The organism is Mesorhizobium sp. P2_A8 (assembly GCF_056404935.1).
The window spans coordinates 171,663-227,602 of sequence record NZ_JBFUDB010000008.1 but is presented as its reverse complement, the minus strand read 5'-3'; the positions used below and the strand labels follow the sequence as shown (position 1 = coordinate 227,602).

The 55,940-nt window shown below is 62.9% G+C and carries 56 protein-coding genes and 1 pseudogene (1 of these 57 only partly in view); 21 read left to right on the top strand and 36 right to left on the bottom strand.

What is annotated here, in order from left to right; translation table 11 throughout:
• Nucleotides 1–291 precede the first annotated feature (291 nt).
• Nucleotides 292–1,770 carry a LysM peptidoglycan-binding domain-containing protein gene (locus AC1D10_RS23880; RefSeq protein ID WP_477276191.1) on the bottom strand — a complete coding sequence of 493 codons (1,479 nt, stop codon included), beginning with the start codon at nt 1,768–1,770 and terminating at the stop codon, nt 292–294.
• 111 nt (nt 1,771–1,881) lie between these two features.
• On the opposite strand from AC1D10_RS23880, the gene AC1D10_RS23875 reads away from it, so the two are divergent.
• Entirely contained in the window at nt 1,882–2,493 is a 612-nt protein-coding gene (locus AC1D10_RS23875) for an LOG family protein (protein ID WP_111549207.1), read from the top strand.
• 84 nt (nt 2,494–2,577) lie between these two features.
• Here AC1D10_RS23875 and AC1D10_RS23870 read toward each other — a convergent pair whose 3' ends face one another.
• Nucleotides 2,578–3,489: a LysR substrate-binding domain-containing protein gene (locus AC1D10_RS23870; RefSeq protein ID WP_477276189.1), complete on the bottom strand. Its 912-nt coding sequence runs from the start codon at nt 3,487–3,489 to the stop codon at nt 2,578–2,580.
• 110 nt (nt 3,490–3,599) lie between these two features.
• Between AC1D10_RS23870 and AC1D10_RS23865 the strand changes: the two genes are divergently transcribed.
• From AC1D10_RS23865 to AC1D10_RS23850, 4 genes are all read left to right on the top strand, one after another.
• Nucleotides 3,600–3,890: a hypothetical protein gene (locus tag AC1D10_RS23865; RefSeq protein WP_477276187.1), complete on the top strand. Its 291-nt coding sequence runs from the start codon at nt 3,600–3,602 to the stop codon at nt 3,888–3,890.
• A gap of 154 nt (nt 3,891–4,044) precedes the next feature.
• Nucleotides 4,045–5,145 (top strand): glycosyltransferase, encoded by a 1,101-nt coding sequence (locus AC1D10_RS23860; RefSeq protein ID WP_477276185.1) that lies wholly within the window; start codon nt 4,045–4,047, stop codon nt 5,143–5,145.
• 51 nt (nt 5,146–5,196) lie between these two features.
• Nucleotides 5,197–8,127, top strand: coding sequence for a class I SAM-dependent methyltransferase (locus AC1D10_RS23855; RefSeq protein ID WP_477276183.1), 2,931 nt, complete (start codon nt 5,197–5,199; stop codon nt 8,125–8,127).
• Between the two features lie 170 nt (nt 8,128–8,297).
• The gene (locus AC1D10_RS23850) at nt 8,298–9,296 is read left to right on the top strand and encodes a transporter (RefSeq protein WP_477276181.1); all 999 of its coding nucleotides are present in this window, start codon (nt 8,298–8,300) and stop codon (nt 9,294–9,296) included.
• A 17-nt stretch (nt 9,297–9,313) separates the two neighbouring features.
• On the opposite strand, the gene AC1D10_RS23845 is transcribed toward AC1D10_RS23850, so the two are convergent.
• From AC1D10_RS23845 to cysS, 8 genes are all read right to left on the bottom strand, one after another.
• Nucleotides 9,314–10,000, bottom strand: a complete 687-nt coding sequence (locus tag AC1D10_RS23845) for a glutathione S-transferase family protein (RefSeq protein WP_477276179.1) — start codon at nt 9,998–10,000, stop codon at nt 9,314–9,316.
• A 10-nt stretch (nt 10,001–10,010) separates the two neighbouring features.
• Complete coding sequence (rarD, locus tag AC1D10_RS23840) at nt 10,011–10,928, bottom strand: EamA family transporter RarD (protein WP_477276177.1); 918 nt, start codon at nt 10,926–10,928, stop codon at nt 10,011–10,013.
• Between the two features lie 83 nt (nt 10,929–11,011).
• Nucleotides 11,012–12,634, bottom strand: coding sequence for a citramalate synthase (gene cimA, locus AC1D10_RS23835; protein WP_477276175.1), 1,623 nt, complete (start codon nt 12,632–12,634; stop codon nt 11,012–11,014).
• Nucleotides 12,631–13,587, bottom strand: a complete 957-nt coding sequence (gene pip, locus AC1D10_RS23830; protein ID WP_477276173.1) for a prolyl aminopeptidase — start codon at nt 13,585–13,587, stop codon at nt 12,631–12,633. Before pip ends, cimA begins: the two co-directional genes overlap by 4 nt.
• Complete coding sequence (locus tag AC1D10_RS23825; RefSeq protein ID WP_477276171.1) at nt 13,584–14,060, bottom strand: GFA family protein; 477 nt, start codon at nt 14,058–14,060, stop codon at nt 13,584–13,586. Before AC1D10_RS23825 ends, pip begins: the two co-directional genes overlap by 4 nt.
• Complete coding sequence (locus AC1D10_RS23820; RefSeq protein WP_477276169.1) at nt 14,057–14,548, bottom strand: GFA family protein; 492 nt, start codon at nt 14,546–14,548, stop codon at nt 14,057–14,059. Before AC1D10_RS23820 ends, AC1D10_RS23825 begins: the two co-directional genes overlap by 4 nt.
• Nucleotides 14,549–14,554: 6 nt before the next feature.
• Nucleotides 14,555–14,941, bottom strand: coding sequence for a VOC family protein (locus AC1D10_RS23815; protein WP_477276167.1), 387 nt, complete (start codon nt 14,939–14,941; stop codon nt 14,555–14,557).
• Nucleotides 14,938–16,374, bottom strand: coding sequence for a cysteine--tRNA ligase (gene cysS, locus AC1D10_RS23810; protein WP_477276165.1), 1,437 nt, complete (start codon nt 16,372–16,374; stop codon nt 14,938–14,940). The genes AC1D10_RS23815 and cysS overlap by 4 nt, the downstream gene beginning before the upstream one ends.
• Before the next feature lie 438 nt (nt 16,375–16,812).
• Here cysS and AC1D10_RS23805 point away from each other — a divergent pair, with 438 nt between their 5' ends.
• Nucleotides 16,813–16,968 (top strand): hypothetical protein, encoded by a 156-nt coding sequence (locus tag AC1D10_RS23805; RefSeq protein WP_111549195.1) that lies wholly within the window; start codon nt 16,813–16,815, stop codon nt 16,966–16,968.
• A gap of 72 nt (nt 16,969–17,040) precedes the next feature.
• Here the strand turns inward: AC1D10_RS23805 and AC1D10_RS23800 are convergent, their stop codons facing one another.
• Entirely contained in the window at nt 17,041–17,802 is a 762-nt protein-coding gene (locus tag AC1D10_RS23800) for an SOS response-associated peptidase (protein ID WP_477276163.1), read from the bottom strand.
• Nucleotides 17,803–17,933: 131 nt separating this feature from the next.
• On the opposite strand from AC1D10_RS23800, the gene AC1D10_RS23795 reads away from it, so the two are divergent.
• From AC1D10_RS23795 to AC1D10_RS23780, 4 genes are all read left to right on the top strand, one after another.
• Nucleotides 17,934–18,368, top strand: coding sequence for an NUDIX hydrolase (locus AC1D10_RS23795; RefSeq protein WP_477276161.1), 435 nt, complete (start codon nt 17,934–17,936; stop codon nt 18,366–18,368).
• Between the two features lie 65 nt (nt 18,369–18,433).
• Nucleotides 18,434–18,811, top strand: a complete 378-nt coding sequence (locus AC1D10_RS23790) for a TIGR02301 family protein (protein WP_477276159.1) — start codon at nt 18,434–18,436, stop codon at nt 18,809–18,811.
• Between the two features lie 366 nt (nt 18,812–19,177).
• The gene (locus AC1D10_RS23785) at nt 19,178–19,435 is read left to right on the top strand and encodes a hypothetical protein (protein ID WP_008874920.1); all 258 of its coding nucleotides are present in this window, start codon (nt 19,178–19,180) and stop codon (nt 19,433–19,435) included.
• Nucleotides 19,436–19,505: 70 nt separating this feature from the next.
• On the top strand, nt 19,506–20,288 hold the full coding sequence (locus AC1D10_RS23780) for a hypothetical protein (RefSeq protein WP_477276157.1): 783 nt from the start codon (nt 19,506–19,508) through the stop codon (nt 20,286–20,288).
• Nucleotides 20,289–20,344: 56 nt separating this feature from the next.
• Here AC1D10_RS23780 and AC1D10_RS23775 read toward each other — a convergent pair whose 3' ends face one another.
• Entirely contained in the window at nt 20,345–21,676 is a 1,332-nt protein-coding gene (locus AC1D10_RS23775; protein WP_477276155.1) for a dihydroorotase, read from the bottom strand.
• Nucleotides 21,677–21,749: 73 nt separating this feature from the next.
• Between AC1D10_RS23775 and ygfZ the strand changes: the two genes are divergently transcribed.
• From ygfZ to AC1D10_RS23760, 3 genes are all read left to right on the top strand, one after another.
• A complete protein-coding gene (gene ygfZ, locus AC1D10_RS23770; RefSeq protein WP_477276153.1) occupies nt 21,750–22,610 on the top strand; it encodes a CAF17-like 4Fe-4S cluster assembly/insertion protein YgfZ in 861 nt (286 codons plus the stop codon).
• Nucleotides 22,610–23,245: an HD domain-containing protein gene (locus AC1D10_RS23765; protein WP_477276151.1), complete on the top strand. Its 636-nt coding sequence runs from the start codon at nt 22,610–22,612 to the stop codon at nt 23,243–23,245. The genes ygfZ and AC1D10_RS23765 overlap by 1 nt, the downstream gene beginning before the upstream one ends.
• A 66-nt stretch (nt 23,246–23,311) precedes the next feature.
• Nucleotides 23,312–25,453: a putative bifunctional diguanylate cyclase/phosphodiesterase gene (locus tag AC1D10_RS23760; protein WP_477276149.1), complete on the top strand. Its 2,142-nt coding sequence runs from the start codon at nt 23,312–23,314 to the stop codon at nt 25,451–25,453.
• Nucleotides 25,454–25,466: 13 nt separating this feature from the next.
• Here the strand turns inward: AC1D10_RS23760 and AC1D10_RS23755 are convergent, their stop codons facing one another.
• Nucleotides 25,467–26,357, bottom strand: a complete 891-nt coding sequence (locus AC1D10_RS23755; RefSeq protein WP_477276147.1) for a fatty acid desaturase family protein — start codon at nt 26,355–26,357, stop codon at nt 25,467–25,469.
• Between the two features lie 113 nt (nt 26,358–26,470).
• Here AC1D10_RS23755 and AC1D10_RS23750 point away from each other — a divergent pair, with 113 nt between their 5' ends.
• Nucleotides 26,471–27,400: a LysR substrate-binding domain-containing protein gene (locus AC1D10_RS23750; RefSeq protein WP_477276145.1), complete on the top strand. Its 930-nt coding sequence runs from the start codon at nt 26,471–26,473 to the stop codon at nt 27,398–27,400.
• Between the two features lie 93 nt (nt 27,401–27,493).
• Here AC1D10_RS23750 and AC1D10_RS23745 read toward each other — a convergent pair.
• The 9 genes and pseudogenes from AC1D10_RS23745 to AC1D10_RS23705 form a co-directional block, all read right to left on the bottom strand.
• A pseudogene (locus tag AC1D10_RS23745) lies at nt 27,494–27,574 on the bottom strand (DUF3303 domain-containing protein); the annotation flags it as partial.
• A gap of 114 nt (nt 27,575–27,688) precedes the next feature.
• Nucleotides 27,689–29,152, bottom strand: coding sequence for a RimK family protein (locus AC1D10_RS23740; protein WP_477276143.1), 1,464 nt, complete (start codon nt 29,150–29,152; stop codon nt 27,689–27,691).
• Entirely contained in the window at nt 29,149–30,255 is a 1,107-nt protein-coding gene (locus AC1D10_RS23735; RefSeq protein ID WP_477276141.1) for a peptidase C39 family protein, read from the bottom strand. The genes AC1D10_RS23740 and AC1D10_RS23735 overlap by 4 nt, the downstream gene beginning before the upstream one ends.
• Before the next feature lie 206 nt (nt 30,256–30,461).
• Nucleotides 30,462–31,253: an anti-sigma factor family protein gene (locus AC1D10_RS23730; protein ID WP_477276139.1), complete on the bottom strand. Its 792-nt coding sequence runs from the start codon at nt 31,251–31,253 to the stop codon at nt 30,462–30,464.
• The gene (locus AC1D10_RS23725; RefSeq protein ID WP_013532577.1) at nt 31,250–31,768 is read right to left on the bottom strand and encodes an RNA polymerase sigma factor; all 519 of its coding nucleotides are present in this window, start codon (nt 31,766–31,768) and stop codon (nt 31,250–31,252) included. Before AC1D10_RS23725 ends, AC1D10_RS23730 begins: the two co-directional genes overlap by 4 nt.
• A 161-nt stretch (nt 31,769–31,929) precedes the next feature.
• Nucleotides 31,930–34,698 (bottom strand): DUF2339 domain-containing protein, encoded by a 2,769-nt coding sequence (locus AC1D10_RS23720; protein ID WP_477276136.1) that lies wholly within the window; start codon nt 34,696–34,698, stop codon nt 31,930–31,932.
• An 83-nt stretch (nt 34,699–34,781) separates the two neighbouring features.
• Nucleotides 34,782–35,300: a PaaI family thioesterase gene (locus AC1D10_RS23715; RefSeq protein ID WP_477276134.1), complete on the bottom strand. Its 519-nt coding sequence runs from the start codon at nt 35,298–35,300 to the stop codon at nt 34,782–34,784.
• Nucleotides 35,297–36,058 (bottom strand): DNA repair protein RecO, encoded by a 762-nt coding sequence (gene recO / locus AC1D10_RS23710; RefSeq protein ID WP_477276132.1) that lies wholly within the window; start codon nt 36,056–36,058, stop codon nt 35,297–35,299. Before recO ends, AC1D10_RS23715 begins: the two co-directional genes overlap by 4 nt.
• A 137-nt stretch (nt 36,059–36,195) precedes the next feature.
• Nucleotides 36,196–37,362, bottom strand: coding sequence for a porin (locus tag AC1D10_RS23705; protein WP_477276130.1), 1,167 nt, complete (start codon nt 37,360–37,362; stop codon nt 36,196–36,198).
• 324 nt (nt 37,363–37,686) lie between these two features.
• On the opposite strand from AC1D10_RS23705, the gene AC1D10_RS23700 reads away from it, so the two are divergent.
• Together AC1D10_RS23700 and AC1D10_RS23695 are read left to right on the top strand one after the other, a co-directional pair.
• A complete protein-coding gene (locus AC1D10_RS23700; protein ID WP_477276128.1) occupies nt 37,687–37,893 on the top strand; it encodes a hypothetical protein in 207 nt (68 codons plus the stop codon).
• A 264-nt stretch (nt 37,894–38,157) separates the two neighbouring features.
• Nucleotides 38,158–38,961 (top strand): CPBP family intramembrane glutamic endopeptidase, encoded by an 804-nt coding sequence (locus tag AC1D10_RS23695; RefSeq protein ID WP_477276126.1) that lies wholly within the window; start codon nt 38,158–38,160, stop codon nt 38,959–38,961.
• A gap of 334 nt (nt 38,962–39,295) precedes the next feature.
• Here AC1D10_RS23695 and era read toward each other — a convergent pair whose 3' ends face one another.
• From era to rpoZ, 9 genes are all read right to left on the bottom strand, one after another.
• A complete protein-coding gene (gene era / locus AC1D10_RS23690; protein WP_477276124.1) occupies nt 39,296–40,222 on the bottom strand; it encodes a GTPase Era in 927 nt (308 codons plus the stop codon).
• A 69-nt stretch (nt 40,223–40,291) separates the two neighbouring features.
• On the bottom strand, nt 40,292–41,038 hold the full coding sequence (rnc, locus tag AC1D10_RS23685) for a ribonuclease III (protein WP_477276627.1): 747 nt from the start codon (nt 41,036–41,038) through the stop codon (nt 40,292–40,294).
• Complete coding sequence (gene lepB, locus AC1D10_RS23680) at nt 41,038–41,787, bottom strand: signal peptidase I (protein WP_379106136.1); 750 nt, start codon at nt 41,785–41,787, stop codon at nt 41,038–41,040. The genes rnc and lepB overlap by 1 nt, the downstream gene beginning before the upstream one ends.
• Before the next feature lie 77 nt (nt 41,788–41,864).
• Nucleotides 41,865–42,278 (bottom strand): holo-ACP synthase, encoded by a 414-nt coding sequence (gene acpS, locus AC1D10_RS23675; protein WP_477276122.1) that lies wholly within the window; start codon nt 42,276–42,278, stop codon nt 41,865–41,867.
• On the bottom strand, nt 42,275–42,874 hold the full coding sequence (locus AC1D10_RS23670) for a DUF2062 domain-containing protein (protein ID WP_477276120.1): 600 nt from the start codon (nt 42,872–42,874) through the stop codon (nt 42,275–42,277). Before AC1D10_RS23670 ends, acpS begins: the two co-directional genes overlap by 4 nt.
• A 264-nt stretch (nt 42,875–43,138) precedes the next feature.
• Entirely contained in the window at nt 43,139–43,519 is a 381-nt protein-coding gene (locus tag AC1D10_RS23665) for a VOC family protein (RefSeq protein ID WP_477276118.1), read from the bottom strand.
• 13 nt (nt 43,520–43,532) lie between these two features.
• Nucleotides 43,533–44,111, bottom strand: a complete 579-nt coding sequence (pyrE, locus tag AC1D10_RS23660) for an orotate phosphoribosyltransferase (protein ID WP_379106130.1) — start codon at nt 44,109–44,111, stop codon at nt 43,533–43,535.
• Between the two features lie 66 nt (nt 44,112–44,177).
• A complete protein-coding gene (locus tag AC1D10_RS23655; protein WP_379106128.1) occupies nt 44,178–46,406 on the bottom strand; it encodes a RelA/SpoT family protein in 2,229 nt (742 codons plus the stop codon).
• A 132-nt stretch (nt 46,407–46,538) separates the two neighbouring features.
• Nucleotides 46,539–46,940: a DNA-directed RNA polymerase subunit omega gene (rpoZ, locus tag AC1D10_RS23650; protein ID WP_095086596.1), complete on the bottom strand. Its 402-nt coding sequence runs from the start codon at nt 46,938–46,940 to the stop codon at nt 46,539–46,541.
• A 325-nt stretch (nt 46,941–47,265) separates the two neighbouring features.
• Between rpoZ and AC1D10_RS23645 the strand changes: the two genes are divergently transcribed.
• Nucleotides 47,266–47,847: a LabA-like NYN domain-containing protein gene (locus AC1D10_RS23645; RefSeq protein ID WP_477276116.1), complete on the top strand. Its 582-nt coding sequence runs from the start codon at nt 47,266–47,268 to the stop codon at nt 47,845–47,847.
• Between the two features lie 11 nt (nt 47,848–47,858).
• Entirely contained in the window at nt 47,859–48,515 is a 657-nt protein-coding gene (locus tag AC1D10_RS23640; RefSeq protein WP_477276114.1) for a uracil-DNA glycosylase, read from the top strand.
• Nucleotides 48,516–48,524: 9 nt separating this feature from the next.
• Here AC1D10_RS23640 and AC1D10_RS23635 read toward each other — a convergent pair whose 3' ends face one another.
• Complete coding sequence (locus AC1D10_RS23635; RefSeq protein ID WP_477276112.1) at nt 48,525–49,538, bottom strand: zinc-binding alcohol dehydrogenase family protein; 1,014 nt, start codon at nt 49,536–49,538, stop codon at nt 48,525–48,527.
• A gap of 112 nt (nt 49,539–49,650) precedes the next feature.
• Between AC1D10_RS23635 and AC1D10_RS23630 the strand changes: the two genes are divergently transcribed.
• Nucleotides 49,651–50,013 carry a winged helix-turn-helix transcriptional regulator gene (locus AC1D10_RS23630; protein ID WP_477276111.1) on the top strand — a complete coding sequence of 121 codons (363 nt, stop codon included), beginning with the start codon at nt 49,651–49,653 and terminating at the stop codon, nt 50,011–50,013.
• Nucleotides 50,014–50,038: 25 nt separating this feature from the next.
• Here AC1D10_RS23630 and AC1D10_RS23625 read toward each other — a convergent pair whose 3' ends face one another.
• Genes AC1D10_RS23625 through dapA form a run of 3 tightly spaced genes read right to left on the bottom strand, consistent with a single transcriptional unit; the run spans nt 50,039 to nt 52,185 of the window.
• Nucleotides 50,039–50,782 carry a glycoside hydrolase family 25 protein gene (locus tag AC1D10_RS23625; protein WP_477276109.1) on the bottom strand — a complete coding sequence of 248 codons (744 nt, stop codon included), beginning with the start codon at nt 50,780–50,782 and terminating at the stop codon, nt 50,039–50,041.
• Between the two features lie 16 nt (nt 50,783–50,798).
• Entirely contained in the window at nt 50,799–51,278 is a 480-nt protein-coding gene (smpB, locus tag AC1D10_RS23620) for an SsrA-binding protein SmpB (protein WP_477276107.1), read from the bottom strand.
• 25 nt (nt 51,279–51,303) lie between these two features.
• Entirely contained in the window at nt 51,304–52,185 is an 882-nt protein-coding gene (dapA, locus tag AC1D10_RS23615) for a 4-hydroxy-tetrahydrodipicolinate synthase (RefSeq protein WP_477276105.1), read from the bottom strand.
• Nucleotides 52,186–52,418: 233 nt separating this feature from the next.
• On the opposite strand from dapA, the gene AC1D10_RS23610 reads away from it, so the two are divergent.
• Complete coding sequence (locus tag AC1D10_RS23610) at nt 52,419–54,449, top strand: lytic transglycosylase domain-containing protein (protein ID WP_477276103.1); 2,031 nt, start codon at nt 52,419–52,421, stop codon at nt 54,447–54,449.
• Nucleotides 54,450–54,607: 158 nt separating this feature from the next.
• A complete protein-coding gene (locus AC1D10_RS23605) occupies nt 54,608–55,507 on the top strand; it encodes an alpha/beta fold hydrolase (RefSeq protein WP_477276101.1) in 900 nt (299 codons plus the stop codon).
• Between the two features lie 58 nt (nt 55,508–55,565).
• Here AC1D10_RS23605 and AC1D10_RS23600 read toward each other — a convergent pair whose 3' ends face one another.
• A protein-coding gene (locus AC1D10_RS23600; RefSeq protein ID WP_477276099.1) for a tyrosine-type recombinase/integrase crosses the window boundary here: on the bottom strand, nt 55,566–55,940 show its end. 708 nt of this gene lie beyond the right edge of the window; only the last 375 of its 1,083 coding nucleotides appear in the window; its start codon lies off the right edge, out of view; it ends in the stop codon at nt 55,566–55,568.

Genomic DNA, 55,940 nt, shown 5'->3' with positions numbered 1-55,940 from the left:
CGCCGATTATAGCGCCCAATCGGCATGTTCGTCCTCAGCTATTTGTTCCCCAGGCCGGCTGACCGAGCGCGGCCGAATTGACCGAGAACATGGATCGTCACTTAGCGATCGATCAGTGACTGACGACGGGATTGGGTCGCGGGCACGCGCAGCGCGCCACCGATTGGTTCAAAACCTCGAGCCACGCCCTTCCTCAGCTGATTGTGCAGTCACTCAGCCGAAGGGATCAGACCTCCTTGTGAGAAGGGGGGCCCGCCTCGCGATGGAGGTGAGCGCCATTGCTCAATGCGATCACTTGGTCTTGGTCGGCGCCGTCGTCGCCTGCTCGCCCATCGACTTGAGGTCGGCGGCTTCGCCTTCCTTCGACTTTTCCGGGACCTTGAACACCTGCCCCGGCCAGATGCGGTCGGGATCGCTGATCTGGTCCTGATTGGCGAGGTAGATGGTCGAGTAGCGCACGCCATGGCCGTAGACGCGCCGCGAAATCCGCCACAGCGTATCGTTGCGGCGGATGATGACGGCGCTGCCGGCATGCTCAAGCTTGGGCGCCACCGTCTCGGGTACATCGCCTGGCGGCGTTGCCGCCGGAGCCTCGGTGCCGGGCGCTGCCGGCGTCGCTGGCGCTTCGGCAGCGGCGGTGGCCGGCACGGCAGGTGCTGGAGCGGCAGGCGCTTCGGCGGCAGCCGGCGCGCCCAGCTTCGGCTCGGCGGGCTTTGCTTCGGCGGGCGCCACGGCGGCGACCGATTCACCCGGCTCGCGCTCAAAGGGCACGGCGGCACGGGCCACGACTTTCACCCCGTCGGCATCGAGGCCATCGACATGGATGGTGTAGCTGCCGACCGGAATGTCGCGCGTCGCCTCGACCAGGAAATGGCCGTCGGGCGACGTCTGCGCGTCGCCGAGCAGGATGTCATTGGCGTAGGCGCGCACCTTGCGGCCCGGATCGGCAAGACCGGCAACAAAGATCTTGTTGCCGTCGATCTCGACCGCCTCGACGACGATCTTGGGTTCTGCCCCGGGTACGGCGGGCGGCGTCGCTGGTGCTGCCGGAGCAGGTGATGCTTCAACCCCGGCCGGGGCCGGAGCCGCAGTGGCAGGCGCTTCGGCTGCAGGAGCAGCCGGGGCGGCACCCTGGTTGCCGGAGGCCGGTGCGGCGGGCGCCGGAACAGTGAGCAGTTCGGCCGGCTTGCCCGGCTCCTCGACCATGGCCAGCACCTGGCCGGCCGCATCCTTGGGAACAGAAACGACGGCGGTCTGCGCCGAGGCGGTCACCACATCGCCCGTTGTCGAACGCAGTGCAATTGTATAGTCGCCGGGTTTCAACGGATCGTCGAGCACGATGACAAAGGCGCCATCAGGACCGGCGACCGTCGAGCCGAGCACGGTCGTGCCGTTGAGGATCTCGACCTTCGAGTTGGGCGCCGCATTGCCGGCAATGACGATCGAGCCATTGCCCTCGACGCGCACCACATCGAAGGACGGCACGATCGGACCGGCCGTAGCGGGCGCTGCCGCATCCGTTGCCGGCGCGCCCGGGGCCGTTGCCTGGGGCGCCGTGACGGGAGCGGCCGGGACCGCCGCTGGCGGCAGCCGCGCTTCCGTGCCTGGATCGGCAGGTTTCGGCGCCGCGGGCGGCGTCAGTGCCGCCACTTCAGCCGGCGGCGTGTGATTGAGATACGGGTCGAGTGCGCCCGATACATAGGCTGTTCCTGCGGCCGCAACGGTCCCACCCGCCGCGAACAAGAACGCCTTCAGTGGATTAATTGCCATTTCCCTACCCCTTAGCCACCTAATGCCGGTCTAGCCTGTTTTGCCAAGACCGACAAGAAAAAGCCCGCCCGGGCTTGACCCCGCTTTCAGACCCAATCACCAATCATCAGTATGAACACGATTCGATCCGTCTGCGTCTATTGCGGCTCGTCTCCGGGCCGCGATGAAACCTATGCCAAGGCCGGCCACCTGCTTGGGCGCTCGCTTGCGCGCTCCGGCCTCAGGCTGATTTATGGCGGCGGCACCAAAGGCATCATGGGCGCCGTCGCCGAGGGCGCCCTGCGTGCCGGCGGCAAGGTGACGGGCATCATTCCGCGCTTCCTGATCAACAAGGAGGCGACCGAAACCGCGCTTGACCGGCTCGACGAGCTCGTGATCACCGACAACATGCACGAGCGCAAACACAGGATGTTCGAAAAATCCGACGCCTTTGTGGCGCTGCCGGGCGGCATTGGCACGGTCGAGGAGATCGTCGAGGTCATGACCTGGGCCCAGCTCGGCCATCACCGCAAGCCGATCGTCTTCGGCAACATCGGCGGATTCTGGGATCCGATGCTGGCGTTGCTCGATCACATGGCCGCCGAGGGCTTCATTCACACCGCGCAGCGGGTCAAGCCGCTGGTGGTCAACGACCCCGAGGCAATCGTCGCCGCCATCATGGTGGCCGGCTCCTCCGTCGACGCCCCGACCGAGGGCATGCAGTCGGTGATCGACAAGCTGTAAGTGAGTAGGGAATAGGAAGTAGGGAGCGCCGGAAGCTGTGCCCGTGAACCGCTTGCCTACTGCCTACTGCCTACTGCCTACTGCCTACTGCCTACTGCCTACTGCCCTACGCTCTTCCCCAGCAGCCTGCCGCAAGCCGGCAATGACCGCACGGCGATCATGGCGCCGCCAGGCAAGATAGATGGAAACCGTTCGTTCGAACCATGGCAGGTCGCGAAACACGATCCGCGACGGTGCGGCGGCACGCAGGCTGGCCTGCACCGTGGCCAGGCCAAGACCGGCGCTGACGAGACCGAGCGAAGTCAGCGGATCGGCTGTCTCGTAGGCGATGTCGGGCAGGAAGCCGGCCTTGGCGCAAGCGGCGAGGAACTGGCCACGGTTTGTGTCGTCGGGCTGGCGCACGACGGTGATCCAGGTGCGGCCGTCGAGGTGGTGCGGCTTGATCTCCGACAACCCGACAAGCGGATCGGCTTCGGGGATCGCAAGCACCAGCGGTTCATGGCGCAACGCCATGGCTGCGACATCAGGGTCATCCTCGGCCGGCGGCGAATAGACGAAGCCCAGATCGAGCGACCGCTGCCGCAGCCCCTCCAGTTGCGCCGCCGAACGCAGGCTTCGCAACTGAAGATGAAAATCCGGCCGTTCGCGGCGGAACTGGCGCAGCATCCCGGCGACAAGCCCGGCATGCACGGCGCCTTCGACATAGCCGATGGCGAGACGGCCGACGGCGCCGCTGGCCAGGTTGCGGCCGAACTCCTCCAATCGTCGTGCATTGGACAGCAGCGAGCGGGCCTCGGTGAGGAAGGCACGGCCTTCGGCGTTGAGATGGACCCGTTGCTTTGCCCTTTCAAACAGGGAAACGCCAAGCTGCTGCTCGAGCTGCATGATCTGCCGGCTGAGCGGCGACTGCGAAATGTGCAGCATTTCGGCGGCGCGGCCGACATTGCCGGTTTCGGCGACGGCGACGAAATAGCGGAGCTGGCGCAGGTCGAACATTTTTTCTCCGAGGCATCAAGTCCTTCTAGGTCTCAACTTTAGCCTACTCAGTCTTGGACAGTCTGACCAGTCAAGGCGATATTTGGCCATCCCAACCAAGGAGACCCGCCATGCAGTTCTTTGCCCTTCTGACCCGCAACACCGAAAAGTTCACCGATGCCGATTTCGCCCCGCTGCTCCCCGGCGAGGCCGAGCAGCGGCGCACGCTCTACTCTGAAGGCGCGGTGCGCCAGGTCTGGAACCGCGGCGACATCCCGGGCAGCGGCATGATGTTCGAGGCCGGCAGCGACGCCGACGTGCGCGGTCATCTCGCCACGTTGCCTCTGGTCAAGGCCGGGATGATGGACATCGCCGCCATAGTCCCGCTCAACCCCTATCCAGGCTTCGGCCCGAAGCGCTGAACCAGAGCAAGAGGTGGGGCGGTCGGCAACGCCCGCCTCCGGCTCCGCCTCCAAGCTTTCGCCTGATACAGCGGGCAAACTCGCCTTGTAACGATTTCCGTTTGCGGCTGACTGCCTAGTTGGCTATCGGGGAATATCGGCAAGGGGAGAAATTTTGGAGAACAGACCCGAGGCGGGAACTGATCGCGTTCCACGCGCATCCGTCGTTATGACCGTCTATACCGACCAGCGCTTCCTCGATGCGGCGGTCGAGAGCATACTCGCGCAGGAATTTGGCGACCTTGAACTTATCATCGTCGATGATGGGACGGGCCAGGACGCGGTCTTCCAGGCGCTGGCGCGTCGCGACCCGCGCATCCGGATTGTCGTCAATCCCACCAATCTAGGCACCGCCGCAGCCGCCAACCGCGGCATCGAAGCCGCTCGCGCCGACATCATTCTTCGCCTGGACGCCGATGATGTCGCCGAGCCGACGCATGTCGGGCGTCTCGTCGCGGCACTGGCCGACGATCCGCAACTGGGCATGGTCGGAAGTTCCGTGACACTGATCGACGAAGCCGATCAGGTCCACTATGTACAGGCAATGCCGCAAACGGATCTGGAGATCCGGTGGACCATCCTGTTTTACAATCCGTTCTACCATTCGGCGGTCGCTTATCGCCGCAGTTGCTTCGAGGCGGCCGGACATTACAGGATCGAGGAACTGGTCTCGCAGGACCACTATCTCTGGTTCCAGATGCTGCCCCTGTGCCGCATGCGAAACCTTGCCGAGCCGCTGACGCGCTATCGGATGAATGCGCTCGGACTGTCGATGGCAAATTCAAAAAACTGGCGCAACCGGACACATCCGATCCGCGAGGCGCTGTGGACCCGTATCGGCCTGACCTACGACCTCTACGACGACGCCTTCGCCCAGGACATGTCGCGCTTCCTGCGCGGGCATGAGATCGCCACTGAGCGACGCGTCACCGCCTACCGCAAACTGCTTGGCGTGCTGCGTGCCTTTCTTGCTGCATCGCAACCCTTTGCGCGCGCCGAGGATGCGGACGACGCCCAACGGCTAGCGCACAGTACAGTCGCGCGCATGCTCGCCAGCCCACCGGTGCGGCTGCGAGAGGTGTTGGAGGTCTGCGCCCTGAGCTGGCCGCTCGACCGGCGCGCCGCGACCAGCGCGGCGATAAGGCGGCTGGCAGTCGGCGCCAGTTCCCGGTTGCGGGCGGCAGGAAAACGGCTGAGCCGGCGTTGGGCGAACTAGGGTGTCTATGGCGCGAGATCTGCCGTCCCTGCCCGTCCGTAACGAGAGAGCATGATGGACCCTGATTTTTCTACGTGGTTTGAAGGCAAGTACCTTTCCACCGACTGGACGTCGCCATTCTTCTCCGTCTGGGCGGCGCTGCTTGCAGCGCGCCGTGACGAGCCCCTCAAGGTCCTGGAAATCGGTTCCTGGGAGGGCCGGTCCGCGATTTTCTTTCTACGATATCTGAGCAAGTGCCAACTGACATGCATCGATACGTTCAGTGGAAGTCCCGAACACACACTTCGGGCCAGATGGGCCGACCAGCTTGCCCATGTGGAACAACGTTTCGACCTCAACATCGCTGAATTCGGCGGACGGGTCGAAAAGATCAAAAGCCGTTCGTCGCAAGCGTTGGCTCGCCTGGTCGCCGAGGAGCGCAGTTTCGACGTCGTCTTCATCGACGGCAGCCATCACAGCGCCGATGTCCAGGCCGATGCCGTGTTTTCCTGGCAGATGGTCCGGGACGGCGGGATCGTCATTTTCGACGATTATGAGTGGACGTTCTTCCCCGACGAAGTCGATCGCCCGAAACTTGGAATCGATACGTTCCTGTCGGTGCATGCTGGCCAATACCGCGAGTTGTACCGGGGCCAGCAAATCATTGTCCAAAAAATCGCGGCCTCAAAAATCGAACCTTCACGGGAGCCCGCGCCGGCACTGCGGCGGGAGGCCGGCCAGGCGCTCGGCATCGCTGAAAACAGCGTCGAATTTGTCCTGATTGCCGAAGCGGGCATTCTCGAAGCACAAGCCCTGTTGCTGTGCGAGAGCATACGGTGTTTCACCGGCGTCTATTCGCGGTGCCCGATAACGGTCGTGTCGCCAAGGAGCAGCCGTCGCCCATCCTTGTCGACGCTGCGCAGACTCGAGCAGCTGGACGTCGAATATCTGCCGCTCGAGATCGAGAGTTGCTACCCGCAATACGGTACGTCCTATCGCATCCATGTGCTCGCTCACGTCGAACGTCGGCCGGGACCGCCAGTCATCATCCAGCTCGACAGCGATACGATATTTGTCGCCGAACCCGATTTCTCGTTGGGCACAGGTGCGACTGCCGCGCGTCCGGTGGACATGAAGGGCATGTGCACGACCGGGCCTGGCGATCCATTCGACAGCTACTGGAGACAGTTGTGCACCCTTGTCGGCGTCGACTATGAGCATCTCCCCATCGTGGAGACAACGGTCGATCGTCAGGCGGTGCGAGCGAGCTACGATGGCGGGCTCCTTGTGGCAAAGAGGGCATGCGGCCTTTTCCAGCGGACCGAAGACATTTTCAGGCAATTGGTGGCCGCGGATATGAAACCGTGGACCGACGGGCCAACCATCAGCACCGGGACCGGAGTTCTGCACGGAGAGGCCACCACCTATTGGGGCACAAGCCAGGCGGCGTTCTCGCTGGCGGCAGTCGCCGGAAACCACCCCGTTCGACTTTTGCCGGACACGCACAATTTTCCACTCAATTGCGTGGCTGCGCTGGCGGTGCCTGACCCGGCGCGCTTGGTCCATATCCACTATCATCACCTGTTCAGCGCCGGATCGGCTGGTGCAAATCCGGTATTGAACGGAACTCTGGACCTTCCGGTGGGAATTTCCGAATGGCTTCTGGCCCGGCTGCCGCTGCAGGAAAGCCCGCAACCGACGGTGCCGAAGCGTGATCTGCCAAAACCACCCAGGAGAAAGGCAATCCTCGTCCTGGGTATGCACCGCAGCGGCACCTCCGCGCTTGGCGGCGTGATCAATGCACTTGGAGCGGCCGGTCCGAAAAATCCGCTGTCCCCAAATTCCCACAATCCCAAGGGATTCTGGGAAAGCGCCCGCCTCCATCTCGCCAATGAAGACCTGCTGGCATCGGCAAATTCCCACTGGAGTGACTGGCGGGCGCTCGACCCGCGATGGATGCAATCGCAGGCAGCCGATCGGCATCGCCACAAAATCAGGGCGATCCTCGACAATGAATTCGGCGACGAGCCCTTGTTTTTTGTCAAGGACCCGCGGATTTGTCGATTTGTCCCGTTCTTGTCGTCGATCCTGGCCGAGATGGCGGTCGACGCGGTCGCATTTCTGCCGGTCCGCAATCCTCTCGAGGTCGCGTTGTCGCTGAGGCGGCGCGATGGTCTGCCGCTGCCAAGATCACTTATGCTGTGGCTGAGGCACGTGCTCGATGCGGAGTATCATTCGCGAGGCATGCCACGATATTTCCTGCGCCACGAAGATTTCCTCATCGACTGGCGACGCCTTATGGACCGTGCGGCCAAACAAACTGATGTCGTCTGGCCGGCTCGTTCCAGCCAGGCCGATGTCGAGATCGAACAGTTCCTGACCGCGGACCTGCATCATGAAAGGGCCTCGATCGAAGACATGCGGAACCATCCGGATGTCACACCGCTGATCCGGAAAACCTATGACATTTTCCGTGCCATGGCGGTCGATGGCGAAAGCCCTGAATTGCGCGCTGAACTGGATCGGGTGCGGATGGGGTTCGACGAAAGCTGCGATGTGTTGGGTATGATGGTCGCCGCCGAGACCGAACAGTTACGCGGGGAGCTTGGAGCGCGGAATTTGGAGTACGGGGCAGCCATTCGCGCCCAGCACGACCTCAGGCTCGAGCACAATGCGGTCGTTCGCGCCCTTCATGACGTCGGACTCGAGCGCGATACGGTCGCCGGCGTCCTTCACGATCTCAGGCTCGAGCACGATGCAGCCGTTCGCGCCCATCATGAGCTTGGACTCGAGCGCGATACGGTCGCCCGTGCCCTTCATGACGTCGAGATCGAGCGCGATTCGGCCGTTCGTGCCGTTCACGACCTCAGCCTCGAGCGCGATGAGCTCTTCCGCGACCGGGACGCTCTCTGGGCAGAACGCAACGCGCTTCTCGCATCAAGCAGCTGGCGGTTGACCGCACCGCTGCGTTGGGTGCGAGGCCCGTTCGTGCGCCGACGATGACGGCAAAATCGAACGCGGCCAGCGCGACGCCAGTGACGGAGTGTGACCGACAGACTGCGATCGGCTGTCAATAAACCGTCACACGAAACCGGGTTCGCCCGTGCTAGGAATTGGGGTCAGGCGGCCGCCATGCGACGCCATGTTCGAAACCTGCATCTGGCACCGCACCCATGGATATCGCTCTCGCCCCGGAAGGCACCGACCTGTCGCCTTACCTGCCCGACGAGCACGGGCTGTTCTTCATCTACCATTTCACCACTGAGGGCCTGCGCACCAAAGACCCGGCACAGGCGTGCTGGACATGGCGTAGCTATCAGATCACCGACCTGCATGCACGCCAGGAGATCGCCGCCGAAAAGGCTTTGCCGAGGCCGGTGCGCGACGCCTTCCTCGCCCCCAGCCATGGCTGCCACATCGACTTCGAAGATGGCTGGCTCCATGGCGATCTGCCGGATCTGAAACACGACTTTTCGGAGGCGCGCGGGCTCGTCCATTTCCGCTTCGCCTTCAACGAGACGATGCTGATCGGCGCGCGCAAACAGCCGCTGGAATCGGTCGATGCCGTCCGCAAGGCGGTGGAGAATGGATCGCGAAAATTCCGCTCGCCGGCGGAACTGATCGAGGCGGTCACGGGCCAGTCGCTCGACGGCATGTCGGCCGAGCTCGGCAAACTGGGTGACACGCTCGATGGCATCGAAGACCGCGTCGTGCGCGATGCATGGCACAATGAGCGACAAGCGCTGGTCGAGGCGCGCCGGCAACTCGTGGTGATCCATCGGCAGATGGCGACGATCACCAATCTGTTCCGGCATCTCGACCATTCGCATTGCAACGAGTTGCCTGACCCGATCAACGACATGGCGGCAAGGCTCTTGCAACGGGCGCATACGCTCTACCATGACGGCGAGCAGTTGCAGGCGCGCACAAGGCTTTTGCAGGACGAACTGATGGCCAAGCTGACCATGCAGTCGAACCAGCTGCTCTATGTTCTCTCCGTCATGACGGCGGTGCTGCTGCCGATGACCATCATCTCGGGCTTGTTCGGCATGAATGTCGGCGGGTTGCCGCTGGTCGACACGCCGGTGGGCTTCTGGGTGGTGACGGCAATATCGGTGGTTATCGCGTCAGCCACCTATTTGTTCGTCAGGCGGCTTGGCCGGGGGTTGTAACGCCGGCCGGGCGGTCCTTACGCTGTGGCGCGAAGATCCTCGATGATGGTGCCGGCGGCATGGACTTCCGCTTCATGGTCGGGCTCACGCCATATCTCGGCAAGACCCGCGGCATACCATTCCCGCATCGCCGGCAGACTGAGCAACTGTGCCGGATAGGTCGCGGCCGCCCCCTCGAAGGAGAGCCCATAGGACTGGGCCCGAAACGCCACCGGGGCAAAGAAGGCATCGGCGGCGGTAAAATGAGCGCCGGCGAGAAACGGCCCGCCGAAACGGGCAAGGCCATCATTCCAGAGATCGCCGAGGCGAAACAGATCCTGCTTCAGCGCATTGGACATCGGGAACGGTTCTACCCGCACGCCGCAATTCATCGGACATGCGCCGCGCAGCGCGGTGAAGCTCGAATGCATTTCGGCGGCGGCCGAGCGTGCCCAGGCGCGCGCCTTGGCCTCGACAGGCCAGACGCCATGATGGCGCTCGGCCAGATATTCGGCGATGGCGAGCGAATCCCAGACTGCCCAGCCATCGTCGATCAAGCAGGGCACCCGGCCACTCGGTGAGAACGGCCGGTAGAGGTCCCAGCTCGATCCGGTCGGAAACGGCGTCAGCCGCTCCTCGAACGGAATATCCAGCTCGTGCATGAGGAGCCATGGCCGCAGCGACCATGAGGAATAATTCTTGTTGGCGATGTGCAGCAGGTACATCCGAAATCCCTTACCTGACAGAAGCCTTGCGCGCCGTCGTCAGCATCGACCAGGAATAGATCGCCAATGCCGCCCAGATCAGCGCAAAGGCAACGGCCTGGGTGGTGCCGAAAGGCTCGTCGAAGATCAGCACGGCGATCAGGAACACCATGGTCGGCGCGATATATTGCATGATGCCGATGGTCGAGAGGCGCAGCAGCTTGGCGCCGAAAGCGAACAGCAGCAGCGGGACCGATGTGACCGGACCACAGCCGATCAGCAACGCCGTATCGGCGCCACTACCGGACACGATGTGGTCCTGCCCGGTGCCGATCAGGTAGGCGATGTAACCGAGGGCCGGCACCGACAGCAAAAGCACTTCGAGCAGGAACCCTTGGCTCGGGCCGATCGGCAGCGTCTTGCGGAAGAAGCCGTAGGCGGCGAAGGAAAACGCCAGCGCCAGCGACACCCAGGGCAGCTTGCCGCCTTCGATGGTCAGCACCGCGACGGCGACCGCCGCCAGCACCACCGCCGCAATCTGCAGCCGGTCGAGACGCTCACCCAGCAACAGCGCGCCGACGACGACGCTGACCAGTGGATTGATGTAATAGCCAAGCGCGGTTTCGACGGTGCGGTCGACGGCGATCGCCCAGACATAGATGCCCCAGTTGACCGAGATCAGCGCCGCCGTCAGCGCGGCCATGGCGATGGTGCGTGGTGAGCGAAGTGCCGCCTTGAAATCCGCCGTGCGGCCGGCCCAGACCAGAACGGCGGCGGCAATCGGCACCGACCAGACGATGCGATGGGCGATGACTTCGGCGAGCGGCAGATGGGCGACCGCCTTCATGTAGAAGGGCAACAGCCCCCACAGGAGATAGGCGCCCAACGCCAGCAGGAAGCCGCGGCGGGCCTTTGCATCTGCGTCCAGAACAAGTGCTTCAGTGGCCATGGGCCAACGCTATGGCCCAGCCACCTTGCCAAGACCATCGCAAAGTTCTGATGGATCAATGGACTTTCGCTGATGGTTCAACCCTACTCCGCCGCGACCAGCCCGGCCATCTCGCGGTTCTTCATCAGCTTGTAGACGATGGAATCCATCAGCGCCTGGAACGAGGCGTCGATGATGTTTTCGGAAACACCGACCGTCCACCAGCGCGCGCCGGTGCCGTCATGCGATTCGATCAGCACGCGGGTGATCGCTTCGGTGCCGCCATTGAGGATACGCACCTTGAAGTCGGCAAGCTCCATGTCGGCGATCTCGCCCTGGAATTTGCCGAGATCCTTGCGCAGTGCGATGTCGAGTGCGTTGACCGGCCCATGTCCCTCAGCCACCGACATCTTCTCCTCGCCGTCGACCAGAACTTTCACGATCGCCTCTGACACCGTCTTCAACTGGCCGTTGGCATCGAAGCGACGCTCGACCATGCAGCGGAACGAGGTGACGTTGAAGAATTCCGGCAGGCCGTGCAGCATCTTGCGCGCCAACAGCTCGAAACTGGCATCGGCCCCTTCATAGGCATAGCCCTCGGCCTCGCGTTCCTTGACCACGGCAATCAGCGCATCGAGCCGGTGGTCGTCCTTCGGCACGTCGATGCCGCGCCGCTTCAGCTCGGCGAGGAAATTGGCCTTGCCGCCCTGGTCAGAGACCATGACGCGGCGGCGGTTGCCGACCGCTTCCGGAGGAACGTGCTCGTAGGTCGCCGGCTCCTTGGCCAGTGCAGAGGCATGGATGCCGGCCTTGGTGGCGAAGGCCGAGGCGCCGACATAGGGCGCCTGCGCTTCCGGCGCACGGTTCAAGAGTTCATCGAAGGCGCGGGACAGCCTGGAGACACCGGTCAGGGCTTCGGCCGAAATACCGGTCTCGAACCGGGTCGCGAAGGCCGGCTTTAGCGCCAAGGTCGGCACGATCGAGATCAGATTGGCGTTGCCGCAGCGCTCGCCGATGCCGTTGAGCGTGCCCTGGATCTGGCGCACGCCGGCCTCGACCGCGGCCAGCGAATTGGCGACCGCCTGGCCGGTGTCGTCATGGGCATGTATGCCGAGATTGCCGCCGGGAATGCCAGAGGCGATGACGCTCTCGACAATGGCGCGGACTTCCGACGGCTGTGTGCCACCATTGGTGTCGCACAGCACTACCCAGCGCGCGCCGGCATCAAAGGCTGTCCTGGCACAGGCCAGTGCATAGTCGGGATTGGCCTTGAAGCCGTCGAAGAAATGCTCGCAATCGACCAATGCCTCCTTGCCGGCGGCGATCGCCGCCTCTACCGAGGCCTTGATGGCATCGAGGTTTTCCTCGTTGGTGCAACCAAGCGCCACGCGGACGTGGTAGTCCCAGCTCTTGGCGACGAAGCAGATGGCGTCCGACTTCGACTGCACAAGGGCTGCAAGGCCGGGATCGTTGGAAGCCGACACCCCTGCCCGCTTGGTCATGCCGAAGGCGACGAATTTGGCGCGCGCCGTGCGCATCTGCTGGAAGAAGGCGGTGTCGGTCGGGTTGGCGCCGGGATAGCCGCCCTCGACATAGTCGAGGCCGAACGCATCAAGCAGTTTTGCGATGGCAATCTTGTCCTCGACTGAAAAGTCGATGCCCGGCGTCTGCTGGCCATCGCGCAGTGTCGTGTCGAAGAGATAGAGGCGCTCGCGGGTCATGGTCATTTCCCCACAAACCTGTCTGTCGCCCGGATCAGCTGGTCCAGGATACCCGGTTCCGAATAGGCATGACCGGCACCTTCGATCAGGTGGAAATCCGCCTTCGGCCAGGCCTTGTGCAGCGCCCAGGCATAGTGCGCCGGACACGGCATGTCGTAGCGGCCATGGACGATGGTGCCCGGTATGTCCCTGAGTTTGAAAGCATCACGCAGCAACTGTCCTTCCTCCAGCCAACCGGCATGGACGAAATAATGGTTCTCGATGCGGGCAAAGGCGATGGCATAATCATCCTGCCCGAACGGGCCGCTGGTCTCGGGGTCCGGCAAGAGCGTGATTGTTTCGCCTTCCCAAAGGCTCCAGGCGCGAGCCGCCTCGATCTGCGCCGTGCGGTCCGTGCCGACCAGCCGCTTGCGGTAGGCGGCCATCATGTCGCCGCGCTCGGCCTCGGGGATCGGCGCCAGGAAGCGCTCCCATTTGTCCGGGAACATTTCCGAGACGCCGAACTGATAATACCATTCGAGCTCCGCACGCGTCAGCGTGTAGATTCCGCGCACCACCAGTTCGCTGACGCGATCGGGGTGCGTTTCGGCATAGGCCAGAGCCAGGGTCGAGCCCCAGGAGCCGCCGAACACCAGCCATTTGTCGAAACCGGCCATTTCGCGCAGGCGTTCGATGTCGGCGACGAGATGCCAGGTGGTGTTGGCTTCGAGCGAGGCGTTGGGCGTCGACTTTCCGCAGCCGCGCTGGTCGAACAGGATGACGTCGTAAAGCTTTGGGTCGAACAGCCGCCGGTGCTTTGGCGAGATGGTGCCGCCCGGCCCGCCATGCAGGAACACCGCCGGCTTGGCGCCCCTGGTGCCGGAACGTTCCCAATAGACCTGATGACCGTCGCCGACATCGAGCATACCGGACTCGAATGCCTCGATCTCAGGATAGAGGGTACGCAATTGACTGCTCATAACTGCAAACCTTTGGTCGGCCAGTCGGCCGTTTCGTGGTCGGGGTGCTGGAAGGAGATGATCTGCTCCTGCCTTGTGTAGAAATCGGGATCCTGATGGACGGGCTGATCGAAGATGGTCTCCACCCAGGGCAGCCGCGCGGCGTAATTGACCTGGATCTGCGGGGCGAGATCGGAGCGGTCGTCGAAGGCGCCGATGGCGACCTCCAGCCCGCCGGGTTGCCGGTAGGTCAGCGGCGTGCCGCAGCGGGCACAGAAACCGCGATCGATGTTGACCGACGACTGGAAATAGCTCGGCTCCTCATGGGTCCATTCAACGCCATCCTTGGGCACGGTCACCAGCGCACCGAAGAACGAGCCGAACTGCTTCTGGCACATGCGGCAATGGCAGATCGACGGGCGGCCGAGCGCCCCATGAATGCGGAAACGCACGGCGCCGCACTGGCAGCCGCCGGTTCGTATTGTCTCGGTCATGATCTTTCCTTCGGCGGCCATTGTTCGGTGTCGTGGTCGGGATGCTGGTAGGAGACGAGATCGGCCAGATAGGGGGCCGACGACATGTCGGCCATCGTCTCCTCGCCCGGCAATTGCGGGATTGTGTCGACATAGGGCAGTTTTGCCTCGGTGCCCCACTGGATCAGCGGCACGATCTCCGCCGGATTGTCGAATGCACCAATGGCCAAGCCAACGCCGTCCGGCGCGGTGAAGGTCAGCGGCGTGCCGCAATCGGCGCAAAAGCCACGATCGACATGGCTGGACGAGCGGAAATATTTCGGCTCGCCACGCGTCCAGTCGAGCTTGGCGCCGCGCACCGACACGAGCGGTGCGTAGAACGAGCCGAACGCCTTCTGGCACATGCGGCAATGGCAGATCGAAGCGTCGCCAAGCGTGCCTTCGACGCGGAAGCGCACAGCGCCGCACTGGCAGCCACCGGTGTAGATGGGCCGGTTGTCGAGGCTCATCGCGGCTCACTCCGCGGCATGGCAGACGGCCTCGACATTGTTGCCGTCGGGATCGAAGACGAAGGCGCCGTAGTAATTGGGGTGATAGTGCGGGCGCAGGCCTGGCCCGCCATTGTCCTTGCCGCCGGCGGCAAGGGCGGCGGCATGGAAGGCATCGACCTCGGCGCGGCTGCGCGCGGTAAAGGCGACGTGCTGATGGTCTTTCGGCTTGTCCTTGCCGGAACTCAGCCAGAACACCGGCCGGTCGCGGCCATAGCCACCGACCTTGGCGCCGCCGGTGTATTCGAGCGGCACCATATACAATAGCGAGGCACCCAGCGGCGCCATCGCCTTGTCGTAGAAAGCCTTTGAAGCATCGAAATCGGCAACGGTGATGCCGAGATGGTCGATCATCTTTTTACCTCCCAGGTGGTGATGCGTTCGCCAGTGATGGGGTCTTTGCCATCCTTCAACTGTACACCTTGTGCCAGCAACTCGTCGCGGATGCGGTCGGCCTCGGCCCAGTTCTTCGCCGCGATGAATGCGAGACGCATGGCGATGGCCTTGGCGATATGGTCTTCATCGACTTTCGCCGACGCGACGTCGAAGCCGAGGAACAGCAGCGACGCCTTCAGCGCAGCGGCGGCTTCGTTGCCGTCCGCAGCCTCGCCGGCCAACTGCGTCAGGACCTGGAAGGCGGCATAGGTCGCGAGATCGTCAGACAACGCATCGATGACCGCCACCGGCAACTGCCCTGCCGCCACCGGCGCCAGGTCCGCCGCCCGCTTCCATTTGCGCAGCGTGTTCTCGGCCTCCTCCAGCTTGCGCACGGAAAAGTCGATCGGTTCGCGATAATGCGTCATCAGCATCGCCAGCCGCAGCACTTCGCCCGGCCATTTACGGCCGCCAAAGGTCTCCGTCTCCAGCAGTTCGTTGATCGAATAGAAATTGCCAAGGCTCTTCGACATCTTCTGCCCCTCGACCTGCAGGAAGCCGTTGTGCATCCAGATGTTGGCCATGACGTCGGTGCCATGGGCGCAGCGCGACTGCGCGATCTCGTTCTCATGGTGCGGGAAGATCAGGTCGAGTCCGCCGCCATGTATATCGAAGACCTTGCCCAGATAGGCAGCCGACATCGCCGAGCATTCGATGTGCCAGCCCGGCCGGCCCCTGCCCCAGGGCGAATTCCAGCCCGGCTCCTCCGGTGACGACAGTTTCCACAGGACGAAATCTTGCGGGTTTTTCTTGTGCGCGTCGACGGCGATGCGGGCGCCGGCCTGCTGCTCGTCGAGATTGCGCTTCGACAATTGTCCGTAGTCCGGCATCGACGCCGTGTCGAACAACACTTCACCCGCCGCGACATAGGCATGGCCGCGTGCGATAAGGCTTTGAATCAAGGTGATCATGTCGGCCTTGCCATCGGCGCGGGGCTCGACGAATTCCGTGGCGCGCGGCTCGACCGTCGGCTCCAGGCAGCCGAGAACAGCTACATCCTTGTGGAACTGATCGGCGGTCTTTTCGGTGACCCGCCGGATCGCCTCGTTGAGCGAAAGCGCGCCGGAAGCGATCTCGCCGCCGAAATCCCGCAAAGCACGGGCGTTGATCTTGTCGTCGACGTCGGTGATGTTGCGCACATAGGTGACGTGCGTCTCGCCGTAGAGGTGGCGCAACAAGCGGAACAGCACATCGAAGACGATCACCGGCCTGGCATTGCCGATATGGGCAAAGTCGTAGACCGTCGGACCGCAGACATACATGCGCACGTTCAGCGGATCGATCGGGACGAAATCCACTTTCGTCCGCGTCAACGTGTTGTAGAGGCGCAAGCCCTGCGATGCGTCAGACATTCGTGCCTTCCCGGTTCGTTACTTCGTTTCAGCATGATCTGGTCCAAAACCGGTTCCCACTTTTCGGGATCATGCTTTGGCTGGAGCCGGACGCATCAAGCGCAATCCGGATTCCAGCCTGCTGGCCGGGGCGTTTGTCCAATCTGGGGAAAGATGAGGCGAAAACGTCCGGTCCAGCGCGAGGCTAGCCAATAATGCAAATGCCACAAATGGCGAAAGACGTTTTCATGGGCGGCTTTATCGCCTTGGCCAGTGTTGCCGTCAAGTCGCTAGTTTCGACAAAAACGTCGTTGGATCACAGGTATTGATGCACTGAAACATTTTATTAAACATGTCAGCACAGTCATGAAACATTCGCCGGCTAGATCAGCGGGCGTCACGATTTGGTCAGAATCGGCCATCAAACGCAGACACGAAAATGTTACCAGGGAAGAGAGCATGCCCCGAACCAAGCAGGAATCCAACCGCGCCAAGCAACCGGCGCTGGCCAACCACTACCGCGCAATCGGCCCGGCCGCGATCGTCGCCGCCCTTCTCCACACCGCGAAGAAGAAAAAGCCGGCGCAGAAGATCGTATCGCCCCGCGCTGCCTGAAATGATGCGCGGCCGGCGCCAAAGGCGCCGGGCATGACGGCGCTGATATGCGCCTCGTAATATCGTATCCTGCTAAAACAGAGTCATCTGACTGTTGTCCGCGCCGGGCTTCCGGCGCCTGACCTTCTCGGGCTCCGGCCCGATCTCGCCCCTCTCCTGAATCTCCGGTCCGGTGTTGGCGACCTTGTTGACGCGGTCGGAAACCGGAATCGCCTCGAAGAAATCAGGCTGCGCCGGCCGCAACAGGTCAGCGACATCGCGCGGCTCGAGCGTGCGGCAATCCAGCCAGCGGGCGAAATCCCTGGGATCGATCACCACCGGCATGCGGTCGTGAATATCAGCGATGTCGGCGTTGGCATCGACGGTCAGCATGGCGCCGGTGTCCATTTCCGAACCGCCCGGCTCGGCATAGGTCTCGATCAGGCCGGCAAAGGCGACCAACCCGCCATGCCTGGGCCGGATCCAATAGGGTTGCCCCTTCTTGCCGCCGGTTTGCCGCCACTCATAGAAGCCGGATGCCGGCACCAGCGCACGGCGATGGCGCATGGCGGCCTTGAACGAGGCCTTTTCGGCGGCCCCTTCAGAGCGTGCGTTGAACAGCAGCGGAAACTCGCGAGTGTCCTTCACCCAGGTCGGGATCAGCCCCCAGCGCACCAACATCGGCTGTCGGTCCGGCAGATTGGAGCCCGGCGCCCTGGGAGGACCGGCGATCACCATCAGGATCGGCTGCGTCGGCGCGATGTTGTAGCGCGCTGGAAATTCCTCCAGTTCAGCCAAGCCGAGCAGCGCGGCTGTCCGATCCGGTGTCGCGGTCAAGGCAAAGCGTCCGCACATGATCGGTTGGTACCCTTCGAACAGTTCGGTTTGAAGGTGGCAATGGAACCGGCGTTGCGCAACCGCTAAAGCTTCCCCATGCTGGGCGGTCCACAACAGACCCACCTTCAAATGAGCCTGATCGGGAATCCATGAACGAAGCGCGCAAGACACTTCCGGCGGTCTCGGTGGCCGTCGTGCGTGGCGACACCGTGCTCCTGGTCAAACGGGCGCGGCAGCCATCACAAGGGCTCTACGCCTTTCCGGGCGGCAAGGTCGAGGTTGGCGAGACGCTGGAGGCCGCGGCAAGGCGCGAACTTCTGGAAGAAACCGGCTTGCAGGCCACCGACTACCGGCCGCTTCGGGAAATCCACATCGACGGCAGGGACGACAGCCATCCGGTCGATTACATCCTCACAGTCTTCGGCGCCGCCTATTTCGGCGGCGAGGCGGTGGCCAGCGACGATGCCGAAACGGCTGCCTTTTATACGCTGAACGAAATGAGAGTGCTGCCGCTCGCCGGCTCGGTGTTTGCCGTCGCCGAGGACTTGTTGGATCCCGGGGGAAACGCCGGGCTGCACCCCTGAAAATCGCCTTGCGGGCGACAAATTGTTTCGCCACAAAGGCTTACGCCGTTAGGCGGAGAAGGCTTATGAACCGTCCATCCCTGTACCTCGCCGTATGTCTTGCCGTCAGCACGATCGTCTCGACGCGACCGGCGCTCAGCGCCGAGTCGCCGTTCGAGCCCGGGCTGATGCGGCTGGCGGAAGTTCTGGGGTCGCTGCATTTCCTGCGCAATTTGTGTGGTGAGAAAGGTGACCAGTGGCGTGTCGAGATGGAAAAGCTGCTCGATTCGGAAAATCCCGATGCCGAGCGGCGCGCCCGCTTCATTGCCAGCTTCAATCGCGGCTACCGCTCTTTCGGCGGCACCTACACGCAATGCACCCCTTCGGCGACCGAAGCCATCAGCCGTTATATGAAAGAAGGCGAAACGCTGTCGCGAGACATCGCCTCGCGTTACGGCAACTAGGCGCTCGGGACCGCCCAGCCATCCACAGATATCCGGACCATCACTGGCGGCGGTCGATATTTCCGGCTTGTGCCGGGTGACATCTTGGTGCAATGCTGATGTTGCACTTATGCAACAGTATTAACGAAACGTTACTGCGCGAATGCGGAATTAACTCAAACTGAAGGTTTTCGCCCCGCAGGCCGCCCTAATCGGCTAAGTTTGACCCGAGTTGAACGCAGCTTCGCACAAGGCAATCGGGATTTGTAAAAATCGATCAAAAAAATGTCGCATTTACAAATACTTAATTGACCTTGCGTGTGACAATGAACAGATCAAGCCTGATCCACATCGACGGATCGCCGCTTGAAAGGGTGGACATCGCATATGGAACATGGTGTCAACGACATCGACGCGCTGGTCAGGGAAGAGAAACGCCTGACCGCCGTGGAAAGCCACAGCGAAGCCTGGGCGGAAGGCCTCTCCGCCGGCATAGAGCCCGAGATCATTGCCGAGGCAGCGCTTGAGACAGCGTTCGGCGAGATGTTGCGTGCCAATGGCGAGACCTCGGCCCTTGCCCTGCTCGACCGCATGCGGGAAAAGGTGATTGCTGGCGCCTTCGAACCTGAACGGCTGCGGCACTGAACCGACGTCCGGTTCTTTGACGACAGAATGCCGCTCGGGCGTCATGCCCGGAAGCAGGGAGAAACGGGCAGTGAGTTTTTCGATGTCAGGCAAGCCGCGCGGCTTGATCCTTTGCATCTGCTTCGCCGCTTGCTGTGCCGCGATTCCCCTGGTTCTCGTCAGCAGCCCTGCTTATGCGCTAAGCGAGATCAAGCGCGAAGAGCTTCCCTCCCCGGTCCAGCCGTCTACGGATGACGACATGTCGCCGCCGGGAACCACCGTGCCAATGCCCGATCCGGTCGGAACGCCGCCTCCAACCAGCCAGCCGGCTGCCCCCAAAGAAGCCGAACCGGAAAGCCCGGCGGACGGCGGCGTGACCAGGCCGCGCGTCGATCCGGACACGCCGGTGCCCGAGGTCGTCTACGATCTCGGCAAGCTACCGGAACCGGTGCGGCGCATGCATGCCCTGATCGTCGAAGCCTGCGAGAGCGGCGACATCGAAAGGCTGCGGCCCTTGATCGGCACGGGCGACAACACGACGCAATTGTCGCTGACCGATATAGACGGCGATGCCATCGCCTTCCTCAAGGGGCTGTCCGGCGACAAGGAGGGCCAGGAGATCCTGGCCATCCTGGAAGAGGTGCTCAATGCCGGCTATGTCCACCTCGATGCGGGCACGCCGGAAGAGCTCTATGTGTGGCCGTACTTCTTCGCGCTGCCATTGGACAAGCTCGATGCCAAGCAGCGGGTCGAACTGTTCAAGATCGTCACCGCCGGCGATTTCGACGACATGAAGCAGTTCGGCGCCTACATCTTCTACCGCGTCGGCATCACGCCGGCCGGGCAATGGACGTTCTTCGTCGCCGGCGACTGAGCCTTTTTGCCCCTCGGCGCCGGCTCTCCCCTCACCCCACAAGGGGAGTTAGGGAGTTAGCGGGGCAATGCCTCGGAAAACTCCACTGCCCTGCCCTGGCTCGGCGTGACGATCTCGCCTTCCCACATGACGCGCCGGCCACGGATGACGGTGCCGACCGGCCAGCCGGTGACTTGCTTGCCATCATAAGGAGTCCAGCCGGCTTTCGAACCCGCTTGGGCGTTGGTGATGATTTCCTGCCGTTTCATGTCGACAATGGTGAAGTCGGCGTCGTAGCCGGCGGCGATGCGGCCTTTTCTCGCCATGCCGAAGATGCGCTGCGGGCCGTGGCTGGACAGGTCGACGAAGCGCTGCAGCGTCAGCCGGCCGGAATTGACGTGGTCGAGCATGATCGGCACCAGCGTCTGCACGCCGGTCATCCCCGAGGGCGAGGCCGGATAGGGCTTGGCCTTCTCGGCCAGCGTGTGCGGTGCGTGATCGGAACCGAGCACATCGACAATGCCTTGCGCGATGCCGTGCCAGACGCCGTCGCGATGGCTGATGTCGCGCACCGGCGGGTTCATCTGGATCAGCGTGCCGAGCCGCGCATAATCGTCAGCCGACAGGGTCAGGTGATGCGGAGTCGCCTCGCAGGTCGCGACATCCTTGTGCTGTTCGAGGAACAGGATCTCTTCGGCGGTCGAGATGTGCAGGACATGGATGCGGGCGCGAACATTGCCCGCGATGCGCACCAGCCGCTCGGTACAGCGCAAGGCGGCGATCGCGTCACGCCAGACCGGGTGAGATGACGGGTCGCCCTCGATGCGTTCGCCCAGACGCTCGCGCAGCCGGAATTCGTCCTCGGAGTGAAAGGCGGCACGGCGGCGCGTATTCCGCAGGATCGAGGCGACGCCCTCGTCGTCCTCGACCAGCAGGTCGCCGGTGGACGAACCCATGAACACCTTGATCCCGGCCGCACCCGGCAGCCGCTCGAGTTCGCCGACGTCTTTCGCATTCTCGCGGGTGCCGCCGACCCAGAAGGCGAAATCGCAATGCATGCGGCCGTTGCCGCGCCGCACCTTGTCTGCAAGCGCTGCCTCGCTGGTGGTCAGCGGATTGGTGTTGGGCATCTCGAACACGGCGGTGACACCGCCCAGCACCGCCGCCCGCGAACCGGTCTCCAGATCTTCCTTGTGCTCAAGCCCGGGCTCACGGAAATGCACCTGGCTGTCGATGACCCCGGGCAGGATGTGCAGGCCGCGGCAGTCGATCGTCTCGCCGGCCGACGCCTGTGAGAGATCGCCGATGGCAGCGATGCGCCCCTCCTTGACGCCGATGTCGCGAAACCCTTCGCCGTCATGGTTGACCACCGTGCCGCCTGTCAGGATGAGGTCGTAGGTCATGGCCATGCTCTCTTGCGGGGGGAGTGCCAGCGGCTTACGTAAAGGCCGACCGTTTTGCAAGATCAGGCTGCTTTCGCCAATGCCCTTTGCCCAGCTTAAAGACCGCGCACTCATCTCCGTCTCGGGCCCCGATGCCGAGCATTTTCTGCAAAACATCCTGACCACCGATCTGGACGTGTTGCATCCCGGCCAGGCAAAGCCCGGCGCGCTGCTCTCGCCGCAAGGCAAGATCCTGTTCGATTTCCTGGTCTCGCGCGCTAGCGAGAATGCATTCCGGCTGGAATGCCGTGCCGAAATTTCGGACGATTTCGTACGCCGGCTGACGCTCTACAAGCTGCGCGCCAAGGTCGAGATTGCCAAGGTGGATCAGGCGCTTGTCACCGTCGCATGGGGAGATGAGTCAACCACCTCACAATCTGATTCAACGGCGGCCGCCGATACGCGCTTTCCAAACGGCGCCGTCACGCGTTCCTATGGCGAAACAGGCGAGCGGAGCGACCTTGCCGCATGGCAAGCCTTGCGCATCGCCAGCGGCATTGCCGAAAGTGGGGCCGACTATGCGCTCGGCGACGCCTTTCCGCATGACGTACTGCTGGACGAAACCGGCGGCGTCGGCTTCAAGAAGGGCTGCTATGTCGGACAGGAGGTTGTCTCGCGCATGCAGCACCGCGGCACGGCCAGGCGGCGCGTGCTGATCGTCCAGGCCGAACTTCCCCTGCCGGCCGCGGGCACGGAACTCACCGTCGATGGACGGCCGGTCGGCTCGCTTGGCTCGAACGCCGGCACGCGCGGGCTGGCCATTGCCCGCATCGACAGGGTCAAGGCGGCGCTCGACGCCGGCCAGCCGATCATGGCGGGAGACGTGCCGGTTACCGTGGCCATTCCCGGCTGGGCGAAATTCAGCTTCCCGCAGGAAGCCGTCAGCGCGGAGGAGGCCTGATGGCAGCCGATCGCGTCGGTGCGCCAGCACGCGCCTGGCAGCGCATGCTGTCCGGCCGCCGGCTCGACCTGCTCGACCCCTCGCCGCTCGACATCGAGATATCGGACATCGCGCACGGGCTCGCCCGCGTCGCCCGCTGGAACGGCCAGACCAGCGGCGAGCACGCCTTTTCGGTTGCACAGCACTCGCTGCTGGTCGAGGCGCTATTCTGCGACCTGGTGCCTGAGGCCCCGGCCGACGCCCGGCTGGCAGCCCTGCTCCACGATGCTCCCGAATATGTCATCGGCGACATGATCTCGCCGTTCAAATCGGTGATGGGCGGCAGCTACAAGGACTGTGAATTGCGGCTGCAGCGCGCCATCCATCTGCGCTTCTCGCTGCCGCCGGAACCGGCTGTGGCGCTGCGCAAGGAGATCAAACGCGCCGACCAGATCGCCGCCTATTTCGAAGCAACGCTGCTTGCCGGTTTTTCGACCGCCGAGGCGACCGAATTCTTCGGCCGTCCGCGCGGCTTCAACGCCGATCGCTTCGATTTCACGCCACGCTCGGTTACCTGGGCGCAGAATGCGTTCCTGAAGCGTTTTTCGGCGATCGAGAAGTCGCGGCGCCAGGTCCCGGCACAGGCGATCGGCTGAAAAACGCTAAATTAACCGGCGGCGACCACAGTAGCCCGTTCGATCACGAGCCCGCAGGCGCGCCTTATGCCCGTCGCTGATGCCAAGGATGGTTCTGCCGTCCCGAAACCGGGGGCCGAAGGCATGGATCGGGCGCGCCATATAGAAGACGAGCTGCGCGAACAGAACGAACGCTTTTCAGCCGCGGTCGAGAACATGTCGCACGGTCTGTGCATGTTCGACGCCGATGAGCGCATGATCATCTGCAACGGCAACTACATCAACATCTTCTGCCTCGACGCCAGGATGATGCGGCCCGGTATCCGATTCCTCGACATACTGCGGCACAGCGTCGACATCGGCATCGCCTCGCAAAGCGCCGACGAACTCTACGCCATCCGCAAGCCCTATATCGATCAGGCGAAACCCTCGACCTACGAGGAGACGCTGTCGGACGGCCGCATCATCAACATCTCGCATCGCCCGCTGGCTTCGGGCGGCTGGGTCTCGATCTACGAGGACATCACCGAACAGCGCCGCGCCCAACTGGACCTCAAGGAGCAGCATCGCCGCTTCGACGCGGCACTGGCCAACATGTCGCAAGGCCTGCTGATGTACGATGCCGACGGCAGGCTGATCGTACGCAACCAGCGCATTCTGGAACTCTACGGTGTCAGCGCGGCGGACATGCCGCTTGGCATGGGCCTGCGCGAACTGCTCGAGCGGCTCGTGCACCTGGGTATCTATGCACCGATCGACATTGATAGCGAGGTGGCGAAAACGGAGGCACGCCTGCGGGCCGGCTTGACGCGGTCGACCCCCCGCCAACTCGCCGACGGACGAACACTGATGATCGCGAGCCGGCCCCTGAGCGGCGGCGGCTGGGTCGCGACGTTCGACGACGTCACCGAAAGCAGGCTGGTCGAAGAGCGCATGACCCATCTTGCGCATCATGACACGCTGACCGGACTGCCCAACCGGTCGATGTTTCGCGAACGGCTTGACAATGCGCTGGAAGACTCGGCGGCGGCACCGCTGGCAATCTTCTCGCTCGATCTCGACCGCTTCAAAGCCGTCAACGACACCTGGGGACATCCGGCCGGCGACTGGCTGTTGAAGAGCGTGGCCGACCGGCTGCAACGTTGCCTGCGCAATGAAACAGACGTCGTCGCCCGATTCGGTGGCGACGAATTCGTCATCATCCAGTTCCATTTCAAAGGCCTGGCCGAAGTGGAAAAGCTGGCGAAGCGCATCGTCGAGGTGATCGCAAAACCGTTTCGCGACAAAAACCGGGAGATGCATGTCGGCATCACCCTTGGCATTGCCGTTTTCCCCGACGATGGCAAGGATGCCGACACGCTGCTGAAAAATGCCGATACGGCGCTCTATCGGGCGAAGAGCGAAGGGCGCAACCTGTACCGTTTCTTCGAGCCCGGTATGGACGCCACGGTGCAGGCGCGCCGCGCGCTTGAGGCCGACCTCGACACGGCGCTGCCGCGCCAGGAATTCGATCTCGATTTCCAGCCCATCATGAACATAGAATCCAGAGAGATCGTCGGCGCGGAGGCCTTGATGCGCTGGCATTCACCGACGCGTGGCACGGTGGCGCCGGACAACTTCATTGCGGTCGCCGAAGAAACCGGACTGATCGTGCCGCTTGGCGAGTGGGCGCTGAGGAAAGCTTGTGCGACGGCGGCAAGCTGGCCACCTGGCCTGCGCATCGCGGTCAATGTCTCGGCCGTGCAGCTCAAAAGCGGCGGTTTCGCCCGTAGCGTCATCTCGGCGCTGGCCTTCTCCGGCGTGCCCGCCAGCCGGCTGGAACTGGAAATCACCGAAACCGTGCTGATGGACGAAAGCGAGACCGTGCTGAGGACGCTGCGTCAGTTGCGCGGGCTGGGCATCCGCATTGCGCTGGACGATTTCGGCACCGGCTATTCCTCGCTCGGCTATCTCAGGCGTTTTCCCGTCGACAAGATCAAGATCGATCGGTCGTTCATCCGCGACATCCACAATCGTGATACGGCGGCGATCGTTCGCACCATCATCGGGCTGGGCGCGGAACTCGGCATCACCGTTACCGCCGAGGGTGTCGAGACCGAGATGCAGCTCGACATGCTGCGCGACAATGGTTGTGTCGAGGCGCAGGGCTATCTGATCGGTGTGCCGTCAAAGGCAGGCGATATCCAGCGCCTGCTGAAATCGCGCGCGTTGCATAGCCAGACCGGCTGAGGTTGGCCCGCCGTCAGCGCAATGTCTCGATATATTTGCCGTGGAAGCTGACATAGCCCGGTTCGACGACCTTCAGATGACTCTCGACCAGCGCATGAAACTCCGGCAGTTGATGAAACGGCACGCCGGGATAGGCATGATGCTCGGCATGGAACGGCATATTCCACGCCAGATTGCGCACCAGCCAGTTGGTCAACGTGGTCCTGGTGTTCTCCAGCATATTGGCGACGAACGGACAACGCCCGTGCTCGGCCAGTAGATAGAGGCGCAGAAATGGCTGACCGAGCAAGGCCGGCAGGATCCAGACATAGAGCAGCACCGTGAGCCGGAAATAGACGGCCAGCACAACGACCAGGGCATAGAAGGCAATCATGGCGCGCGCCTCGATGCGCACTTTGTCGTGGCCCTTTGGCGGAACGTAGCTTTCCCGCCCGCGGTCTATCGCATTGCCGTAGAGCGTCTTGAGCTGCCCCCACCACAACGGGATGCCGGAGACGTGGACGACGTATTGCCGCCATGTCTCCGGTTTTGGGGAAGCCAGTTCCGGATCATTGTCCGGATCCTGGGTGTACCGGTGGTGGGCGAAATGGAAGTAGCGGAACCAGTCCGCAGGCAGTGCAATCGCCAGGCTGCACACCCGCGCCACCGCATCGTTCAGCCACTGCGTTTCGAAGGCCGTGCGATGAACCGTCTCGTGCAGCAGCGTGAACAGGAAGACGATCAGGATGCCTTGCGGCAGCATCAGCAGCGGCCAGAACGGCACCTTGGCGGCGATCAGCGATCCAATGATGATGATCGCACCCCAATGGGCGGCAAGTTGGACCAGACCTGAGACGTCCGACTTGGCGGTCAGGCGATTGCGCTCTTCTTGCGTCAAGGATGCAATTACGTCGCGATGGTCCACTGGCGTCATCCAAGCTGGAAAATGTCGAAGGCCTATCGTAAGCAACAAAAAAGCTTTCTGAAAACGAGGAATTCTGCGATTTAGATAAGCCTAGCTTATCTATTGGGGCCGTCATGATCGCATTTCCATCCTTGCGGGGGCTCCAGGCCTTCGAGGCAGCGGCGCGTTCCGGCAGCTTCGCTGCTGCCGCCGAAGAGCTTTCCATCTCGGCGGCGGCGGTCAGCCAGCTGATCCGGACCATCGAGGAGCAGATGGGACGCAAGCTGTTCCATCGGGTCAACCGCCGCGTCCTGCTGACCGAGGCCGGTGTGGAGATGCTGCCCCGGCTGACCATGGCCTTCCAGGAGATCGGCAGCGTCTCGCGCGAGCTTGCCGGCGACGCGTTCCGCCCCCGGCTGGTGGTGTCGGTGCCGCCATCCATGGCGATGGGCTGGCTTTCCCAACGCCTGGCCGGCTTTGTTGCAAGCCACGGCGCGGTCGACATTTCGCTCCGAGGCGACGACGATCCGGTGCCGTTCGACCGCGAGCTGATCGATATCAGGCTGTCCTACGGCCCTCACTATCGCGATCACCCCACTGAAGACCTTGTCAGGGACGCCGTCTATCCCGTCTGCGCGCCGGGGTTTGCCGATGCGGCAAAGCCCGAAGGCCTCGCCGGCCTGCCGCTGATACATACGGACTGGGGCCCAACTGGTGCCTCCTTTCCGTCCTGGCGCAACTGGTTCGAGGCAGCGGGCATCGAGCTCGGCCGCGCAGCCCAGCGCGGCCTGTCGGCCAACTCGTCGCGGGCCGCGCTCGACCTTGCCATTTCCGGCCTTGGCGTGGCGCTGGCGCAAGGGATCTATTGCGCCGAGGCGCTGGAAGACGGGCGGCTTGTCAGGCCCCTTGCCCAGGCGCTGGAGCTGCGCCAGCCCTATTGCTTGACAATCCCGGAGCGCAGCGCGCGACGCGATGTGGTGGCGGCGTTTCGCCAGTGGCTGATCGAAGAATGCGTGCGCGAGGTCAAATCGCCGGCGCTGGTCGAGAGCCGTGACGGCCAGTGATGGCCGCTCAGAGGTACCCGCTCGATGCCCGACCATGTCCGTCGCCACCGGAACGATTTCGAACTCCACCAGATCCGCCCATTCGATGACCCAGCGCTGCAGCAGCGTGACGTCATCGGCCTCCACCAGCAGGAAACAGCGGCTCATATCCGCCGCGATCCAGCTGTGGTGCACGAGAAGCTCCTCCGGCTTCAGGCGACCACGGTCGCGGAAGCGGCGGTAGATCTCTTGCGATCGCAGCCGGTAAAATCCTCGATGACTATGAACAGCATCTTTTTCCCCCGGTGATTACCGCCCAGGCCGGTCCAGCCGCTCCAGGAACCACTGCGTCAACCGCACCCAGACCTCGTCCTTTTCGCCGGAATCCTCCCAGCCATGGTCGAGGTTCGGATTGTCGTTGACCTCGATAACGAAGACGCCGTCCTTGGTTTCCTTGAGGTCCACGCCATAGAGCCCATCGCCGATGCAGCGCGCCGCCTTCACCGCCGTCTCGACGACATGCGCCGGCGTTTCCTTCAGCGTGAAGGTCTTGATGCCGCCCTGGTCGGGCTTGCCGTTGGCCTTGTGATTGACGATCTGCCAGTGCTTCTTGGCCATCAGATAGTGGACGGCAAACAGCGGCTGGCCGCCGAGCACGCCGACGCGCCAGTCATATTCGGTCGGAATGAATTTCTGCGCGATCAGAAGGTCGGAATCCTCCAGCCATTCCGTAGCAAGCGTCTTCAGCTCCTCGAAGTCAGCGCATTTCTTGACGCCGCGCGAGAACGACGAATCGGGGATCTTCAACACCAGCGGAAAGCCGAGTGTCTGCGCCGCCAGTTCGAGGTCCGAGGTGCCGGCGATCATCACCGTCGGCGGCACCGGCACTTTGTTGTAGGCCATCAGTTCGTTGAGATAGACCTTGTTGGTGCAGCGGATCATCGACAGCGGATCGTCGATCACCGGCATGCCTTCCTGCTGGGCGCGGCGAGCGAAACGATAGGTGTGATTGGAGATCGACGTGGTCTCGCGGATGAAAAGCGCGTCGTAATTGGCGAGCTTGGCGAGGTCCCGCTTGGTGATGGGCTCGATTTCGACGCCCATCTTTTCGGCGATCTTGGCCCAGTAGCGCAGCGACGATATCTCCGACGGCGGCAATTCCTCATGCGGGTCGACCAGCGTGGCGAAGGTGTAGCGCGCCGGCGTGCGGCCCTTGGTGTCGCGCCACTCACGGTTGGTGTAGGTCTCCAGGCACTGGATGAAGCTTTTTTCCTCTTCCTCGGTCATCCGCGCCAGCGGATGGAAGCCGATCTTGCGGATCGAGGCCCATTCGGCGCTGTCCTTGATGTGAACCTCCAGCGCCGGCGCCCTGAACCAGTCGAACAACAACTTGGCAAAACGATCCCAGATTTTCGACGGGCCGATGCCGAAGAAGATACAGACCTTGGTTGGGAAGGCGCCGCCGAGATCCTTGCGGCATTTGTTGAGCGCCAGCTCCAGTTCCGGCAATGCGTGCTCGTAGAGCTTGCGTTCAGACAGGTCGATCATCGTCTCGACGGTCGGGATGACCTTGTGGCCGCGTGAGCCCGCCAGCAGCGAGGCATAGTAGCCGCGGCTCTGGTAGGCGTAGTTGTTCGACAGGTTGATGACCTTCGGCTGCTGGCCGCGAAACAGGGACGGATGCGCAAGATAATCACGGTTGGTGATGATCTTGTGCGGTGTCGCCACCTGGTCGAGATCGCTCTGCCGGCCGGTTAGGATGACCCAGGTCATTGTCTGTCGCGCTTTCCCAGAGTGATGGCGGCGCGCAGTCCGTCGCGGCCGAACTGCGCCATGTTCATGAAGATGCCGTAAGGCACGGGAATGTTGGCGGCATCAAGGATGGTTTCCTGCCTTTCGTCCTCGACCCAGGGATCGTGGATCAGGATGTGGTCGCCGTCATCGCCGATGGCTAGCACCCAGTGCGGCACCTTCTTGCCAAACATAAGGAAACCGCTGATCAGCACCAGCACCAGTTTTCCCTCCGCGATCGCGGCGCGAATGTCGTCGATGGTGAACGGACGGTAATTCACCGGGATGCCGTAAAGTTCCGCGCGGCGGCGAAAGTCGACCTGGGCGAGTTCCATCACCCGGCGCTTGTCCTCGCTGCGCACCGACTGCAGGAACAGCGCGCCGTAGAAGGAAACATAGATCTCTGCCGCAAGCCCGCTTTCGTACCCCGAGACAGCGAGGCCGAACGGCTCGCAGCCACCGGGTCCCGACATCATGAAGACGGTCGTCGCCTCGCGCCACAGTCGGATTTCCATGACCGGATCCGGCACGAAGCCGCGATCGAAATTGGCCATCGCCATCATCAGGCAGCATGGACCACAGGTGAATTCGCAGGTCTGCTGGTAGAACGGCACCTCGGTGGCGATCGGAATGTCGCCGCGCAAGGTCTTTTCATAGCGAAGCGCCGCCTCACCATCCTCATAGTAGCCTGGCTCGCGGCCGATCTTGCGATAGCCGGCGTGCTCGTAGATGTGGATGGCTCGGCCGTTGTCCTCTCGCACCTCGAGACGCAGCATCATGCGGCCATGCTCGAAGGCGGCATCCTCAGCGGATTCGAGCAGCATGCGGCCAACACCCAGCCCACCGAAGAACGGACCGGTGGCGATCGAGTAGAGACGCGCCACGCCGCTGCCCTTGCGAAACAGCACGATCGCATAGCCGGCCACGCGGCCATCGATTTCCGCGACCAGCGTCTCGGCGGTTTCGCGCTCGATGAACAGGCGGAAGGAGCGACGGGAAATGCGGTCGCTTTGGAAAACAGCTTTCTCGATGGCGGCGAGATCATCGACGTCAGACGCGCGGGCCGTGCGGATCTCGGCAGGCATGCGGCTTGAGAAAACCCCGATTGGTGGTGGGAAATGCCCTAGTCGAAAACGTTCAGGACACCAGCCGAAATGCTGATGGCCATGAAAGCGCTATCGCACCTCGAATAGGGCCGAATTGTGACAGATTCGGCAGCCGCTCGGCGATGCAAAAACGCTTCGAATGGGATCATCGTCATAGACTGGCATTGCCATCAAAAGCGCGCCTTTCAACTGGCCAGGCCGGCCAGAAGCTGGCCATAGGCGCTCTTTGCCACGACAGCCAATTGCTCGCGCGGCAACGAACCGACGACAGCGCAACCATAGCCCTTGTCCATCCAGTAGACGGCCTGGGGACCGTCTTGCGCCGATGCATAGGTTCCCTTGGCATTCTCCGCCGATTCCGCCGTGACGAAGAGGGATATACGCTCGCCCTTGTCGTCCTCGTAGAGCAGCATCGCGGCCTTGCTGTCGCCAGCTGGAAGCAACCGGCCGCCGACCAGTTGGAAACCGTTCGCGGTCAGGTCCGGCGCCACCAGCTTCAGCCCTACCCGGTTGGACAGCCAGGTCTGCAAATGATCCTTGTCGCTGGCCGGCACTTCGACTGCATGCCGCTTTTCGGCAGCGAAGACGACATGGGCCGCTATTGCCTGCTCGGCCAGTTGATCTTCCGCCGGATCCTCCTGCCCGATGCCGTCGATGCCGGCAAAGTAGCCGCCAAGCCCACCAGCGACCACAAGCACGGCCGCCGCGGCGGCAAGCCACCAGCGTGAGCGTGACGCCGCAGCCTTGACCGGCGTCTCGCCGAGCACGATCTTGCGCAACCGCACGGGGACGGCTTCGTCGAGCACGCCGGCGAAGGCGGCCTGCAATGCTACCCGGTCGGCGGTGAAGCGGGCGCTCCTGGCTTTCATCTCGGGATTGGCGTCGAGCCAGGCGTCGTAGGCAGCGCGCTCGTCGCCGGGCAGCTCGCCATCGAGCGCCATGTGGATGTCACGTTCGGAAAAGTCGCGGCGGATCATTTCTCGACGATCCTTATCGCGCGGCGGCGCGCCGTGTCGTCCAGCAACCCACGCAATTCCTCACGCCCACGCGCAATGCGCGACATCAGCGTGCCTGCGGGGACGCCCAGAATGTTGGCGGCTTCGGCATATGAAAACCCTTCGATGGCGACCATGACCAGAGCCGCGCGGCGGTCGGGGCTGATCGCCTGCAATGCGTCGATGATCTCGCGCGAAGCGATGCTTTCCACCTGCTCGGCCGGTTGGGCCACCGCCTCGCCCGCTTCCAGAGGCAGCATCGCCGCCTCGCCGCGACGGTTCACCTTGCGCATCTGATCGATGAACAAATGATGCATGATCGTAAACAGCCACCTCCGGGGGCTTTCTCCTGTCTGCCAGTTGTCGAGCCGAACAAGCGCCCGCTCGAGGCAATCCTGAACGAGATCGTCGGCAGCATCGCGGTCGCGCAAAAGCGAGCGTGCGTAGCGGCGCAGTCGCGGTATTTCGCCAAGGATTGCTGCCTTCTTTTCGTCCATGACCGCTGGTTCTGAGGTCGCCCTTGTTGATCCCGATTGAACGCGCCTTCTCGGCGCGGCGCAAGCGGCCAGCGCGAAGCGGTCCGCCGCCCCGGTCACCCAAGCAATGAGATAACGACGCGCGCTGCCGTTTTATTCCCGGCTAAATTGAACTCCCGTCGTCACTGCTCGCCGACCGATATTTTCTCCCTTGCCGCGCGCGTCAGGAGGCGCTGGTAGAACAGGTCGATGCCGATCAGCACCGCACCGAGGCCGATGAAGGACAACGCCCGCAGCACACCTTCCAACTCCGACATGTCGAAGATGAAGACTTTCAGCACGGCGATCGCGATCAGCGCGGCGGAGGCAATGCGCAGCACCTGAGATTTCAGCCAGACGCCGGCGGTGAGCAGCGCCACACCGATGACCAGCCAGAGCGCCGAATAGGTGTAGGTTTCCAGCTGGCCGAGACCGCTCCATAGGCCGATGAATTCGCCCTTGAACAGCCGCCTGACCGACAGCGTGGCATAGGCGAAGGCAAGCACAGCCGCCACGAGCGCCAGCATCTGTGCATACCATTTCGGCCGCTTGTCCCTGGCGTAGAGCGCCAGCCCGCCTGCGGCGACCGCCGGCAGGAGATAGGCGAGGAACAGCAGGTTGAACACCGGGATCTGGCCGGTCGATTCGTCGGTTAACAGCGGATTCAGCACCACGAAATGCCGGACAACGATCAAGGCGACCGAAGCCACACCGGCGGCCATCGAACCATAGCGCAGCACCGAGCTTGGCGAGCGCATGTCAATGGCGACCAGGATGGCGCCGGCGCCGATGGCGATCAGCGTGTAGATCGCCTGCTCGGCGAGCGTCATCGCACCCGTGTCGATGACGCCGCCATGCATGGCATGGCGCACCAGCATGGCGAGCGCGAGCAGCGCAAACAATGCCGCTGCCGCTTCCATGGCGAGGCGCGGCCGGCCGTTGGTGGTGCGGGCAAGTTGCCAGGCGGCGAAACCGAAGGCCAGCGCCGGCACGCCATAGCCGGGCAGCAGCCAGTTGAACACCGGGGTCGTCGATAGGAATTCAGCACCGACGATGGTCGGATCGAAAGCGACGCGGCCGAGCACGGCGATCACCGCGCCGACCGAAATCCAGCCGAGCACCGGATAGGAGCGCCAGCGCGTGGCCAGCGCCGGCACGGTGGCCGCGGCACCGAGCAGGATGGTGGTCCAGCCGGAATCGAAAGCCATATGCAGCATCAGGAGACCGGCGATGGCCGCACCGCCCAGGGCGAACGACACCGCCACGCCGCCCTTGAGCGGCGGTTTCTCGCTGCGTGCGATCCACTCGCTGCCGGCGGCGAAAACCACGACCAGCAGTGCCGCGACGGCGGCGTAGACAAAGTCGCGGTCGAGATTGCCGAAGGTGAACCAGAGTGCGAGCAGGATGACCAGCGGCACGATGACGCCCCACGCCGCCCATGAGGCGGCGCGGATCTGTGTCGCGGCGGCGAACCTGCGGGCGGCCCAGAAGCCGGCGCTTATGAAGACCAGGCCAAGCGCGATGCCGATGCGCAATGTCGACGCGTTGGACGTGGCCACAGGCAGGCCGTCGACGCCCAAGGCGCCGCCCGAAAAGTCGGAGGCGATCGAAGTCGGCGGGATGATGCCGAGATAGATCATTACCGTCACCAGTCCTGCGGCATAGAGGAGCGGCAGCGCCAACGGGCGATAGAGCGCGACCGCCACCATTGCGGCGATCAGCACGGCGCCCGGCAAGGCATCGCCGGCGGCGGCGAAGACCGGGTCGACCGACAGGCCCAGCGCCGAGAATGCGACGAACAGGCCAGGCACGATGGACGGCCAGTCGAAAGCCATGGCTGGTCCGGTTTCGGCGTCACGGCGAGCGAGCCAGACAAACGCAAGCACCGCCAGCGTGATGGCGTCGATGAACAGGATGGTGGAGAGGTTCGCACCCGGCGCATCGGTCATGTAGAGGATGGTCCAGACACCGGTGCCAAAAAAAGCCGCCGCCATCAGCAACTTCCAGTCGCGCATGCGGGCGATGACAGCGGTGGCCACAAGCACGATCGCGAGGTAGCCGAACAGCGCCCAAGGATTGGGCGCCTGTGAGGCAACCAGCATTGGCGTCACCATGGCGCCGATGAGGCCGATGCCGGCCAGCGCCTGGCCATGGACCAGGGCGGCTGCGATCGTCGCCACGCCGATGGCGCCGAGCAGCGTGAAGGCGAGCGCCGGGCCGATGAAGCCGTAAATGCCATGCGCGGCATAGACGGTGCCGAACAGGATGAAAGCGCCGGCCGCCGTCAGGATCGCCGGAATATAGGCGCCAGCGACACCTTGCACCGGCACCTTGAAGCCGGTGCGGCGGATGAACTCGCCGCCGGCAACCAGCACCAGGCCGAGAACCGCGGCCATGGTCAGCCGCACGCCGGGGCCGAAAATGCCGGCCTCGATGGTGTAGCGGATCAGGAACAGGCCACCCAGCGCCAGCGCGATGCCGCCGACCCAGACCGCCCAGCGGGTGCCGAGCGCGGTTTCGACATCGGACTGGCGGGCGGCTTTCGCCGCTCCGGCCGGCTCGGCGGGTTCTGCTGCCGCCGGCGCCGCCTCACTTGGCGCCCATGGCCCGGACACGGCCTCGCCGGTTGGGGCTTCTGCCTCAGTCACCGGTGCCTGCGCGGCGACCGGATCGCCCACCGCCGGCAAGACGATATCGACCGCTGCCGCAACGGCTGGAGCCATATCGGCGGGCGGCGCGCTGTCGGCGGCTGCCTGTTCGGACGGTTTGGCCGCAGGCGGCACGGCGCCTGAAAGGACAAGGCTGCGCAGCGCGCCGAGCTCGCGCTCGACAAGCCCTATGCGGCTCTGCTGGCGTGAAATGATGACGAACAAGGCGATGATGGCGACAAGGCCGATCAGGCTTTCAAACATGGCGGTTCCCCCAAACCAGGCCAGTTTTCACTGACGTTCAGTCTCATTGACATTCAAATGCGGCGGCCAAACGGCCACAAAACTCAACGCGCCGCCAGATTGGCGGCCGGAAAGATCGAGCATGTTTCGGTGCCGAAAGCCAGCAGCTTGCCGCTGGCATCCTTCAGCGTCGCTTCCGACACCGCCAGCGTGCGACCCTTGTGGACGACCTTGCCTTCGCAGACCACCTCACCGGTCTTCGGCGTGATGGGCCGGGTCAAATTCACCTTGAACTCCGCAGTCGTATAGGCCTCACCCTTTTCGAGCAGCGTCTGCACGGCGCAGCCCAGTGCCGAATCGAGCAGCGTCGCCGCCCAGCCGCCATGCACGCTGCCCAGCGGGTTGAGGTGGCGTTCGTTGGGAACGCCACGGAATACCGCACGACCTTCCGACACTTCGGTCAAAGCGAAATTCAGCTGGAAGGAGATCGGCGGCGCCGGATACTTGCCGTCGATGATGCGCTGCAGCAGACCCAGGCCGGTGTATTCCAGGATGTCGGCATGTGGAATGGTGCCGAGGCCTAGCGGCGAGACCCGCCCCGGATAAAGTTCGACCTCGCTCATGCCGCAGTCTCTCCGGCAGTGGCCTTGCCGCGCGCGTGGTGCTTGCGCAATGCGGCGAGAAAGCCGGTGCGGGCGTCTGGCGGCTCGATGCCGCGCGGCTCATAGACGTGGCGGGTGAAGAAGAAGCCGGTGAGCCGGAAGGCGTCGTCGACCGCCGCCGGATCCGCGCGCAGGCCGGAGCCGCGCTGCAGGAAGGCCGGCAACGCCAGCATCTTGTCGCGCCATGGCAAGCCTGCTTCGCGCGACACCGCACGTCCCGATTTCGGCGAAACATAGGCCAGGTCCTGCCGCGTGCCGGTTGCGGCGCATTGGCTGAGATCGAGGCCAAAGCCGAGTTCGTCCAGCACCAGAAGCTCGAAGCGCGCCACCAGTTCGCCGGCGGCGTCGGCATCGTCGAGATGCACGATCATCACGGCAAGCGTTTCGTAGAGACCTTCATGGGCGTCACGCTCGGGCAACAGGCGCAGATGCGCGGCCATGGTCTGCAGCCCGTAAACGGCCACCGCGCTGTCCATCAACCGGGCGGCGTTCATCTCGATCGCCTCTGCCTGGAACGTGCCGAGATGCTCGTCGAGCCGCGCCCGCCACAACAGGTCGACGCGATTGCCGGGTTGCAGGACAGGCTGCTGCTTGCGCGAACGGCCGCCACGCACGAGGCCGAGATGACGGCCATGCGCGCGTGTCATCACCTCGAGAATGGCGCTGGTTTCGCCATGCTTGCGGGTGCCGAGAATGATTCCCTCGTCGCGCCATTCCATTTTCGGAGCTTTTCACCGGTTGGGTGGCGAAATCAAGGTATGGGTTTTGGCACCTGACAGGCCGGCAGCGGGGACAGTGTACAAAAAACCGCCCGCAGCATATCGCTGCGGGCGGCCTGGTAAGGTCAGTCTATCCGTTAGAACGAGCGCTGGAAGCGGAGAATGCCACCGACGCTGCTCTTCTTGTTGGCCTTGGTCCAGTTGTTGAAGTCGGCGTCGCCGAACTTTCCAGCATTGAGGTAATCAACTTCAGCCGTGACCGTAAGGCCGGGCACAACGGTATAGGCAACGTTCGCGGCGATGCCGAGGTTCTTCCAGTCGTCATAAGAGACCTGGGCGTTGAATGAAGTCTTGGCGTTGAACTTGTAGGTGCCGCCGCCCCAGACTGCCCAGTTGCCGCCCCACTGCTTGTAGAAGCCGCGACCGTTGGCATCGATGGCGTTGCCGGCATTGTCGTTGAGGTTGTCGTCCGTGCCGTAGCCGCCCATGATGAACAACGTCAGGTCCTTGCTGACATTGACGTCCAAACGGACCTTGCCGGCTACTTCCTCGTAATTGCTGTCATAGGCGACGACGCCGGTGACCGCACCCCAGTCGCCCTTGTACTTCACGCCGCCGACGACATGCGGAACATAGCTGTCGATGGTGCCAACCTTGCCGGCGCCTTCTTCGAGAGAGACCAACCCCGTGAAGCCGTTGCCTGCGTCGAAGTAGTACTGAACGACGTTGCTCTCCTGCCCGCCATACGGAACCAGCGTATCCTGGATGACGTTGCCGGCATAGCCGATGAACGTATCGAAAGCCGTATCGTCCTTGCCGACGCGCAGGCCGCCGAGCTGAATCCAGGCGAAACGCAGCGAGAGAGACTTGTTACGGCCTTGCCAGTCGTCCGCATTGGAGGCGGCTTGATTGAGATAGTCGCCGCTGCTGTTGCCGTAGTTGAAGCGGGTCTCGGTGTAGGTCTTCAAGGTACCGAGCTCGGTCTCCTGACCGGTCCAGGTCTTCAGCGTGAAGCGGGTGTTCTTGTAGTAGGTCGAGTGCGTGTCGCCGGCGCTCTGGTGGTCAGGGACATGGTTGACACCATCGAGCGAGCCGGCATCGCCGACGCCGATGTCATAACGGACATAGCCGCCGATGCGTAGGCAGGTCTCGGTGCCCGGGATGTAGAAGTAGCCGGCGCCGTAGACGTCGCAGATCTTGACGTATTCGGCCGGTTCCGGTTCGACGACAGCGTCAGCCGCGCGTGCGCCGCTGACCGCGATCAGGGCCGCGGCTGAGCCGAGAAGAAGGCTCTTGATGTTCATTTTCTGACCTCTCCAGTCATAGTTTTAAATGGCTTCGGATTTGTGGCTGGCGGCAATGTTTTCCCGCCTCACCCCCACAACGAAAAAGGCCAGCACCGCTCGCCCTTTTCAGCGGCGAACATACCCATCGATCTTCTGCCTTCAATGACGATTCCTGAAATAAATACGATTCAAAAAACAGATTAACTCTGTGTTGCACAAATAACACTTACAACTATAACAATTGGCACAATTGGCACAACGTCATACATTCAATATATACTCCGATAGTTTCATGGCTAACTACCTTTTGATGCGTGATATTTCTACAATTGCGCCCTATATGTGGAATATCCGCCTATTTTCAGTGAAAACCACCTGGATATTTTTTCATCCGCCAACCATCAGGTGGTGTCCGTCCACCAAATCGTGTTCTGGCGTTGCGCCGAACTGCCGGGCGATGCCTGCCCGGCCGATTATGCTTTTGCCGGGGCGATCGAAACTCACCGAAGCGCCGTGGCGTTGCCGATTGTGACAGCGGCCAACTGTTGAAGACGAACCTATGTGAGCTGGCCGCGCGCCAATCCCGTAACGACGCGACAGCCGAGCGACATCGGCCCTGCCCTATGGAAATATCGGAAATCTTTCAGAAACCGCTCGGGATTTTTGGCCGTGCTGGCGCCAATAAGGACGGGTAGGCCGAAGCGGTCGACATGGCCTGCCGAGCAATTCGGCTGGCCCGTTCCAGATGCAAGTCGACCGATCGGGCAGCCCGGCGACCTCTCATGACCAATCTGCCCGCCGAGAGGATCTGACATGATCTCCGTCCCGAGCCTGGTGCGAAGGCACCAGCTGACCGCCTTCTTTTCGCTTGCGCTTGGCCTCACCTGGCTGACTTTCATCCCGTTCTGGCTGTCGGATGGCGACAGCATTCCCTGGTTCACCTTCGGCCCGATGGTCGCCGGCATCATCGTCGCGGCCCTGTCCGGCGGCTGGAGTTCGGTCAAGGCCATCCTCGCCTCGATGGTGAAATGGCGGGTGCACCCGTTTTGGTACCTGGTGGCATTCGGCCTGCCCTTCGGAACGCAGTTGGTCTCGATCCTGATCAATCCGCTGTTCGGCGCGGCAGCACCGACCTGGAGCAACATTCCGGCCCTCTCCGAAATGTTGCCGATCATCGCGCTGTATGCAGTCTTCAGCGGCCCGCTCGGTGAGGAGCCCGGCTGGCGCGGTTTTGCGACGCCACGCCTGCTCGCCAGCCATTCAGCACTGACCAGCAGCCTGATCCTCGGCACGATCTGGGCCATCTGGCACTTTCCGCTCGGCCTGGTCGGCGACCTCAGCCTCTTCGGCACGATCAACGTCGTGCTGGCGGGAATTGTGTTCACCTGGCTCTATCAGAACACCGGCAGCGTGCTCCTCGCCTTCATTATGCACGTGACACACCAGAACAGCGTGCGGTTCCTCGGCAAGGTGTTCACCGGTGGCGACTATGTGCAGCAGCAGTGGATCGGCGTGGCCATCTGGGCGATCATCGCCGTCGCCATCGTCGCACATTACGGCACCGAAAGCTTCGTCCGCCGGCCAAGGACACAGCTCGCCGCCGCTGGCGCCGCCTAGGCTCGCAATCAGCGCGGTGTCCGAGGCCGGAACGGCGGCCCGGATGCGCCAGCCCTTGACCCAGCGCGTTGACCGCAAGATTCTTCCAACGTGGAAATTGCGTGGCGATCAACCGGCTGACAAGTGCTTTGTCGATGTTCGGCTTGCTGTCCATGGACCCAGTTGTTTCGACGCAATTCCGGACGGAAAACCGCTTCACACTTTTCCTGGAATTGCTCACTTGTTTCGACGCAATTCCGGAGGGGAAACCGCGTCACACTTTTCCTGGAATTGCTCACTTGTTTCGACGCAATTCCGGACGGAAAACCGCGTCACACTTTTCCCTGGAATTGTTCTAGCGCGGAAACTCAAGCCCCATCTCGCGGTAGCGCTCGGGGTCGTCGCCCCAGTTCTCGCGCACCTTGACGAACAGGAAAAGGTGCACCTTCTGTTCGAGGATGCCTGCTATCTCCATGCGCGCCGCCTGGCCGATGGCGCGGATGGTCTCGCCCTTGTGGCCGAGCACGATCTTCTTTTGGCTGTCGCGCTCGACATAGATGGTCTGGTCGATGCGCACCGAGCCGTCCTTCTTCTCTTCCCATTTCTCGGTCTCGATATGGGAGGAATAGGGCAGTTCCTGATGCAACCTGAGATAAAGCTTCTCGCGGGTGATCTCGGCCGCCAGCTGGCGCATCGGCAGGTCTGAAATCTGGTCTTCCGGATAGTACCAGGGACCGGCCGGCAGGGTTTCGGCGAGATAATCGAGCACGTCCTTGCAGCCGGAACCGGTCAGCGCGGAGACCATGAAGGTGCGCTTGAACGGCACCCTTTCGTTTGCTGCCGCCGACAGGGCCAGCAGCGCCTCGTGCTTGACGCGATCGACCTTGTTGAGGATCAGGACCATCGGCTGGCGGACATCCTTCAGCCGTTCGAGGATGGCGTCGGCATCGCCCCTGATGCCGCGCTCGGCGTCGATCAAAAGCAGCACGATATCGGCATCCTTGGCGCCGCCCCAGGCAGTGGTCACCATCGCGGTGTCGAGCCGCCGCTTGGGCTTGAAGATGCCCGGCGTGTCGACGAAGACGATCTGCGCATTGTCATGCGTGGCGATGCCACGCACGATGGCACGGGTCGTCTGCACCTTGTGCGTGACGATCGACACCTTGGCACCGACCAGTTGGTTGACCAGTGTAGACTTGCCCGCATTGGGGGCCCCGATCAGGGCGACAAAGCCGGAGTGCGTGACGACAGCTTCCGTAGCCGGCTCTTCGGTGGCGGTCATGCCGCGCTCCCTTCATTAGAGTGCCGCGCGTCCACTTGGACGCGAAAAGGACGCTCTAAAACTTTGAATCTACGCATCGTGCTTTCCAAAAACCGACTCCGATTTTTGGGCCGATGCGTTTGCCCAGACGCCTTCGCGCAAAAGAAATGCCGAGGCTGCCGCTTCTTCCGCGGCCCTGCGCGAGCCGCCCGTGCCAATAGAAGGCGCAAAGCCGTTGACTTGCAAGGACACCGTGAAGACCGGCTGGTGATCAGGCCCTTCACGCTTTTCGATTACATATTCGGGGCGCGCGTCGCTGGTCTTGGCAATCCATTCCTGCAAATCGGATTTCGGATTGAGCGGCTTTGCCACAACCGTGCGCGAGCGCGGCTCCCAGTAACGCAGGACGAAGCGCCGCGCGGCGTCGATGCCACCGTCAACATAAACCGCCGCGATCAGGGCTTCGACCGCATCCGCCAGATAGTTTCCGCCCGAGCCACGCGATCGCGTCTTCAAGGCAGCGTCGGCCCGGACCAGATCCTCCAGCTGCATTTCGATGCCGATTTCGGAGCACGTTTTGGCATCCACCAGCGCATTGAAGCGGGGCGCGATCTCACCCTCCGGTGCGTCAGGAAACTTTTCGAAAAGCATATCGGCGACCACGAGCCCAAGCACGCGATCGCCAAGGAATTCGAGACGCTGATTGTTGCTGGCCGCCTTGACCGCGCTGGAATGCGTCAATGCGGTCTCAAGCAACCGGAGGTCCTTGAAGACATGGCCGGTCTTGGCCTTCACCAAACCGGCCAGTGTTTCACCTGTCGGGCGCTTCAAAGCCATCAATTGACGAAGTGGAACAGGCGCGAAGCGCGCATCAGCGACGGCCATTTCCAGATTTCGAGCGGGCTCGCCTTGCCGGCGATCGAGAAGAAAACAAGATTGGCGCGGCCAACCAGATTTTCTTCGGGAACGTAGCCGACGGTGAAACGGCTGTCGGCGGAATTGTCCCTGTTGTCGCCCATCATGAAATAATGGCCGGCCGGCACGTCGAATTCGCGGGTGTTGTCGCCGATCGAGTTCGAATTCAGGTCGAGCGTGTCGTAGCTGACGCCGTTGGGCAAGGTCTCCCGGTAGACATCGATCGGGCGCGATTCCTCGGTGATGTCGGGATTGTCGATCTGGCCGGTTTTCACGCGCGGCACGCCAACGCCGTTGATGAACAGCTGGCCGTCCTTGACCTGGATCTTGTCGCCCGGCAGGCCGACCACGCGCTTGATGTAGTCGACAGACGGATCAGGAGGGAACTTGAACACCACCACGTCGCCGCGCTTCGGCGCGGAGCCCCAGATGCGACCCGAAAAGATGTCGGGGCCGAAAGGCAGCGAGTAGCGGGAATAGCCGTAGGACCATTTGGTGACGAACAGATAGTCGCCTTCCAGGAGCGTCGGCCGCATCGATCCCGACGGGATCGAAAAGGGCTGGAACAACAGCGTGCGGATGACCAGGGCGAGCAAAAGCGCCTGGACGATGACGCTGACGGTCTCGCCAAGGCCGCCGGATTTCTTCTCAGATTTTTCAGCCACGCTCATGTCGTCCTCGATTGTGCGTTGGATGGTATAGAGTCTCGGCGCGCACTGGGCAACGTCGTGCCGGTCGTCAGATGCAATCAATGTGGCGCTTCTTCGACGGGCAACGCCTCGATGATCACAAAGGCTTGAGCGAGCGGGAAATCATCGGTGATGGTGAGGTGGATTGCCGCCCGATGGCCCTTTGGCAGGATTTTGTCCAGCCGCGCCCGTGCCCCTCCCGTCAGCGCCATGGTCGGCGCGCCGCTGGGCAGGTTGACGACACCCATGTCGCGCCAGAACACACCTTGCGCCAGACCGGTGCCCAGCGCCTTGGCGCAGGCCTCCTTGGCGGCGAAGCGCTTGGCGTAGGACGCCGCACGTGCCCGGCGGTTCTCGGAGCGGGCCTGCTCGATCTCCGTATAGATTCTCTGGATGAAGCGCTGGCCGTGACGCTCCAGCGACTTTTCGATGCGTCTGATATCGATCAGGTCGCTGCCGATGCCGATGATCATCGTGCGGCGGAACCGATGGTTCCGCCGGGGTGAGACGAGTGCCCATGCCGGCTTGCGCGCTCGGCAAGGCGCTTGCGACGCTGCTCGCGGAAAGCGTTCATGCCCCAGCGCGTGATGGCGTAGAACAGGAGGCCGAACACCAGCCCGAGCGGCACCGCGCCGATCAGCATCGGCTCAAGCACGGGTTTCCACAATTGCGCGAAGGAAAGCTTGTGCAGCATCTCGCCCAGATGCGCCGGCGGGCCATGCGCCGGTAGACGGTCATGCAGGATCAGCTTACCGGTTTCCCAGGAGGCCCCCCACAGCAGCGGAAAGGTCAGCGGGTTGCCGAAAAACACCGCGCCGAGGGCCGCAGCCACCAAATTGCCGGCGATCACCCAGCACAGGACGAAGGCAATGACAAAATGGAAACCGACGGGAAAAAACGAGGCAAAGACACCGGCCGCGACGCCGGCAGCCACCGCGTGTGGCGTGGCCTTCAGCCGCAGGATGCGCTTGGACAAATACTGAAACGAACGCGAAAACGAGCGGCGCGGCCACAGATAGGTACGCACCCGCTCGAAAAGGCCATCAGGCTTGCGGCGTCGAAAAAGCACCCTATACCCGTCCACAGCTCTCGCGCCGGCACTTTCAGCCGGGCGTGGCAACACATCTTGCGCTTGACGATCACCCAATGGCAATCGCAACCTTGATATAACGACGCGCTAGCGGAAGAACAACCAAACACCGCCTGTGAGGCGCGCTTATTGCCGCCCTATCGGGTCGGCATTCCTCGCTTCGAACATTGGACAATCGCGGCGAATTTAAGGAACCGGCATTGTCGCGTCGCCGAAAGGCGCGGGATCGACGCGGTCGCCGGCCTACGGCAAATATTCGCTGACCTCGACCAGATTGCCGTCCGGGTCGCGGAAATAGACCGAGATCATCGGACCTCGGGCGCCGACGCGTTCGACCGGCCCGAGTTCCACGACCACGCCATTGGCCGCGAGACGATCGCAGACCTCGCTCAGTGGCCGATCCGTGATCAGGCAGAAGTCGCCCGAGCCGGGCGTGGGCGACTTGGCCTTTGGCTCGAAGGTACGGGCGACCTCATGCACATTGATCTTCTGTGTGCCGAAAGCCAGCGCTGTCGGCCGGCCCAGCGCATCGATGCGCTCAAAACCCAGCACGCGCTGATAGAAAGTGCAGGTCACTTCCAGTGAAGCCACCGTCAGTACGAAATGATCGATGCCGGCGATCATTTCCGCCTCGCCGTCAGATATTGCGGCTGCCGGGCTTGATCGCCGGGATGGCGGCGAGTTCCGGCGGCAAACGGTCGGCCGGATAGGCCGGAACCTCATATTCGGCGAGCGCGATCAGCGGCACGCCGACATGGGTCTTGCCGGCTGAACGGTCGATGATGCAGGCGGCGGCAACCACTTCGGCGCCAAGCTCGCGCAGGCACTCGATGGTCTCGCGGATCGACAGGCCGGTGGTGACGATATCCTCGACGATGACGACACGCGCGCCTCTGGCGATCTCGAAGCGGCGCAGGCGGAACTCGCCTCCTTCCCGCTCGACCCAGATGGCCGGCACGCCGAGGTGGCGCGACGTCTCGTAGGCCGGGATCAGCCCGCCTATCGCCGGACCGACGACATAATCGATCTTGCCCGGCACGCCAGCGCGGATCTTTTCGGCCAACGCCTTGCACAGCCGCTCGGTCTTGTCGGCATGCATGAACACGCGTGCCTTCTGCAGGAAGACCGGGCTTCTCAGGCCCGAGGTCAAAATGAAATGCCCTTCGAGAACAGCACCGGCCTCGCGGAAAATGCCCAGCACTTCATCGGTGTTCATTTCTGCCTCTTTTTGATTGACCATGATCTTTTCCGAAAACCGGTCCCCACTTTTCGGGATCATGGTCTAGCCGTTGACGCGCCTTGCATCGCTGACGCTCGAATTGTCCTTGAGCTGCGACAGCAGCCGGTTGAGGTGCTTCAGATCCCAGACTTCGAGATCGATCAGCATTTCGGTGAAGTCGGGCGCGGTACGCACCATCGACAGCGTATGGATGTTGGCGTCGTTCGAGGCAACGACCTGGGCGATATCGGCGAGCGAACCCGGCGCATTGATGGCGGTGACCGAGACGCGCGCCGGAAACCGTTCCTTGGTGCGCTCGTCAATGTCCCAGCGCACGTCGATCCAGCGTTCGGGCTGGTCGTCGAAGGCCTGCAGCGCCGGTGACTGGATCGGATAGATGGTGATGCCAGTGCCCGGCTGGACGATGCCGACGATGCGGTCGCCGGGAACCGCTCCTTCCGGCGCGAAACGCACCGGCAGGTCGCCACGTACGCCGCGGATCGGCACCGCGCCATCGCGCGGCTGGTCCTTGTCCTTGCGCGCGGCACGGCCCGGAATCTGGAACAGCATGCCCGCGGCGTTGCGGATCTTCGACCAGCCTTCCTCGCGCTGCTTGGGCGCGGCCGTGGTGACGCGCTCGTCCTTGTAGTCGGGGAACACCGCCTTCATGACATCGGTGGACGCAAGCTCGCCGCGGCCAACCGAGGCCAGCACGTCCTCGATGTCCTTGCGCGCCAGCCGGTGCAGCACCTGCTTCAGGCTTTCCTTGGTGAAGGTCTTGCCGGCGCGTTCGAAGGCGCGTTCCAGGATGCGAATGCCGAGACCCGAATACTGCTTACGGATGGCATTCTTGGTGGCGCGGCGGATCGCCGAGCGCGCCTTGCCGGTGACGACGACCGATTCCCACGCCGCCGGCGGCACCTGCGCCTTGGAGCGGATGATCTCGACCTCGTCGCCGTTCTTCAGTTCCGTCATCAGCGGCATGATGCGGCCATTGACCTTGGCGCCGACGCAGGTGTCGCCGACATCGGTGTGCACCGCATAGGCAAAGTCGATGGGCGTGGCACCGCGCGGCAAGGCAATCAGCATGCCTTTCGGGGTGAAGCAGAACACCTGGTCCTGGAACAGTTCCAGCTTGGTGTTTTCGAGAAAGTCTTCGGGATTGTCACCCTCGGCAAGCTGCTCGATGGTGCGCCGCAGCCAGGCATAGGCGTTGGTCTCCTTCGAGATCGCGTGGGCGGCACCGTTCGTCTTGCCGCCGGTATCCTTGTAGATCGAATGCGCGGCGACGCCGTATTCGGCGATCTTGTTCATCTGGTGGGTGCGGATCTGCAGTTCGACGCGCTGGCGCGACGGCCCGACAATGGTGGTGTGGATCGACCGGTAGTCGTTCTGCTTCGGCGTCGAGATGTAATCCTTGAAGCGGCCGGGCACCATCGACCACGTCGTGTGGATGGCGCCAAGCGCCCGGTAGCAATCCTCGACCGTCTCGACGACGACGCGGAAGCCGAAAATGTCGGACAGCTGTTCGAAGGACAGCGCCTTGGCCTCCATCTTGCGAAACACCGACCACGGCTTCTTCTGGCGGCTTTTCACGCCAGCCTTGATCGCATGCTTTTCGAACAGCGTGGACAGCGCCTTCTCGATCTCGGACAGCACATCCTTGTTGCGCTCGAAGATTTCGGCGAGCCGGGCGGTGACGGCGCGATAGGCTTCCGGATTGATGTAGCGGAAGGCGATCTCCTCCAGCTCCTCGCGCATGCCTTGCATACCCATGCGCCCGGCCAGCGGCGCGTAGATGTCCATCGTCTCCTCGGCGATGCGCAGGCGCTTGGCCTCCGGCATATGGTCGAGGGTGCGCATGTTGTGCAGGCGGTCGGCGAGCTTGACCAGAAGCACGCGGACGTCTTCCGAAATCGCCAGCAGAAGCTTGCGCAGGTTTTCCGCCTGCTCGGCCTTCTTCGAGACGAGGTCGAGCTTCTTGAGCTTGGTCAGTCCCTCGACCAGCTTGCCCATTTCGGGCCCGAACAGCTCGTCGATCTCGGCCCGCGTCGCCGTGGTATCCTCGATGGTGTCGTGCAACAGGGCGACCGCGATCGTCGCTTCGTCCATATGCATTTCAGTGAGGATGGCTGCGACTTCGAGCGGATGCGAGAAATAGGGATCGCCGGAAGCGCGCTTCTGGTGGCCATGCTTCTGCATGGCATAGACATAGGCCTTGTTGAGCAACGCCTCGTTGACGTCAGGCTTGTAGCGCTGAACGCGCTCGACAAGCTCATACTGACGCATCATGGGCGGGATCTCGCAGCGGTGAAATGAATCATGCGCCGCACTGCTGTGCGGCGCATGTCATAGATAGCCACGAAACTGCCGATACGGAAGTGCTGGACGATTATTCCAGCGACCTCCGCAACAGAGGTTCGCTTAGTAGTCGTCGCTCTTTTCCGGGGGCACCAGGCCCTCGATGCCGGCGAGAAGATCTTCCTCGGTCATCCGGTCGAAGGTGATGTTCTCCTCGGCGTCATCCGCGTCGGTGGCCGCGACGGCGGCGCCGGTCTGGTCGGCAATCGCCTCGCCATCGGCTTCGGGCTCGTCAACCTCGACATGCTTCTGCAGCGAGTGGATCAGGTCTTCCTTGAGGTCGTCGGGCGACAGTGTCTCGTCGGCGATCTCGCGCAGCGCCACGACCGGGTTCTTGTCGTTGTCACGCGGCACGGTGATCGGCGCGCCCTGGCTGATCTGGCGGGCGCGGTGGCCGGCAAGGAGCACCAGCTCGAAGCGGTTGTCGACCTTGTCGATGCAATCTTCAACGGTTACGCGGGCCATGGATTGCCCCTTTCATGCGATGGATTTGATGGAAAACAGGCGCGGTCCTTAACCCGAACGCCGCCAAAATACAAGCATCATGGCAATGGCCGGGTCGCTGGGCGCCCAATCCTTCGTTTAAACACCCGATTCGGCAAAATCAGGCTGCATCCATGGGTTCGGCGTCCCGATCACAATTGCTTGCAGTGCGGCAACCGCCCTTGGATTGCCGCGAAACTGGCGCTATTTCGGATAGGGTAAGGTCAGCCGGTTTATTATGAGCCTGACCGATAGTCGCCAGCGCATTTCGTTTAGACGGCCGCTTATTTCGAAAGGACTATTTTCCATGTTCGACCCTCGTGAAAAAATCGCCCTATTCATCGACGGCGCCAATCTTTACGCCACCTCGCGCGCGCTCGGCTTCGACATCGACTATCGCAAGCTTCTGTCGAGCTTCCAGAAGCGTGGCTATCTGCTGCGCGCTTACTACTACACCGCGCTGGTCGAGGATCAGGAATACTCCTCGATCCGTCCGTTGATCGACTGGCTCGACTACAACGGCTTCAAGGTGGTCACCAAGCCGGCGAAGGAATTCACCGACTCGACTGGCCGCCGCAAGATCAAGGGCAATATGGACATCGAGCTTACCGTCGATGCGCTGGAACTCGCCGATGTCGTCGACCACTACGTCATCTTTTCCGGCGACGGCGATTTCCGCACGCTGGTCGAGGCGCTGCAGCGCCGCGGCCGCAAGGTGTCGATCGTTTCGACCATGGCCTCGCAGCCGCCAATGATCTCCGATGATCTGCGCCGCCAGGCCGACCATTTCATCGACCTGACAACGCTGAAGAACGAGGTCGGCCGCGATCCGTCCGAGCGGCTGGTGCGTCGGCCCGAGCCGGCCGAAGTCGACGAGGATGACTACTGAGGCCGGTCGCCTTGACCGCCCTCTCCCGCTCCGAACCCGGCCGCGACTGCCCGCTCTGCCCGCGGCTGCATGACTTCATCGCCGAATGGCGGCAACGCGAGCCATCCTGGTTCAACGCGCCGGTGCCGACCTTCCTGCCACCTGATGGCGACGATGCCGTCCGGCTTCTGATCGTCGGGCTGGCGCCCGGCCTGCGCGGTGCCAACCGCACCGGACGGCCCTTCACGGGCGACTATGCCGGCGACCTGCTCTACTCGACGCTGATTTCGCATGGTTTTGCGCGCGGCGAGTTCAAGGCGCGACCCGATGACGGGCTGGAGCTGGTCGGCACGGCAATCACCAATGCAGTACGCTGCGTGCCGCCGGAGAACAAGCCGGTGGGCGCCGAGATCGCCACCTGCCGGACGTTCCTGGTGCCGACGATCGCCCAGTTTCCCAATTTGTGCGCCGTGCTGGCGCTGGGATCGATCGCGCACCAGTCGACCGTGCGCGCGCTGGGTGGGCGCATCGCAGCCTATCCGTTCAAGCACGGCGGGCAGCTGCCGGCCGGCGGCATCACGCTGTTTTCGAGCTATCACTGCTCGCGCTACAACACGAACACCGGTGTGCTGACCGAGGCGATGTTCGTCAGCGTCTTCAGCGAAATCGCGGCGTTCCTGCAGAAATAGCGCGGCCCTTCAGAACCCTTCCAGCACGATCTTGCCCTTGGCCTTGCCGGTCTCGATCAGCGCATGCGCGCGCCTCAGACTAGCGGCATTGATAGGACCGAAGGTCTCGCCCAGAGTCGTGCGGATGGTCCCGGCGTCGACAAGCCGGGCCAATTCGTTGAGGAGCTCTCCCTGCGCCGCCATGTCCTGCGTCTCGAACATCGAGCGGGTGAACATGAACTCCCAATGCACGGAGATGCTCTTGCGCTTGAACGGATTGACGTCGAGCGATTTGGGATCGTCGATCAGTCCGAAACGGCCTTGCGGCGCGATCAATTCGGCGATCTCGGCCAGGTGCCGGTCGGTGTTGGTTGTCGAGAACACAAAGGCTGGTGCGCCGATGCCGAGCGCTGCGACTTCAGCGGCGAGCGGCCTGGAATGATCGACGACATGATGGGCGCCGAGCCCAAGTGCCCAGTCGCGCGTCTCGGGCCTCGATGCGGTGGCGATCACTGTCAGATCGGTCAGTTGGCGCGCAAGCTGCACCGCGATCGAACCGACGCCGCCGGCGCCACCAATGATCAGGATGGCATTCGCCGCGCCCGCGACAGGCTTGCTGACATCGAGGCGGTCGAACAGAGCCTCCCAGGCGGTGACCGCGGTCAACGGCAGCGCCGCGGCCTGCGCGTAGCCGAGCGAGCCGGGCTTGCGGCCCACAAGGCGTTCATCGACACGGTGGAACTCGGCATTGGTGCCTTGCGGCGCCAGGGCGCCGGAATAAAAGACATCATCACCCGCCTTGAACAGGGTGGCGTCCGGACCGACCGCGGCGACCCGGCCGGCGGCGTCCCAGCCCAGCACACGCCATGCTCCGGCTTCTGGCCTGGCGCTTTGCCGCACCTTGGTGTCGACCGGGTTGACCGAGATTGCCTTCACCTCGACCAGCAGTTCACGGCCTTTCGGCTCGGGCTTGGGCAAGTCGATGTCGACCAGGGAGGCCTCATCGGTGATGGGGGCTGGGATTTGATAGCCGACGGCGCGCATTTTTCGATCTCCGCGATTGCTGTTGAGCATTGTTCGGAGCAGAGATGCGGATTATGTGCCGCAAGCGCAAGAATGCACATATAAAGCACATAGTGTCGAAAAGGATACCGTCATGCCGCGCATTCGCCATGAGCGATTCGATTGCAGCCCCGGTTGCACCGTCGAGGGAACGCTCCGCTACATTGACGGAAAGTGGAAAGGCGTGGTGCTCTACCATCTGTTCGAGGGCACGCTGCGCTTCAACGAGATACGCCGGCGCATTCCGAACTGCACGCAGCGCATGCTGACCAACCAGCTCCGCGAACTGGAAGCCGATGGGCTGATTGCCCGCAAGATCTATCCGGAAGTGCCGCCGAAGGTGGAATACAGCCTGACCCCGCGCGGCAGAAGCCTGGAACCGGTGATCACCGCCCTGAAAATCTGGGGCGATGCGAATGTGACGCTCGCGCCGGAGGCTTCCCAGGCCGCGGCATGAAGCGGCGGCGGGCGATGTCCCTGAATCACCGCGATGGCGGAGTTTCCGGTGAGATCGGTCCCGGTGATGCTGCAGACAGCGCGGCCAACACAGCCGGTCCACCCTGCAGCACATTGAGATCGACATCGCCGTTGATGCCGTCGACGCGTCCTTTGTTATGGTACTGCCAGTAGACCCAGTCGTCGCGGTCTGGCTGCAGCAGCAAAGAGCGAAGCCAGAGCGGCCGGGCAGCGATGCGCCCCGCATAGGCCTGCTCAGCCTCATCGGTCAGGTAAACAATCGCCGGCTTGCCGAATGCGGCCTCGACCGGAGCGAGGAACGCGGCGAGCTCGGCGCTCAGTTGCTCGGGCGTTGGCCGCTGTGGACAATTGCCGCCGAACTCGATGTCGACAACCGGCGGCAGCAAGGGCTGATCGTGCGGCACCACCGAGATGAAATTCTTGGCCTGGTCGGCGCCAGGCCGACAGAAGGTGAAGAAATGATAGGCGCCGACGGCAAGCCCGGCGGCGCGGGCCTCACGCAGATTGGTGGAGAAGGCATCGTCGACATGATCGCCGCCTTCGGTCGCCTTGATGACGGCGAAGGCGACATCGTCGGCGGCCACGCGGCGCCAGTCGATCTGGCCTTGATGGTGGGACACGTCGATGCCCCTGACCGGATATTTGCTACGGTCCGGCGAGAATGCCCTGAAATAGAGATAGCCGCCAGCGGCGACGAGGCTCACCAAAACCAGGCTGGCCAATCCCAAAAGGACAATCCGGTTCATCAAACCAATGGCCCCCAGCCTACCCGCGCTCCTTCAGCAGCCTGCCCTTCTCGCGCGACCAGTCGCGCTGTTTCTCGGATTCGCGCTTGTCGTGCAGTTTCTTGCCGCGGCCAACGGCGAGCAGCAGCTTGGCGCGGCCCTGATCGTTGAAATAGATTTTCAGCGGCACCAGCGTCATGCCTTCGCGGTCGACGCTCTGCGCCAGCTTGGCCATCTCGCGCTTGTTGAGCAGGAGCTTGCGGCGCCGGCGCGGCTCGTGGTTGAAGCGGTTGGCCTGCAGGTACTCCGGCAGATAGGAATTGATCAGCCAGATCTCGCCGCCTTCGACCGAGGCATAGCTGTCCTGGATGTTGGCCTGGCCCTGGCGCAGCGACTTGACCTCTGTGCCGGTCAGCACCAGGCCGGTCTCGACCGTATCGAGCACCTCATAGGAAAACCGCGCCTTGCGGTTCTCCGCAACGGTCTTGTTGTTGGGATCGGCTTTTCTGACTTGATTCATGATGTGGAGAGGTGGCGCCTCATCCCTAGTTTATCAAGCCGGCGTGCTTCATCGCCGCATCGATCTTGTCGGCGGTCGACTGTTCGACCGTCATTAGCGGTGAACGCAACACGTTCTCGACCTTGCCCAGCGTCGACAGCGCATATTTTGCGCCGGAAACGCCGGGCTCGAGGAAGATCGCCTTGTGCAGCGGCAGCAGGCGATCCTGCAAGTCCAGCGCCTTGGCGCTGTCGCCGGAAAGCGTGGCTTCCTGGAATTCGGCGCAGAGCCGCGGCGCGACATTCGACGTTACCGAAATGCAGCCGACGCCGCCATGCGCGTTGAAGCCGAGTGCCGAAGCGTCCTCGCCCGAAAGCTGGATGAAATCCTTGCCGCAGGTGGCGCGCTGCTCGGAAACCCGCTCGACCTTGCCGGTGGCATCCTTGACGCCGATGATGTTCTTGAAGTCGTGCACCAGCTGGCCCATCGTCTCCGGGCTCATGTCGATGACCGAGCGCGGCGGGATGTTGTAGATGATGATCGGCAGGCTGGTCGCCTTGGCGACAGCGGCGAAATGCGCGTAGAGGCCGCGCTGCGTCGGCCTGTTGTAATAGGGCGTAACGACGAGTGCGGCGTCCGCGCCGGCCTTCTCGGCATATTGCACCAGCCCGACCGCTTCCTCGGTGTTGTTGGAGCCTGCGCCGGCAACGACCGGAGTCCGGCCCCTGGCCACCTCGATGCACACCTTGACGACATGTCGGTGCTCGTCATGCGACAGCGTCGGCGACTCGCCGGTGGTGCCGACCGGGACCAGGCCCGTCGTGCCCTCGCCGATCTGCCACTCGACGAACGCGCGAAAGGCTTTCTCGTCGAAACGCCCGCTCTTTTCGAACGGTGTCACGAGCGCAGTAAGCGAGCCTCTCAGCATGTCGTCCAACTCCTTGGCACTTCTGGTTTTGTTGTGCGCGCCTTCTAGCCGAAAGCGAAGCGGCGCACCATAGTCTCGACATTGTTGCGCGGCAAGCATTGCCATGGTGCCAGCAAGCGCAATTCGAACGACCTCGATAACTCTTTGTTTACGGGCTCTTCACGACCTAAGTTTAGGCTTCGAGGCCTCCGCGCCTGCTGGTAGAATACCCGGACGACGAAAGACATAAGACCATGCCGGCCAGTCGGCCTCACCTCTTCGCGCTGCTTGGCGCCACGCTCGCGCTTTTGCCGGGCATGGCGATCGGCGGCAGCGTCGAAGTGCAGGTCGCCTCGGCCCTCCCGATGCCAGGCCTGCAGGACAGGACGCAACAGGATGCCTCGCCCAGCGTCGCGCTGCTGAAGAGCGGGCTGGATGCGCTGGCGGCCGGCGACATTCCCGGCACCCGTGCCGTGCGTGATGCCCTTCCCGGCCACTCGCTCGACCAGCATATCCTTGCCTGGGCGATCGCGCTTTACGGCGGCGACAAGGTTCCGAGCGGCGATATCGCCGCCGCCGCGAAGATGCTGCCCAACTGGCCGGGCACCGTTGCCTTGCGAAAGAACAGCGAGCGCGCGCTCTACCGCGAGAACCCTGCCCCGGACATCGTCATTCGGGCGTTCGACGGCAGCCAGCCGCAGACATTCGAAGGCGTGATGGTTCTCGCCCGCGCCTATGTGGCGTCGGGCAATGCCAAGGCGGCGCGTTCAGTGCTGTCGCCATTCTGGCGCACCGCGATCCTGGAGGCCAGGGACGAGACAGCGCTGATCAAGGAATTCGGCAGCCTGATTCCGGCCGCCGACCACCGTTTCCGCATGGAGCGCATGTTCTATGCCGACCGGGCGAATTCCGCACAGCGCGTCGCCGGTCTCGCCGGCGCCCAGCAGCTTGCAGATGCCTGGGCGGCGGCAGACCGCGGCGACAAGAATGCACCCAAACTGCTGAAGGCGGTGCCGGCGGCGCAACGTTCGGCCGGCTACTTCTTCGCGCAGGCCGAATATCTGCGCAAGCAAGAGAATTTTGCCGACGCCGCGGCTGTCGTGATGCAGGCACCAACCGATCGCGAGGCTTTGGTCGATCCGGATGCCTGGTGGGTCGAGCGCCGGGTCTTGTCGCGCGAGCTGGTCGACCAGGGCGACATGAAGACGGCATACCGGATCGTCGCCACGCATGCCGCCGAAAGTGCCACCAATGCGGCGGAGGCCGAGTTCCATGCCGGCTGGTATGCGCTGCGTGGTCTGAACGACCCAAAAACCGCGGCAACGCATTTCGCGCGCATCGCCGACCTTGCCCAGGGACCGATGACCCTGTCGCGCGCCTATTACTGGCTCGGCCGTGCCGCGGAAGTCGGTGGCCCGGGCAATGCCAAGGACTATTTTGCGCGCGCTGCCGCCTACGGCACGACATTTTACGGCCAGCTTGCCGCCGAACGCGTCGGCCGGCAGGCGCTCAACATCGCCTACCCGCAGCCTGACGCCGCCGACCGGCAGAATTTTGCCGGCCGCGAGGCCGTCAGCGCCATCAAGCGGCTGCAGGAGGCCGGCTACGACCGCTATGCCGAAACGCTCTATCGCGACCTTGCCGGGCAGTTGACCAGCCCTGGCGAACTGGCGCTGCTCGCCGTTCTTGCAGAAAAGCAAGGCAACCATTTCATGGCGCTGAAAGTCGGCAAGATCGCCGGGGCGCGCGGGATCGATGTCGGCGCGCTGTCGCATCCGCTCGGCGTCATTCCCGATTCGGCCAATATTTCCGGTTCGGGCAAGGCGCTGGCCTATGCGATCGCCCGCCAGGAAAGCGAATTCAACATCGGCGCCGTGTCCAGCGCAGGCGCGCGCGGGTTGCTGCAGCTGATGCCGGGCACCGCCAAGCAATTGGCGAAGAAGGCCGGATTGCAATTCTCGCAGACACGACTGACCACCGACGCCGGTTACAACGCGACGTTGGGCTCGGCCTTCCTTGGCGAGCAGCTCGATCGCTTCAACGGCTCCTATGTGCTGACCTTCGCCGGCTACAATGCCGGTCCCAACCGTGCCAGCCAGTGGGTCGCGAAATACGGTGATCCGCGCGGCAAGGACATCGACGCCGTCGTCGACTGGATCGAGCGGATTCCCTACACGGAAACAAGAAGTTACGTGCAGCGCGTGATGGAGAATTACGAGGTCTACAAGATGCGTATTTCCGGCAAATACGACATCGTCGGGGATCTTGTGAACGGACGTAGCTGACCGAAGCAGACCGCTCGAGAGGCGACTTCGCCGAAGCCGCCAATTTCGCCCTTTGCACGAGATTGGCCGCCCCACCCAACGCAGCCCAATTTGACCCCACCTTCCCTCAGCTGTAGCTGTCGAGAAACAATCCGGCGACGGGAAGGGACAGAATCCAGATGTCGAGTACTGAAGGTTTTTCCGACTTTTTCTACAGCGCGCCGGATGGGCTAAAACTTCACGCGCGCGTCTATGGAGAAGCGAATTCCGGACACTGGCCAGTCGTCTGCTTGCCCGGCCTGACCCGCAACGCCCGGGATTTTCATGAGCTGGCGCTCTATCTTTCGGCCCGAGCTGCGGCTCCGAGCAAAGTGGTTGCCTTCGACTATCGCGGGCGCGGACAGTCGGCCTACGATCCCGACATCGGTCATTACAATGTCGGCGTCGAAGCCGGCGACATTCTCGCCGGGCTTGCGGCATTGGAAATAGAGGCGGCCGCCTTCATCGGCACATCACGTGGCGGGCTGATCATCCATGTGCTCGGCATGATGCAACCGGCTATGCTGAAAGCCATTGTTTTCAACGACATCGGGCCGGTGCTCGAGCCTGCCGGCCTTGCCCACATTCAATCCTATCTCGAACGCGCGCCGAAGCCCAAGACCTTCACCGACGCAATGGATGCCCAGCGCAGCGTTCACGGCCAGGATTTTTCCGCACTCACCGAGGCGGATTGGGCACGGATGGTACGGGCGCTCAACCGCGAGACGGATCAAGGCCTGATGCCGGATTTCGACCCGAAGTTGGTCGACACCGTTGCAGGTCTCGACCTGACGCAGCCCTTGCCGTCGCTATGGCCGCAATTCGACGCTTTGGGCGCGATCCCGTTGCTCGCCATACGCGGCGCCAATTCGCGATTGCTGTCCACAGGCACGTTGCAGCAGATGCGCGAGCATCATTCCATGATGGAGACGATCACAGTCGAGGGCCAGGGCCATGCGCCATTCCTCGAGACCGGAAGCCTGCCCCACGACATCGCGGCTTTTTTTGATCGAGCCGAGCGACAGTACAGCCAAAAGTAAACCCCAAGACCAAAAAAGGTCTTGGGGTCGTCGCAACAGTATAAGCCAGCCTTCCGGCCTACTTGGCTTTTGAACTTTTCCGAGGCGCTTTCGGCGAGGCCGCAGCTGCTTCGTCCCTCTGTTTCCGTACCGCCGTCGGGGATGAAGGCGCGGTCACGGGCGACGAAGACACGGAGGCTTCGCCGCCGCTTGCCGGTTGATCGCTGCGAGGCGTTTCCAGGACAACCACACAGCCGTCGAGATCATTGGTAGCCAGATGGGCATAACGCATGGTCATCGACAGAGTCTGGTGGCCAAGCCACATCTGCACACGGCGGATGTCGATGCCGCCCTGGACGAGACGCGAGGCGCAGGTGTGGCGCAATATGTGCGGTACCACCTGATCGTCGGCGCCAAGGCCAACTTCGGCCTTCGCATCGTTCCAGATGGCGCG

Coding starts and splice junctions, on each gene's coding strand:
- AC1D10_RS23880 (WP_477276191.1), bottom strand. CDS start 1,770: ATGGCAATTAATCCACTGAAGGCGTTCTTGTTCGCGGCGGGTGGGACC.
- AC1D10_RS23875 (WP_111549207.1), top strand. CDS start 1,882: ATGAACACGATTCGATCCGTCTGCGTCTATTGCGGCTCGTCTCCGGGC.
- AC1D10_RS23870 (WP_477276189.1), bottom strand. CDS start 3,489: ATGTTCGACCTGCGCCAGCTCCGCTATTTCGTCGCCGTCGCCGAAACC.
- AC1D10_RS23865 (WP_477276187.1), top strand. CDS start 3,600: ATGCAGTTCTTTGCCCTTCTGACCCGCAACACCGAAAAGTTCACCGAT.
- AC1D10_RS23855 (WP_477276183.1), top strand. CDS start 5,197: ATGATGGACCCTGATTTTTCTACGTGGTTTGAAGGCAAGTACCTTTCC.
- AC1D10_RS23850 (WP_477276181.1), top strand. CDS start 8,298: ATGGATATCGCTCTCGCCCCGGAAGGCACCGACCTGTCGCCTTACCTG.
- AC1D10_RS23845 (WP_477276179.1), bottom strand. CDS start 10,000: ATGTACCTGCTGCACATCGCCAACAAGAATTATTCCTCATGGTCGCTG.
- rarD (WP_477276177.1), bottom strand. CDS start 10,928: ATGGCCACTGAAGCACTTGTTCTGGACGCAGATGCAAAGGCCCGCCGC.
- cimA (WP_477276175.1), bottom strand. CDS start 12,634: ATGACCATGACCCGCGAGCGCCTCTATCTCTTCGACACGACACTGCGC.
- pip (WP_477276173.1), bottom strand. CDS start 13,587: ATGAGCAGTCAATTGCGTACCCTCTATCCTGAGATCGAGGCATTCGAG.
- AC1D10_RS23825 (WP_477276171.1), bottom strand. CDS start 14,060: ATGACCGAGACAATACGAACCGGCGGCTGCCAGTGCGGCGCCGTGCGT.
- AC1D10_RS23820 (WP_477276169.1), bottom strand. CDS start 14,548: ATGAGCCTCGACAACCGGCCCATCTACACCGGTGGCTGCCAGTGCGGC.
- AC1D10_RS23815 (WP_477276167.1), bottom strand. CDS start 14,941: ATGATCGACCATCTCGGCATCACCGTTGCCGATTTCGATGCTTCAAAG.
- cysS (WP_477276165.1), bottom strand. CDS start 16,374: ATGTCTGACGCATCGCAGGGCTTGCGCCTCTACAACACGTTGACGCGG.
- AC1D10_RS23805 (WP_111549195.1), top strand. CDS start 16,813: ATGCCCCGAACCAAGCAGGAATCCAACCGCGCCAAGCAACCGGCGCTG.
- AC1D10_RS23800 (WP_477276163.1), bottom strand. CDS start 17,802: ATGTGCGGACGCTTTGCCTTGACCGCGACACCGGATCGGACAGCCGCG.
- AC1D10_RS23795 (WP_477276161.1), top strand. CDS start 17,934: ATGAACGAAGCGCGCAAGACACTTCCGGCGGTCTCGGTGGCCGTCGTG.
- AC1D10_RS23790 (WP_477276159.1), top strand. CDS start 18,434: ATGAACCGTCCATCCCTGTACCTCGCCGTATGTCTTGCCGTCAGCACG.
- AC1D10_RS23785 (WP_008874920.1), top strand. CDS start 19,178: ATGGAACATGGTGTCAACGACATCGACGCGCTGGTCAGGGAAGAGAAA.
- AC1D10_RS23775 (WP_477276155.1), bottom strand. CDS start 21,676: ATGGCCATGACCTACGACCTCATCCTGACAGGCGGCACGGTGGTCAAC.
- ygfZ (WP_477276153.1), top strand. CDS start 21,750: ATGCCCTTTGCCCAGCTTAAAGACCGCGCACTCATCTCCGTCTCGGGC.
- AC1D10_RS23765 (WP_477276151.1), top strand. CDS start 22,610: ATGGCAGCCGATCGCGTCGGTGCGCCAGCACGCGCCTGGCAGCGCATG.
- AC1D10_RS23760 (WP_477276149.1), top strand. CDS start 23,312: ATGCCCGTCGCTGATGCCAAGGATGGTTCTGCCGTCCCGAAACCGGGG.
- AC1D10_RS23750 (WP_477276145.1), top strand. CDS start 26,471: ATGATCGCATTTCCATCCTTGCGGGGGCTCCAGGCCTTCGAGGCAGCG.
- AC1D10_RS23740 (WP_477276143.1), bottom strand. CDS start 29,152: ATGACCTGGGTCATCCTAACCGGCCGGCAGAGCGATCTCGACCAGGTG.
- AC1D10_RS23735 (WP_477276141.1), bottom strand. CDS start 30,255: ATGCCTGCCGAGATCCGCACGGCCCGCGCGTCTGACGTCGATGATCTC.
- AC1D10_RS23730 (WP_477276139.1), bottom strand. CDS start 31,253: ATGATCCGCCGCGACTTTTCCGAACGTGACATCCACATGGCGCTCGAT.
- AC1D10_RS23725 (WP_013532577.1), bottom strand. CDS start 31,768: ATGGACGAAAAGAAGGCAGCAATCCTTGGCGAAATACCGCGACTGCGC.
- AC1D10_RS23720 (WP_477276136.1), bottom strand. CDS start 34,698: ATGTTTGAAAGCCTGATCGGCCTTGTCGCCATCATCGCCTTGTTCGTC.
- AC1D10_RS23715 (WP_477276134.1), bottom strand. CDS start 35,300: ATGAGCGAGGTCGAACTTTATCCGGGGCGGGTCTCGCCGCTAGGCCTC.
- recO (WP_477276132.1), bottom strand. CDS start 36,058: ATGGAATGGCGCGACGAGGGAATCATTCTCGGCACCCGCAAGCATGGC.
- AC1D10_RS23705 (WP_477276130.1), bottom strand. CDS start 37,362: ATGAACATCAAGAGCCTTCTTCTCGGCTCAGCCGCGGCCCTGATCGCG.
- AC1D10_RS23695 (WP_477276126.1), top strand. CDS start 38,158: ATGATCTCCGTCCCGAGCCTGGTGCGAAGGCACCAGCTGACCGCCTTC.
- era (WP_477276124.1), bottom strand. CDS start 40,222: ATGACCGCCACCGAAGAGCCGGCTACGGAAGCTGTCGTCACGCACTCC.
- rnc (WP_477276627.1), bottom strand. CDS start 41,038: ATGGCTTTGAAGCGCCCGACAGGTGAAACACTGGCCGGTTTGGTGAAG.
- lepB (WP_379106136.1), bottom strand. CDS start 41,787: ATGAGCGTGGCTGAAAAATCTGAGAAGAAATCCGGCGGCCTTGGCGAG.
- acpS (WP_477276122.1), bottom strand. CDS start 42,278: ATGATCATCGGCATCGGCAGCGACCTGATCGATATCAGACGCATCGAA.
- AC1D10_RS23665 (WP_477276118.1), bottom strand. CDS start 43,519: ATGATCGCCGGCATCGATCATTTCGTACTGACGGTGGCTTCACTGGAA.
- pyrE (WP_379106130.1), bottom strand. CDS start 44,111: ATGAACACCGATGAAGTGCTGGGCATTTTCCGCGAGGCCGGTGCTGTT.
- AC1D10_RS23655 (WP_379106128.1), bottom strand. CDS start 46,406: ATGATGCGTCAGTATGAGCTTGTCGAGCGCGTTCAGCGCTACAAGCCT.
- rpoZ (WP_095086596.1), bottom strand. CDS start 46,940: ATGGCCCGCGTAACCGTTGAAGATTGCATCGACAAGGTCGACAACCGC.
- AC1D10_RS23645 (WP_477276116.1), top strand. CDS start 47,266: ATGTTCGACCCTCGTGAAAAAATCGCCCTATTCATCGACGGCGCCAAT.
- AC1D10_RS23635 (WP_477276112.1), bottom strand. CDS start 49,538: ATGCGCGCCGTCGGCTATCAAATCCCAGCCCCCATCACCGATGAGGCC.
- AC1D10_RS23630 (WP_477276111.1), top strand. CDS start 49,651: ATGCCGCGCATTCGCCATGAGCGATTCGATTGCAGCCCCGGTTGCACC.
- smpB (WP_477276107.1), bottom strand. CDS start 51,278: ATGAATCAAGTCAGAAAAGCCGATCCCAACAACAAGACCGTTGCGGAG.
- dapA (WP_477276105.1), bottom strand. CDS start 52,185: ATGCTGAGAGGCTCGCTTACTGCGCTCGTGACACCGTTCGAAAAGAGC.
- AC1D10_RS23610 (WP_477276103.1), top strand. CDS start 52,419: ATGCCGGCCAGTCGGCCTCACCTCTTCGCGCTGCTTGGCGCCACGCTC.
- AC1D10_RS23605 (WP_477276101.1), top strand. CDS start 54,608: ATGTCGAGTACTGAAGGTTTTTCCGACTTTTTCTACAGCGCGCCGGAT.